Source organism: Sphingomonas longa (assembly GCF_016892685.1).
Taxonomy (GTDB): domain Bacteria; phylum Pseudomonadota; class Alphaproteobacteria; order Sphingomonadales; family Sphingomonadaceae; genus Sphingomonas; species Sphingomonas longa.
Window position 1 is genome coordinate 340,322 of the sequence record NZ_JAFEMC010000002.1, and the last position, 56,996, is coordinate 397,317.

At 68.0% G+C, this 56,996-nt stretch carries 51 protein-coding genes (2 of these 51 running past the window's edge); 30 read left to right on the top strand and 21 right to left on the bottom strand.

Going from position 1 to position 56,996, the window contains the following annotated elements:
* A protein-coding gene (locus ILT43_RS07680) for an amidohydrolase (RefSeq protein ID WP_239474368.1) crosses the window boundary here: on the top strand, positions 1 to 1,084 show its 3' portion. The gene continues 536 nt to the left of window position 1, outside the view; 1,084 of the gene's 1,620 nt are visible here — the last part of the coding sequence; its start codon lies beyond the left edge, outside the window; the stop codon is at positions 1,082 to 1,084.
* The gene (locus ILT43_RS07685) at positions 1,069 to 2,031 is read left to right on the top strand and encodes a glutaminase (protein WP_204197537.1); all 963 of its coding nucleotides are present in this window, start codon (positions 1,069 to 1,071) and stop codon (positions 2,029 to 2,031) included. Before ILT43_RS07680 ends, ILT43_RS07685 begins: the two co-directional genes overlap by 16 nt.
* A 257-nt stretch (positions 2,032 to 2,288) precedes the next feature.
* Here ILT43_RS07685 and ctrA read toward each other — a convergent pair whose 3' ends face one another.
* The 3 genes from ctrA to ILT43_RS07700 form a co-directional block, all read right to left on the bottom strand.
* Positions 2,289 to 2,993, bottom strand: a complete 705-nt coding sequence (gene ctrA / locus ILT43_RS07690; RefSeq protein ID WP_055848830.1) for a response regulator transcription factor CtrA — start codon at positions 2,991 to 2,993, stop codon at positions 2,289 to 2,291.
* Positions 2,994 to 3,092: 99 nt separating this feature from the next.
* Positions 3,093 to 4,247, bottom strand: coding sequence for an AI-2E family transporter (locus ILT43_RS07695; RefSeq protein ID WP_204197538.1), 1,155 nt, complete (start codon positions 4,245 to 4,247; stop codon positions 3,093 to 3,095).
* A 229-nt stretch (positions 4,248 to 4,476) separates the two neighbouring features.
* Positions 4,477 to 5,406, bottom strand: coding sequence for a LysR family transcriptional regulator (locus ILT43_RS07700; protein ID WP_204197539.1), 930 nt, complete (start codon positions 5,404 to 5,406; stop codon positions 4,477 to 4,479).
* Positions 5,407 to 5,601: 195 nt separating this feature from the next.
* Here ILT43_RS07700 and wrbA point away from each other — a divergent pair, with 195 nt between their 5' ends.
* Positions 5,602 to 6,204 carry an NAD(P)H:quinone oxidoreductase gene (gene wrbA, locus ILT43_RS07705; protein WP_204197540.1) on the top strand — a complete coding sequence of 201 codons (603 nt, stop codon included), beginning with the start codon at positions 5,602 to 5,604 and terminating at the stop codon, positions 6,202 to 6,204.
* Positions 6,205 to 6,428: 224 nt separating this feature from the next.
* Here wrbA and ILT43_RS07710 read toward each other — a convergent pair whose 3' ends face one another.
* Positions 6,429 to 7,145 carry a M15 family metallopeptidase gene (locus ILT43_RS07710; protein WP_204197541.1) on the bottom strand — a complete coding sequence of 239 codons (717 nt, stop codon included), beginning with the start codon at positions 7,143 to 7,145 and terminating at the stop codon, positions 6,429 to 6,431.
* Positions 7,146 to 7,194: 49 nt separating this feature from the next.
* On the opposite strand from ILT43_RS07710, the gene ILT43_RS07715 reads away from it, so the two are divergent.
* From ILT43_RS07715 to ILT43_RS07730, 4 genes are all read left to right on the top strand, one after another.
* Complete coding sequence (locus ILT43_RS07715) at positions 7,195 to 7,836, top strand: RluA family pseudouridine synthase (RefSeq protein WP_204197542.1); 642 nt, start codon at positions 7,195 to 7,197, stop codon at positions 7,834 to 7,836.
* Positions 7,833 to 8,258 carry an alternative ribosome rescue aminoacyl-tRNA hydrolase ArfB gene (gene arfB / locus ILT43_RS07720; RefSeq protein ID WP_204197543.1) on the top strand — a complete coding sequence of 142 codons (426 nt, stop codon included), beginning with the start codon at positions 7,833 to 7,835 and terminating at the stop codon, positions 8,256 to 8,258. The genes ILT43_RS07715 and arfB overlap by 4 nt, the downstream gene beginning before the upstream one ends.
* Positions 8,258 to 8,755: a GAF domain-containing protein gene (locus ILT43_RS07725; RefSeq protein ID WP_204197544.1), complete on the top strand. Its 498-nt coding sequence runs from the start codon at positions 8,258 to 8,260 to the stop codon at positions 8,753 to 8,755. The genes arfB and ILT43_RS07725 overlap by 1 nt, the downstream gene beginning before the upstream one ends.
* A 109-nt stretch (positions 8,756 to 8,864) precedes the next feature.
* On the top strand, positions 8,865 to 9,929 hold the full coding sequence (locus ILT43_RS07730; protein WP_204197545.1) for an RcnB family protein: 1,065 nt from the start codon (positions 8,865 to 8,867) through the stop codon (positions 9,927 to 9,929).
* Positions 9,930 to 10,039: 110 nt separating this feature from the next.
* Here the strand turns inward: ILT43_RS07730 and ILT43_RS07735 are convergent, their stop codons facing one another.
* A complete protein-coding gene (locus ILT43_RS07735; RefSeq protein ID WP_204197546.1) occupies positions 10,040 to 11,314 on the bottom strand; it encodes a M20/M25/M40 family metallo-hydrolase in 1,275 nt (424 codons plus the stop codon).
* A 110-nt stretch (positions 11,315 to 11,424) separates the two neighbouring features.
* Between ILT43_RS07735 and ILT43_RS07740 the strand changes: the two genes are divergently transcribed.
* The gene (locus tag ILT43_RS07740; protein ID WP_204197553.1) at positions 11,425 to 11,853 is read left to right on the top strand and encodes an exodeoxyribonuclease VII small subunit; all 429 of its coding nucleotides are present in this window, start codon (positions 11,425 to 11,427) and stop codon (positions 11,851 to 11,853) included.
* On the opposite strand, the gene ILT43_RS07745 is transcribed toward ILT43_RS07740, so the two are convergent.
* Positions 11,789 to 12,244, bottom strand: coding sequence for a universal stress protein (locus ILT43_RS07745; RefSeq protein ID WP_204197587.1), 456 nt, complete (start codon positions 12,242 to 12,244; stop codon positions 11,789 to 11,791). The two genes, ILT43_RS07740 and ILT43_RS07745, sit on opposite strands and share 65 nt — an antisense overlap.
* 135 nt (positions 12,245 to 12,379) lie before the next feature.
* On the opposite strand from ILT43_RS07745, the gene ILT43_RS07750 reads away from it, so the two are divergent.
* From ILT43_RS07750 to ILT43_RS07780, 7 genes are all read left to right on the top strand, one after another.
* Positions 12,380 to 13,759, top strand: coding sequence for a pyruvate dehydrogenase complex dihydrolipoamide acetyltransferase (locus ILT43_RS07750; protein WP_204197589.1), 1,380 nt, complete (start codon positions 12,380 to 12,382; stop codon positions 13,757 to 13,759).
* 16 nt (positions 13,760 to 13,775) lie between these two features.
* A complete protein-coding gene (locus ILT43_RS07755; protein WP_204197591.1) occupies positions 13,776 to 13,973 on the top strand; it encodes a hypothetical protein in 198 nt (65 codons plus the stop codon).
* Positions 13,974 to 14,014: 41 nt separating this feature from the next.
* On the top strand, positions 14,015 to 14,353 hold the full coding sequence (locus tag ILT43_RS07760; RefSeq protein ID WP_211534435.1) for an acyl-CoA thioesterase: 339 nt from the start codon (positions 14,015 to 14,017) through the stop codon (positions 14,351 to 14,353).
* A 48-nt stretch (positions 14,354 to 14,401) separates the two neighbouring features.
* The gene (gene lpdA, locus ILT43_RS07765; RefSeq protein WP_204197595.1) at positions 14,402 to 15,796 is read left to right on the top strand and encodes a dihydrolipoyl dehydrogenase; all 1,395 of its coding nucleotides are present in this window, start codon (positions 14,402 to 14,404) and stop codon (positions 15,794 to 15,796) included.
* A gap of 144 nt (positions 15,797 to 15,940) precedes the next feature.
* Positions 15,941 to 17,029: a catalase family protein gene (locus ILT43_RS07770; protein WP_204197598.1), complete on the top strand. Its 1,089-nt coding sequence runs from the start codon at positions 15,941 to 15,943 to the stop codon at positions 17,027 to 17,029.
* Positions 17,030 to 17,075: 46 nt separating this feature from the next.
* Complete coding sequence (locus ILT43_RS07775; protein WP_204197602.1) at positions 17,076 to 17,861, top strand: metallophosphoesterase family protein; 786 nt, start codon at positions 17,076 to 17,078, stop codon at positions 17,859 to 17,861.
* Between the two features lie 152 nt (positions 17,862 to 18,013).
* Positions 18,014 to 18,556 (top strand): CHAP domain-containing protein, encoded by a 543-nt coding sequence (locus tag ILT43_RS07780; protein ID WP_204197605.1) that lies wholly within the window; start codon positions 18,014 to 18,016, stop codon positions 18,554 to 18,556.
* Positions 18,557 to 18,795: 239 nt separating this feature from the next.
* On the opposite strand, the gene msrB is transcribed toward ILT43_RS07780, so the two are convergent.
* Genes msrB through ILT43_RS07795 form a run of 3 tightly spaced genes read right to left on the bottom strand, consistent with a single transcriptional unit; the run spans position 18,796 to position 21,421 of the window.
* On the bottom strand, positions 18,796 to 19,287 hold the full coding sequence (msrB, locus tag ILT43_RS07785; RefSeq protein ID WP_204197615.1) for a peptide-methionine (R)-S-oxide reductase MsrB: 492 nt from the start codon (positions 19,285 to 19,287) through the stop codon (positions 18,796 to 18,798).
* Positions 19,287 to 20,510, bottom strand: a complete 1,224-nt coding sequence (locus ILT43_RS07790) for an ABC transporter permease (RefSeq protein WP_204197623.1) — start codon at positions 20,508 to 20,510, stop codon at positions 19,287 to 19,289. Before ILT43_RS07790 ends, msrB begins: the two co-directional genes overlap by 1 nt.
* On the bottom strand, positions 20,507 to 21,421 hold the full coding sequence (locus ILT43_RS07795; RefSeq protein ID WP_204197641.1) for an ABC transporter ATP-binding protein: 915 nt from the start codon (positions 21,419 to 21,421) through the stop codon (positions 20,507 to 20,509). The genes ILT43_RS07790 and ILT43_RS07795 overlap by 4 nt, the downstream gene beginning before the upstream one ends.
* Before the next feature lie 53 nt (positions 21,422 to 21,474).
* Between ILT43_RS07795 and queG the strand changes: the two genes are divergently transcribed.
* Complete coding sequence (gene queG / locus ILT43_RS07800; RefSeq protein WP_239474370.1) at positions 21,475 to 22,518, top strand: tRNA epoxyqueuosine(34) reductase QueG; 1,044 nt, start codon at positions 21,475 to 21,477, stop codon at positions 22,516 to 22,518.
* 62 nt (positions 22,519 to 22,580) lie between these two features.
* On the opposite strand, the gene ILT43_RS07805 is transcribed toward queG, so the two are convergent.
* The 5 genes from ILT43_RS07805 to ILT43_RS07825 form a co-directional block, all read right to left on the bottom strand.
* On the bottom strand, positions 22,581 to 22,967 hold the full coding sequence (locus tag ILT43_RS07805; RefSeq protein WP_204197661.1) for a DUF3597 domain-containing protein: 387 nt from the start codon (positions 22,965 to 22,967) through the stop codon (positions 22,581 to 22,583).
* A 64-nt stretch (positions 22,968 to 23,031) separates the two neighbouring features.
* A complete protein-coding gene (locus ILT43_RS07810; protein ID WP_204197668.1) occupies positions 23,032 to 23,538 on the bottom strand; it encodes a GNAT family N-acetyltransferase in 507 nt (168 codons plus the stop codon).
* Positions 23,539 to 23,569: 31 nt separating this feature from the next.
* On the bottom strand, positions 23,570 to 25,159 hold the full coding sequence (locus ILT43_RS07815; protein ID WP_204197671.1) for an efflux transporter outer membrane subunit: 1,590 nt from the start codon (positions 25,157 to 25,159) through the stop codon (positions 23,570 to 23,572).
* Positions 25,156 to 28,464, bottom strand: coding sequence for a multidrug efflux RND transporter permease subunit (locus ILT43_RS07820; RefSeq protein ID WP_239474223.1), 3,309 nt, complete (start codon positions 28,462 to 28,464; stop codon positions 25,156 to 25,158). The genes ILT43_RS07815 and ILT43_RS07820 overlap by 4 nt, the downstream gene beginning before the upstream one ends.
* 7 nt (positions 28,465 to 28,471) lie before the next feature.
* On the bottom strand, positions 28,472 to 29,716 hold the full coding sequence (locus tag ILT43_RS07825; protein ID WP_204197683.1) for an efflux RND transporter periplasmic adaptor subunit: 1,245 nt from the start codon (positions 29,714 to 29,716) through the stop codon (positions 28,472 to 28,474).
* A gap of 150 nt (positions 29,717 to 29,866) precedes the next feature.
* Between ILT43_RS07825 and rpiA the strand changes: the two genes are divergently transcribed.
* From rpiA to ILT43_RS07865, 8 genes are all read left to right on the top strand, one after another.
* Positions 29,867 to 30,565 carry a ribose-5-phosphate isomerase RpiA gene (rpiA, locus tag ILT43_RS07830; RefSeq protein WP_204197688.1) on the top strand — a complete coding sequence of 233 codons (699 nt, stop codon included), beginning with the start codon at positions 29,867 to 29,869 and terminating at the stop codon, positions 30,563 to 30,565.
* A gap of 69 nt (positions 30,566 to 30,634) precedes the next feature.
* On the top strand, positions 30,635 to 32,725 hold the full coding sequence (tkt, locus tag ILT43_RS07835; protein WP_204197694.1) for a transketolase: 2,091 nt from the start codon (positions 30,635 to 30,637) through the stop codon (positions 32,723 to 32,725).
* On the top strand, positions 32,718 to 33,842 hold the full coding sequence (gene tal, locus ILT43_RS07840) for a transaldolase (RefSeq protein WP_204197697.1): 1,125 nt from the start codon (positions 32,718 to 32,720) through the stop codon (positions 33,840 to 33,842). Before tkt ends, tal begins: the two co-directional genes overlap by 8 nt.
* Before the next feature lie 201 nt (positions 33,843 to 34,043).
* Positions 34,044 to 35,027 (top strand): phosphogluconate dehydrogenase (NAD(+)-dependent, decarboxylating), encoded by a 984-nt coding sequence (gnd, locus tag ILT43_RS07845; RefSeq protein ID WP_204197702.1) that lies wholly within the window; start codon positions 34,044 to 34,046, stop codon positions 35,025 to 35,027.
* Positions 35,024 to 35,851: a Cof-type HAD-IIB family hydrolase gene (locus ILT43_RS07850; protein ID WP_204197704.1), complete on the top strand. Its 828-nt coding sequence runs from the start codon at positions 35,024 to 35,026 to the stop codon at positions 35,849 to 35,851. The genes gnd and ILT43_RS07850 overlap by 4 nt, the downstream gene beginning before the upstream one ends.
* Positions 35,848 to 36,600, top strand: a complete 753-nt coding sequence (locus ILT43_RS07855) for an HAD-IIB family hydrolase (RefSeq protein ID WP_204197709.1) — start codon at positions 35,848 to 35,850, stop codon at positions 36,598 to 36,600. Before ILT43_RS07850 ends, ILT43_RS07855 begins: the two co-directional genes overlap by 4 nt.
* Before the next feature lie 20 nt (positions 36,601 to 36,620).
* Complete coding sequence (locus ILT43_RS07860) at positions 36,621 to 39,119, top strand: ATP-binding protein (protein WP_204197730.1); 2,499 nt, start codon at positions 36,621 to 36,623, stop codon at positions 39,117 to 39,119.
* A gap of 101 nt (positions 39,120 to 39,220) precedes the next feature.
* Entirely contained in the window at positions 39,221 to 41,353 is a 2,133-nt protein-coding gene (locus ILT43_RS07865) for a histidine kinase dimerization/phosphoacceptor domain -containing protein (RefSeq protein WP_204197742.1), read from the top strand.
* 281 nt (positions 41,354 to 41,634) lie between these two features.
* On the opposite strand, the gene ILT43_RS07870 is transcribed toward ILT43_RS07865, so the two are convergent.
* Complete coding sequence (locus tag ILT43_RS07870) at positions 41,635 to 42,150, bottom strand: heme oxygenase-like domain-containing protein (RefSeq protein ID WP_204197750.1); 516 nt, start codon at positions 42,148 to 42,150, stop codon at positions 41,635 to 41,637.
* Positions 42,151 to 42,160: 10 nt separating this feature from the next.
* On the bottom strand, positions 42,161 to 43,450 hold the full coding sequence (locus tag ILT43_RS07875; protein WP_204197755.1) for a dicarboxylate/amino acid:cation symporter: 1,290 nt from the start codon (positions 43,448 to 43,450) through the stop codon (positions 42,161 to 42,163).
* A 391-nt stretch (positions 43,451 to 43,841) separates the two neighbouring features.
* On the opposite strand from ILT43_RS07875, the gene ILT43_RS07880 reads away from it, so the two are divergent.
* The 3 genes from ILT43_RS07880 to ILT43_RS07890 are packed head-to-tail and all read left to right on the top strand — an operon-like array spanning position 43,842 to position 47,512.
* On the top strand, positions 43,842 to 46,670 hold the full coding sequence (locus ILT43_RS07880) for a hybrid sensor histidine kinase/response regulator (protein ID WP_204197771.1): 2,829 nt from the start codon (positions 43,842 to 43,844) through the stop codon (positions 46,668 to 46,670).
* Between the two features lie 17 nt (positions 46,671 to 46,687).
* Positions 46,688 to 47,152 carry an MAPEG family protein gene (locus tag ILT43_RS07885; RefSeq protein ID WP_204197775.1) on the top strand — a complete coding sequence of 155 codons (465 nt, stop codon included), beginning with the start codon at positions 46,688 to 46,690 and terminating at the stop codon, positions 47,150 to 47,152.
* Between the two features lie 39 nt (positions 47,153 to 47,191).
* The gene (locus ILT43_RS07890) at positions 47,192 to 47,512 is read left to right on the top strand and encodes a DUF3140 domain-containing protein (RefSeq protein WP_204197777.1); all 321 of its coding nucleotides are present in this window, start codon (positions 47,192 to 47,194) and stop codon (positions 47,510 to 47,512) included.
* A gap of 23 nt (positions 47,513 to 47,535) precedes the next feature.
* Here ILT43_RS07890 and ILT43_RS07895 read toward each other — a convergent pair whose 3' ends face one another.
* The 4 genes from ILT43_RS07895 to ILT43_RS07910 form a co-directional block, all read right to left on the bottom strand.
* Positions 47,536 to 49,797, bottom strand: coding sequence for a putative bifunctional diguanylate cyclase/phosphodiesterase (locus tag ILT43_RS07895; protein WP_239474375.1), 2,262 nt, complete (start codon positions 49,795 to 49,797; stop codon positions 47,536 to 47,538).
* A 232-nt stretch (positions 49,798 to 50,029) separates the two neighbouring features.
* Positions 50,030 to 50,449 (bottom strand): hypothetical protein, encoded by a 420-nt coding sequence (locus ILT43_RS07900; protein WP_204197786.1) that lies wholly within the window; start codon positions 50,447 to 50,449, stop codon positions 50,030 to 50,032.
* Positions 50,450 to 50,531: 82 nt separating this feature from the next.
* Complete coding sequence (locus ILT43_RS07905; protein ID WP_204197790.1) at positions 50,532 to 50,891, bottom strand: GntR family transcriptional regulator; 360 nt, start codon at positions 50,889 to 50,891, stop codon at positions 50,532 to 50,534.
* Positions 50,892 to 50,926: 35 nt separating this feature from the next.
* Positions 50,927 to 51,490 (bottom strand): nitroreductase family protein, encoded by a 564-nt coding sequence (locus tag ILT43_RS07910; protein WP_204197792.1) that lies wholly within the window; start codon positions 51,488 to 51,490, stop codon positions 50,927 to 50,929.
* Positions 51,491 to 51,584: 94 nt separating this feature from the next.
* Here ILT43_RS07910 and ILT43_RS07915 point away from each other — a divergent pair, with 94 nt between their 5' ends.
* Positions 51,585 to 53,192 carry a peptide MFS transporter gene (locus ILT43_RS07915; RefSeq protein ID WP_204197794.1) on the top strand — a complete coding sequence of 536 codons (1,608 nt, stop codon included), beginning with the start codon at positions 51,585 to 51,587 and terminating at the stop codon, positions 53,190 to 53,192.
* Positions 53,193 to 53,409: 217 nt separating this feature from the next.
* A complete protein-coding gene (locus ILT43_RS07920) occupies positions 53,410 to 54,387 on the top strand; it encodes an SGNH/GDSL hydrolase family protein (protein ID WP_204197807.1) in 978 nt (325 codons plus the stop codon).
* 6 nt (positions 54,388 to 54,393) lie between these two features.
* Here ILT43_RS07920 and ILT43_RS07925 read toward each other — a convergent pair whose 3' ends face one another.
* Positions 54,394 to 55,620 carry a dicarboxylate/amino acid:cation symporter gene (locus ILT43_RS07925; RefSeq protein ID WP_204197810.1) on the bottom strand — a complete coding sequence of 409 codons (1,227 nt, stop codon included), beginning with the start codon at positions 55,618 to 55,620 and terminating at the stop codon, positions 54,394 to 54,396.
* Positions 55,621 to 55,697: 77 nt separating this feature from the next.
* Between ILT43_RS07925 and glmM the strand changes: the two genes are divergently transcribed.
* A protein-coding gene (gene glmM / locus ILT43_RS07930) for a phosphoglucosamine mutase (RefSeq protein ID WP_204197821.1) crosses the window boundary here: on the top strand, positions 55,698 to 56,996 show its 5' portion. Its footprint extends 39 nt past the window's final position; only the first 1,299 of its 1,338 coding nucleotides appear in the window; it begins with the start codon at positions 55,698 to 55,700; its stop codon lies beyond the right edge, outside the window.

The window sequence follows — 56,996 nt, forward strand, 5'->3', positions numbered from 1 at the left end:
ACGGATCGAGAAAACTGGCGCGCAGCCATCCGGCGTGTTCGTGGATATGGCGCAGGCCTTGATCCAGAAGGTCGTGCCGGCGCCGTTGCCGAAGGAGCGCGACTCTGCGTTCCTGAAGGCGCAGTCGGCGTTGCTGTCGCTGGGCGTGACCGCGACCGCGGACATGGGCACCAGTGTCGACGACTGGCTGACCTATCGGCGGATGGGTGATCGCGGCGGCTTGCGGGTGCGGATCGTCAGCTACGGCGCGGGGATCGACGATGCGATCCGGATTGGCGGCACCGGGCCGACACCGTGGCTGTACGGCGATCGGCTGAAGCTGGCGGGCGTGAAGCTGTACAGCGACGGCGCGCTGGGGTCGCGGGGGGCGTGGCTGAAGGCGCCCTATGCAGATGCGCCGAAGGAGCGCGGGCTGGCGTTCAACACCGACACGGCGCTGCGCAACTTGATGAGCCGGGCGGCGATGGACGGGTATCAGGTCGCGGTGCATGCGATCGGTGACGCCGCCAACGCGCAGGCGCTGGGCGCGATCGAGGAGCTGGCGGAGACGTACAAGGGCGACCGGCGCTGGCGGATCGAGCATGCGCAGGTGGTCGATCCGGCCGACCTCCCACGCTTTGGCCGGAACAGCATCGTCGCCTCGATGCAGCCGGTGCACCAGACCGGCGACCGGACGATGGCGGAGGCGCGGCTCGGCCCGGCGCGGTTGCTGGGGGCGTATGCGTGGGCGACGATGCTGCGCAACGGCGCGACGCTGGCGTTCGGGTCCGACTATCCGGTCGAGAGCCCCGATCCGTTCGCGGGCTGGGCGGCGGCGTTCACCCGAACCGGGGCTGACGGGCAGCCGTTCGGCGGGTGGCAGCCGCAGGAGGCGGTGACGCGCGAGCAGGCGTGGGCGGCATTCACGATCGGTGCGTCGAAGGCCGGGTTCGCCGAAAAGCAGTTCGGCAGCCTCCAGCCGGGCCAGCGGGCCGACTTCATCATCGTCGATCGCGATCCGATCCAGGCGGGCGCGACCGAACTGCGCCAGACCAAGGTCGAGGAGACGTGGGTCGGAGGCGAAAAGGTGTGGGAGCGGAAATAGACCTCTCCACGTCCGATCTCTCCGGGATCGTTGCCGACATCGCGGAGGAGATGAAGGCGGCACCCGACCGGGGCACGCCAGCCGCCTACATCCCGCCACTTGCAAAGGTCGATCCCGCGAAGTTCGGGATGGCGGTGATCGAGGCGGACGGCACCTGCCATCTGGCGGGCGATGCCGAGGAGACGTTCTCGATCCAGTCGATCAGCAAGGTCTTCGCGCTGACGCTGGCGCTGGGGCATGTCGGCGATCAATTGTGGAAGCGCGTCGGGCGGGAGCCGTCGGGGAGCGCGTTCAACTCAATCGTGCAGCTCGAGTTCGAGCATGGCATTCCGCGCAACCCGTTCATCAATGCCGGCGCGATCGTCGTCGCCGACATCCTGCTCGGGCGGAACGAGCCGCGCGAGGCGATCGGGGAGATGCTGCGCTTCGTCCGGACGCTGGCGGGCGAGGACGACATCGTCATCGACCGAGAGGTCGCGGATGCGGAGGCGGCGACCGGATACCGGAACGCGGCGCTGGCGAGCTACATGCGGTCGTTCGGCAACATCCACCACGACGTCGAGCGGACGCTGGGCGTCTATTTCCATGCCTGCGCGCTGGCGATGAGTTGTCGGCAACTGGCGTTGGCGGGCCGATACCTGATGGCGGGCGGGATGCTGCCGTCGACCGGGCGGCGGATCGTGTCGGCGCAGCGCGCGCGGCGGATCAACGCGCTGATGATGACGTGCGGGCATTACGACGGGTCGGGCGAGTTCGCGTTCCGGGTCGGACTGCCGGGGAAGTCCGGGGTCGGTGGCGGTATCCTCGCGATTGTGCCGGGGCGGGCGAGCGTCGCGGTGTGGTCGCCGGGGCTGAACGAGCGCGGCAATTCGCAACTCGGCACGCTGGCGCTGGAGCGGCTGGTGCAGCGGACCGGGTGGTCGGTGTTCGAGCCGGCTTTGGGATAGGGCGTAGTCGACCGCGGAAGGTTAGGCTAAGGTTAGTCCAACGCGCGATGTTGGTCCGTCATCATCGCGCGCTGGAGCCTTTTTTGGAGAGGACCTGCGCCGCGGTTGAAGACCCCAGCTTTTGCTGGGGTGACGCGTTTCGGATGGTTCAAGGAGCGCGCCTTTCGGCCCGCGAGTCTACGCGCCCTTCTCCAACAACAAAAGGCCGTGGCGCCCCCCGGTGCCACGGCCTTCGCTTTTCCCCATGTGAGGAAGGGTTACGCCACCTGGGCGGTCTCGCCGAGTTCGTCGGGTTCGCGCAGCACGTAGCCGCGGCCCCAGACCGTCTCGATATAATTCTCGCCGTCGCACGCGAGGCTGAGCTTCTTGCGCAGCTTGCAGATGAAGACGTCGATGATCTTGAGTTCGGGTTCGTCCATGCCGCCGTAGAGATGGTTCAGGAACATCTCTTTCGTCAGCGTGGTGCCCTTGCGGAGCGACAGCAGCTCCAGCATTGCATACTCCTTGCCGGTCAGGTGCACGCGGGCACCGTCGACCTCGACGGTCTTGGCGTCGAGGTTCACCGCCAGCTTGCCGGTGCGGATGACCGACTGCGAATGGCCCTTCGACCGGCGGACGACGGCGTGGATGCGCGCCACCAGTTCCTCGCGGTGGAACGGCTTGGTCACGTAATCGTCGGCACCGAAGCCGAAACTGCGGACCTTCGAGTCCATTTCATTGACGCCCGACAGGATCAGCACCGGCGTCGTCACGCGGGCCACGCGCAGCTTCTTCAGCACGTCGTAGCCGTGCATGTCCGGCAGATTAAGGTCGAGCAGGATGATATCGTAGTCGTAGAGTTTGCCGAGATCCAAGCCTTCCTCACCGAGATCGGTGGTGTAGACGTTGAAGCCTTCGGTCGTCAGCATGAGCTCGATCGCCTTGGCGGTCGTCGGCTCGTCCTCGATCAGCAGCACGCGCATCAGGCAGTTCCCCACTTGGCGTGGCCGCTTTTTTCCCGAAGCGACCGACCCGGATTTCATTAACCAAAGAACATCTGAAGGCAAAAGGTTAATTCGAGCTTAATCGAGTGATTCCCGCGAGTCGCCACCCGTTATGAGTGTAGTGTGGGCAGTGCGCGGGATCTCTTCGCCCAGCACCTCGCGCAGATAGAGGCTGCGAATCAGGGTGAAGAACACCACCAGCAGCGCGGCCGAGAAGAACAGACCGAAGATGCCGAAGATGACACCGATACCGATGATCGCGAACACGGTGATCGCGGGCGGGATCGCGATGACGCGTTGCTGAACATAGGGCGTGATGAAGTTGGTCTGGATCAGGCGCACGATCGCGTAGGTGGCGAGCGTACCGATCAGCGGACCGGTGCCGACCGTGGCCGCCAGCCCCAGCGCCGGGATCATCGCCGCGGTCGGCCCGACATAGGGAATGAACTCCGACAGGCCCGCGAGCAGCCCCAGCGCGGCGGCGGAGGGGACGCCGGAGATCGCGAGGCCGGTGCCGACGAGCACGCCCATCGACGTCATCAGGATCAGCGACGAGCGCAGCCACAGGCGGAGCGTCTCCCCCACGTCGAACAGCGCATCCTCGAACGCGGGACGGTGACGCGGCGGCACCAGCAGCAGCAGTCCGCGTTCGTAGACCTTGGGGTCGGCGGCGAGGAACAGCGAGCCGATCAGGAGCAGCAGCGCGTTGAGCAGCAGCTCCCCGGTACCCTGCGCCAGCCCGCCGATATCCTGCGCGACGCGGCTGCCGGCAAAGGCGGCGCGGACGGCGTCGACGATCTTCTCCCCCACCGGCGACCGGCTGGCCCAGGCGGCGAGCTGGTCGATCAGGCCGGGCAGCGCGGTGACGAGCGCGTTGACCTGTTGGCGGAAGGCGACGCCGAACAGCCACACGAGGAAGCCGATCGCAGCGAGCACGCTGCCCATACCGAGGCCGAGCGACAGTTTCGCCGACGCGCCGGTACGACGGCGGAACATCCGCGCGAGCGCGTGGATGACGGTCGCGCCGAGCACGGAGCCGAAGGCCAGGATGAGCAGGTCGCTGGCACGCCACAGCGCGAGCAGGACGGCGGCGATTACGACGAGGATCAGGGTGCGACGAATGAACCGCGCGTCGTCCGCATCCGGGGCGAGGCGGGCACCGGCCGGGGCGCGAAGTGGAGGAAGTGGAGGCGCTGGAGGGGTGTCCTCCACTTCGCGCTGTTCGGGGGTCATGCGGTTGCTGTCCCACATGCGTGTTCGCAGGCGGAGGAAAGGCGGCGATGCTGACCACGCACACCACCGTCATGCCGGGATCGTCCCGGCATCCACGGTCCCGCAAGCCTCTTTGCGTTTGAGTGTGCCGCGCGGTGGATGCCGGGATGAGCCCGGCATGACGAATGGTGTTGCGCCACCGTGCTCCCGCCTTCGCGGGAGCACGGGGCAGGGTCGGGGGACAGGTGCATCATCCCGCCGACTCTCGCAGATCGTCGGAGTGTAGGACAGGCGCGGTGCGCAAGCGTTCGGTCAGGAAGGCGATCAGCGCCTCGACGCGGGCGGGGCGGAGGGCGCTGGGGGGCGTCAGCAGGTGGAGCGCGGTGGCGCTGGGCGACCAGTCCTTCAGGATCGGGATGAGGGCGCCCGTCGCGAGATGCGCGCCGATGATGAACTCCGGCAGCCGCGAAATGCCGAGCCCGGCGAGCAGCGACGGCACGAGCGCATCGCCGCTGTTCGCCATCAGCGGCCCTGCTGTGCGGATGCTGAGGTCCGCGCCGTCCGGTCCGCGGAAGCGCCACGGACCGGGCAAATTGGCATAGCCGAGCACGCGGTGGCGACCGAGATCGGTCGGGGTCAGCGGTTCGCCATATTGCTCCAGATAGGCGGGTGCGGCGATAATGTGCGCCTGGATCGCGCAGAGCCGGCGGGCACGCAGCGAACTGTCCGCGAGGTCGCCGATGCGCAGCGCCACGTCGAACCCCTCCGCGACGATGTCGACGCGCGAGTCGGATAGATGCAATTCGATTTCGATTGCCGGGTGCGCGGCGAGGAATTCCGCGACGATCGGCGCGATGTTGGTCAGTCCGAAGCTCATCGGCGCGGCGAGTCGGATGCGGCCTGCCGGGGCCGCGGCGGCGCTGCGTGCGGCTTCCTCGGCGGCGGTCGCTTCCGCGACGATCCGCCGGGCGTGATCGGCGAGGGGGCGGCCCGACTCGGTCAGTGCGAGCCGCCGCGAGGTGCGATGGAACAGCGACTGGTCCAGATGCGCCTCCAGCCGGGCGACGGCTTTCGACACGGTCGCCTTGCTGAGGCCGATCGCGTCAGCGGCGCCGCTGAACGAGCGATGTTCCGCGACGGCGGCGAAGATGGCCCACGCTTCCAGATCGGGTAGTCTCATCGGTCCTGCTCCCCGCGATCGCTCGGCTCTCTCCGGAGCGCTTTAGGTTACTAACATGCGAAACGATCGTTTTCTATCGTTTCCATTTACGCGATGCTGGCGACGCCTATCTTGGCGGCATCGACCCGTTCCTTTTCCCGCGTCGGGCCGTTCGTCCCCGACGCTGCCGTTCCTATCCTTCTGGAGTTTAGCCGCATGACCAAGGTTCTGGTGCTGTATTATTCGTCCTACGGCCATATCGAGCAGATGGCGGACGCGGTCGCCGAGGGTGCGCGCGCCGGTGGGGCCGAGGTCGACATCCGCCGCGTCGCCGAGACCGCGCCGAAGGATGTCGTCGAGGCGGCGCACTTCAAGACCGACACCGCGCATCCCGAGATCGAGGGTCCCGACGCGCTGACGCAGTATGACGCGATCATCGTCGGCGCGCCGACCCGCTATGGCCGGATGCCGGCGCAGATGGCGGCATTCTGGGATACGACGGGCGGTCTGTGGTTTCAGGGCAAGCTGATCGGCAAGGTCGGCGGCGCGTTCACCTCCACCGCCAGCCAGCATGGCGGACAGGAGACGACGCTGTTCTCGATCATCACCAACCTGCTGCATCACGGCATGACCATCGTCGGCCTGGATTACGGATATCAGGGCCAGATGGGCGTCGACGAGGTCAAGGGCGGCACGCCGTACGGCGCGTCGACGCTGGCGGACGGCGACGGCTCGCGCCAGCCGAGTGCGGTGGAACTGGACGGCGCGCGGTATCAGGGCAAGCGGATCGCGGAGACGGCGGCGAAGCTGTTCGGATGATGTGATCTTCTCCCTCCCCGGCGAGGGGAGGGCGGGGGTGGGGTGGAGCCTTGGCCGTGTGGCCTGCGGCGCCGCCCTCCCCCAACCCCTCCCCGAGGGGAGGGGAGTTAGAAGGACTTGCCGGGGCGCGCCGCAGGCGTGACGGAGGGGTAGCTGCTGGCAGGGTCGCTCGTGGCTGCCGCTCCACCGCTTCGCGGTCCCCCTCCCCGCGAACGGGGAGGATTTTAGCGTTTGCGCTTTTTCTTTTTGTCCGCCTTCACCACTGGCCGGACCGGTGCATTCGGTTGGCCGGTCAGCACGATCTTCAGCGGCTCGGCGATGCCGGGATCGGCGGGGAACGCCGCGCGGGCCTTGGCGAAGAGGAAGCGGGCCTGCGCCGCGCCGGGGGTCGCGCGGGTCGTGCCGACCCAGCGCCAGTGCCACGGCTCCCATTTCACGCGCTGCGCATTGCCGGCGGGGAAGCTCATCTCGAACCCGAAGCGCGGGGCGTTGGCGATCAGCCATTTCGCCGCGGGCAGATTGGCCATGCACGCCTCGATATCGGGGCAATTGGGCGACGGGCGGATCGCGAAGTCGATCGCGTAACCGGTGGTGTGCTCGCTATGGCCGGGCGGCGCGACGGAGATCGACCGGCTTTCGGCATCGCCCTCGCCGCCGGTCCGGAACACGCCGCTCTGACGCTGGATCGAGCGGTGGCAGGACAGGCCGCGCAGGGTGCCGCCGACGCCCGGGTCGCCGGCCGCGGCCATCAGCAGGCGTTGCAGGTCGGGCAGCACGTCGCGGCGGATGCGGCAGGCGTGAATGCCGAAACCGGTCGGAGCATCGACAAGTTCGCCGGGCGCGACATCGCCGTAGGGGAAATGGCCGAGGACGCGGCCGTCCGGGGTGGGCACCAGAGCCGGGTTTGGCGCGGTGGCCTGGAGCAGGAGCATCAGCAGCATCGCGCGCGCCCTCTGGCATGGCGGGCGCGGCGGTGGCAAGGAGCGCGGCATGCATGGTGACCACGTCCTGTTCATCGACGGCGAAGCCCTCGTCATCGACAAGCCCGCCGGACTGCCGGTCGATAAGCCGCGCGACGGCTCGCTGAGTCTCGAAAACCACCTCGAGTCGCTGAAGTTCGGCTTCCGGCGGTGGCCGACCGCGGTGCATAGGCTGGACCGTGATACCAGCGGGTGCCTGTTGCTGGCGCGCAATCCCAAGGCTGGCGCGCGGTTCCAGCAGGCGTTCGAGGCGGGCACCGTCGAAAAACGCTACCTCGCTGTGCTGGAAGGCGTGATCGAGGGCGAGGGGCTGATCGACCTGCCGCTGGCGAAGGTGTCGAGCGCGGAGGCGGGCTGGCGGATGGTCGGCGATCCGAATGGCAAGGCATCGCGGACGAAGTGGCGCGGGCTGGCGACGCGCGACGGGCGCAGTCTGGTCGAGTTCCGGCCGGAAACGGGGCGGACGCACCAGATCCGCGTGCATGCCGCGACCGGGCTGGGCGCGGCGGTGGTCGGCGACCCGGTCTATGGGCGCGCGGATCGGCTGGGGATGATGCTGCATGCCGCCGAACTGACGGTCGCGAGGCCGGGCAAGGATCCGATCCACGCCATCGCGCCGTTGCCGGAGCGCTTTGCGGGTTGGGAGCCGTGACCGCCATTCCCGTCACCCGCAGCATCGCCATCGACGACGGCGAGTTGCAGGAGACGGCGACGCGGGCGGGCGGGCCCGGTGGGCAGCACGTCAACACTACCGACAGTGCGGTGATCCTGAAGTTCGACGTGGCGAACTCGCCGAACCTGCCGGACGCGGTGAAGATGCGGCTGGTGGAGCTGGCAGGATCGCGGATGACGCGCGAGGGCGTGCTGGTGTTGCGCGGCGAGGGATCGCGGTCGCAACTGCTTAACCGGCAGGAGGTGCGCGAACGCTTGATCGCGCTGATCCGCGACGCCACCTTCGTGCCCAAGAAGCGGCGGCCGACCAAGCCGTCCAAGGCCGCGAAGGCGCGGCGCGTCGAGGGCAAGGTGAAGCGCGCGGGCGTCAAGGCGGGCCGCGGGCGGGTGAAGGTGGATTGATGTATTCGTTCGATGTTTCCAACGGTTCGAAGGCGGAGCTGTACCGCGACCTGACGGCGGCGGTCGATGCCCTGACGGCGGAGGAGCCGGATGCGATCGCCAACATGGCGAACGCGGCGGCGGTGATCTGGCAATATCTGCCGGACCTGAACTGGGCGGGATTCTACCGCATGGTGGACGGCGAACTGGTGCTGGGGCCGTTCCAGGGCAAGGCGGCGTGCATCCGCATCGCGGTGGGCAAGGGCGTGTGCGGCACCGCCGCGGCCACGGGCGAGACGCAACTGGTCGAGGATGTGCATGCGTTCCCCGGGCACATCGCCTGCGACGCGGCGAGCCGGTCCGAACTGGTGGTGCCGCTGGTCAGGGACGGCATGGTGCTGGGCGTGCTCGACCTCGACAGCCCGGAGCCGGCGCGGTTCGATGCCGAGGACGCGAAGGGATGCGAGGCGCTGGCGGCGCTGCTGGTCGAGCGGCTGTCGCCGACGCCTGTGGACTGATCCAGATCGGGACTGGACGCGCGCTGGCAGGTGCGATGGGCCGATGGTAGATCGTGGACGAACGGAGTCCGCGTGGGCGGCTTCCACGGTTTGATCGGGGAGACGGCCCATGCGCGCGATTGCGGGTGCTGGAATGATCGCGGCGATGCTCGTCGCCGCGGGTGCGGCCGGCGCGCAGCGGGCGGGGTCCGCGGGTGCATCCTACCCGGTGCCGGGGCGGGCGGCGATGCCGGCCGCTCCCGTGCGGGCCATGCCTTCTGCTCCCGCACGTCCGATCGTCGCGGCGCAGCGGGGGACGACGATGCGGGCAGGCCCGCGCTGGCAGATGCGGCAGGGGCGTTGGGCGGCGGGCTGGAACGCGCCGGGCGGATGGAACGGCTATCGCCGACCCTATGCCGGCTGGGCGCTGCCGCCCTATTGGGTGCAGCCGGGTTTCGCGCTGGGCAATTGGTCGGCGTACGGGTTGGCGCAGCCGCGGGCGGGCTATCGCTGGTCGCGCTATTATGACGATGCGGTGCTGATCGATGCGCGGGGATCGGTCTACGACACGGTCGGTGGAATCGACTGGGACCATTATGACGGCGGTAGTTACGAGATGGCGGGCGACCATGGTCCGCCGCCGCCGTATCCGCCCGCGCGCCGCGATCCAAGGATGGGCGACAACGGTCTGGGTGGGGCGGCGATCGGTGCGGTGGCCGGTGGCGTCGCGGGCAATGTCATCGCGGGTCGTGGCAACCGGCTGGGCGGAACGCTGATCGGTGCGGGCGTCGGTGCGGCGGCGGGCTATGCGATCGATAAGGGCGAGGATCGCGGACGCGACCGGCGCGGGCGCGGGCCGGACGATTATGCGTATCGCGACGACCGTAGTCATGACGACAGAGGTTACGAACGGCGCGGCTACGACGATCGCGGCTATGGCGCAGCCTATCCGCCGCCGCCCGTTGCGCACGGCTATGGCGGTGGCGAGCATTGGGTGTCGCAGGATGGGCACACGGTTGTGACGACGGGTGGCGGGGCCGGCTACTATGGCGGCGGCACCACGACGACGGTGACGGTGCAAAGCGCGCCGGTGGTCACGACCACGACGACGACCGAATATTACGAGGATGCGCCGCGGCGGGCGTGGCATGCCAAGCGTCGGGTCAAGAGCAAGGCACTCTGCTGCCGGCGTTGACCCGTCGCCCGGCATCGCCCGCCGGCGCACGGTAATCTGCCGGGTGATCCGGACATACGGGGGGCGTCGCGGGTGTCAGCTCCGCGCCGCAGTGCTGCGGTGTGGCGACATCACCGCGCCGTTTCCCTCCCCGCGAACGTGACGAGGCTTTCCGATCCGTCCGCCGCGACTGCGGAGACGCCGACGAAATGGTCGTCGACCGGCACCTGCGCCAAGTTCGTTTCCGTGCCCGTGACATCGCGGGTCTGCGTCCAGTCGGCCGTGTCGTTGCGCCGCCAGCGCACGCGGTAGCGCACCGCGCCCGGCGATGCGGCCCAGCGGACGATCGTGTCGCGCGACAGATCGCCCTTCAAACTCGCGCTGGCGGGTGCGGGCGGGGCGGCGGCGAGGCGGGCGAGGGTGGCGATGTTGAGCGCGGTGACCTTCGCCAGATAGGCGAAATCCATGCGGTCGACGGTGTCGCCGTAGACCGTGCCGCCCTCCGTGCGCAGGTCCTGATGCTGCGCGTCCCAGTTCTCGTTGGCGACGGAGAAGCGAACGGCGGGGTAGCCGAGCTTGAGGAACGGCTCGTGATCGCCGCCGCGGCCGAAGCGGTCTGGGCGGCGGTCGAGCATCACGCCGATCCCGCCACGATCCGCCGCCGCGATGTCGCCGATCGCTTTCGCCAGGGCGCGGCTGGGGCCGTCGTCCTCGCCGCCGATCGCGCGGCGGGCCTGTTGCTGGGCAAGGTCCTCGGACGAGCGGATGCCTTCGGAGAAGACCCGGACGTAGCGATCCTCGCGCTTACCGCCCTGACCCACGGTGTTGCCGACGATGTCGTTGTTGAGCATCGCGGTGACATCCCAGCCGCGCGCCTTCGCGGTGTCGGCGAGCAGCGATGCGCCCCACAGGCCCTGTTCCTCGCCGGAGAAGACGGCGTAGACGATCGTGGCATCGAACTTGCGCTTCGATAGTTGGCGGGCAGCCTCCAGCACCAGCGCCACGCCGGAGGCATCGTCGTTCGCGCCGGGGGCGTCGCTCGTCGTGTCCATCACATCGGTGACGCGGCTGTCGATGTGTGCGCCGACGATCACGACGCGGTTCGGATCGCGGCCGGGCTGGATGCCGAGCACGTCCTCCACCACGACGCCGCTCGGCGCGCGCGGACCGGAGACGCGGCGGGAGATGCGATCGACGGTGACGCAGCCGCCGCACGCGCGCGCGATCGCGCCGAATTGCTGCGCGGTCCAGTCGCGCGCCGCGCCGATGCCGCGCCGCTTGTCGGCGGTGGTGCTGGAGGTGTGGCGCGTGCCGAACCCGACCAGTGCCTCGACATCGGCGCGGAGGCGGGCGGGTGCGGCAGGAGCAGGCGCGGCGGCGGCAGTGGCCAGGAGCATCAGGATCATGGCCGCGATCCTAAGCCGGTGCAGCGACCGGGTTCAAGCGATGTCACCCAAAGCGGTTCGGTTACCGGCGGTTAACCGCTGGTGGGCAGGCCGAGAGGCGGAGACACGCCATGCATACGATTACCGTCAACCCCGATCACGGCATGGTCGAGGTCACCGTCGAAGGGTTCTGGACGAGCGACCATCTCCGCGTGTTCGCAGGGGAGTTGCTGGCGGCGTTGCAGGCGGCAACGGCTGGCGGGCGATCCTCGATCGTGCTGTGCGATTACACGCGCGCGGCGATCCAGTCGCAGGAGGTGGTCGCCGCGTTGCAGGCGTTCATGGCGAACCCGCCGATCCGCTCGCGCAAGGTCGCGTTGTTCACCAAGGGCATGCTGGCGCGGCAACAGGCGCGGCGACTGGCGGCGACGCGGGACGAGATCCGCGTCTTCGACGATCGTGCTGCGGCATTGGCGTGGCTGGAGGCCGGAGCACCTAGCTCAACCGATCGATCTGTTCGCTGGTCAGCGAACCCGGCACGATCATCACCGGCACGCTGAGCGCACCCGCATCGGCACCGGTAAAGTGCGTGACGAGCGCGCCGGGAGCGCCGGTCGCCGCGGCGCCCAGCACCAGGGCGGCGATATCGGGATTGGCCGCGATCATTTCGCGAATGACCTTCGGACCCTCGCCACCGCGAACGGTGATCGCTGGCTTCAGGCCGGATTCCTCGACCAGCGCGCCCGCGGCCTGTTCGACGAGACCCTCTGCGTGGTGCAGAGCCTCTTCCTCGATCGTCGCCTGCACGCCGCCGAACGCGATGAATTCCTGCGGTGGCAGCAATGTCAGGATTTCGACCCCGCCGCCGGTCTTCACGGCGCGGCGTGCGGCGAAGCGCAGGGCGATCGCCGCTTCGGGCGTATCGTCGATCACGACCAGATAGATACGCATCGTGAACTCCCGTCCGTCGCCCCTCTTATGCGGTACGGTGTGGCGCGCCGGGGGGCGGAGCGCAAGCCGCCGGCCTTGACCCGGCGGCGTTGGGGCGCGAGAGACGATGACGTTACGGAGAGCCCGAGGACCTGCATGTCGATCGAGATCAAAATGCCCGCCCTGTCGCCGACGATGGAGGAGGGCACGCTGGCCAAGTGGCTCGTCAAGGAAGGCGATACCGTCAAGTCCGGCGACATCATGGCCGAAATCGAAACCGACAAGGCGACGATGGAGTTCGAGGCGGTGGACGAGGGCGTGATCGCCAAGATCGTCATCGCCGAAGGCACCGACAATGTGAAGGTCGGTGCGGTGATCGCCGTGCTGGCGGAGGAAGGCGAGGACGCTTCCTCCGTGTCCGCACCGACGAAGAGCGAGACGCCGCAGCCCACGGACACGCAGTTCAAGGGCGCGCCGAACCCCGAAGACCCGAACAAGACCGGTAGCGAGGCCAAGCCTGCCGATCGCACGATCACGCAGGCCGAGGATCACGGCCGTCCTGCCGATGCGGGCACGGCGAAGACCGGCGCCGCGTCGTCGGGAGCGCCTGTGTCGTCGGCAGAGGGTGGCCGGACCAAGGCGAGCCCGCTCGCGCGCCGGATCGCGGCCGAGAAGGGTATCGACCTCGCCGGTCTCAGCGGGTCCGGACCGAACGGTCGCGTGGTGAAGGCCGACGTCGAGGGGGCGAAGCCCGGTGCGACAGCACCTGCGCCCGCTGCTGCGGCTGCGCCGGTGGCCGAGGCCGCCGCACCTGCGCCCGCGCCGAAGCCCGCCGCCGTGCCGGACATCCCGCACGAGGCGACCAAGCTGTCGAACATGCGCAAGACGATCGCGCGCCGCCTGACCGAATCGAAGCAGACGGTGCCGCATATCTACCTGACGGTGGATATCCGCCTCGACGCGCTGTTGAAGCTGCGCGGCGAGCTGAACGCGTCGCTGGCGTCGCGGGGCGTCAAGCTGTCGGTCAACGACATGCTGGTAAAGGCGCTGGGCGTCGCGCTGATCGCGGTGCCGAAGTGCAACGTGATGTTCACGCCGGACCAGCTCATCAGCTTCTCGCGCGCCGATATCTCGGTAGCGGTGTCGACGCCGTCGGGCCTCATCACGCCGATCGTGAAGGATGCCGCGGGCAAGACGCTGTCGGCGATCTCCAACGAGGTGAAGGACCTGGCCGGTCGCGCCAAGGAGAACAAGCTGAAGCCGGAGGAATTCCAGGGCGGCACCGCGTCGATCAGCAACATGGGCATGTTCGGGATCAAGCAGTTCGAGGCGGTCATCAACCCGCCGCAGGGCATGATCATGGCGATCGGCGCGGGCGAGCAGCGTCCGTACGTGATCGACGGCGAACTCGGCATCGCGACGGTGATGTCGGCGACCGGCAGCTTCGACCACCGCGCAATCGATGGCGCGGATGGTGCGGCGCTGATGAAGGCATTCAAGGAATTGATCGAAACGCCGCTGGGCATGCTGGCCTGACCCGATGCGCGTGGCGGTGGAGCTGTTGCACCTTGCGATCGGCCTCGTCACCGTCGTGGCGCTGACCGGGCTGGCCGCCTGGGCCTATCCGTTGGGCCGGGAGGAGATCTGGTGGTGCGGCGGCGGCGCGACGCTGGCGCTGCTGATCGACAGCATCCGCCCGCTGCGCCGCGCCCGCCGCGCCGACGTGGGCCGACAGGGAGCGGCGCGGTGACGATATTGCCGGACCAGACGCCGACCATCCGCGTCGCCGCGATGCCGGGCGATGCGAATCCGTACGGTGACATCTTCGGCGGCTGGCTGATGGGCCAGATGGACTTGGCCGCAGGGTCGGTGGCGTCGCGCCATTCCGGCGGACGCGCGGTGACGATCGCGGTCGACGCGATGAAGTTCCACGCGCCGGTGTTGGTCGGCGACGAGGTGTCGGTCTACGCCACGCTGGTCGCGGTCGGGAACACGTCGATGACGATCGAGGTCGAAGCCTGGCGCCGCGCCCGTCACGTCGAGGAGGCGTGCAAGGTCACGCAGGCGCGTTTCGTGTTCGTCGCAACCGACGAGGAACGTCGACCGCGCAAGGTGCCGGGCTTGGCCTAGAGCCGCCGGCACCGCACATTATGTTTTGCTATTCCCCAGGAGCTATCCGTGGCTGAAACCTACGACCTCATCATTCTCGGCTCGGGGCCGGGCGGCTATGTCGCGGCGATCCGGGCGTCGCAGCTCGGGCTGAAGACCGCGATCGTGGAGCGCGAGCGGCTGGGCGGTATCTGCCTGAACTGGGGCTGCATCCCGACCAAGGCGCTGCTGCGAACGTCGGAAATCTACCACTACATGCAGCACGCCGATTCCTACGGTCTCAGCGCGAGCAACGTCGGGTTCGATCTGGGCAAGATCGTCGATCGTTCGCGCAAGGTCGCAGGCCAGCTGAATGCGGGCGTCAAGGGCCTGATGAAGAAGAACAAGGTCGCGGTGCACGAGGGCTTCGGCACGCTGACCGCGCCGGGCAAGCTGTCGGTGAAGCAGGGCGACAAGACCGTCGAGCTGGAGGCGAAGAACATCATCGTCGCCACCGGTGCGCGCGCCCGCGACCTGCCGTTTGCCAAGGCGGACGGCAAGCGCGTCTGGACGTACCGCCACGCGATGGTGCCGACCGAGATGCCAACCAAGCTGCTGGTCATCGGATCGGGCGCGATCGGCGTGGAGTTCGCCAGCTTCTACAACGACATGGGCGCGGACGTGACGATCGTGGAGATGCTGCCCCGCATCCTGCCGGTCGAGGACGAGGAGGTGTCCGCCTTCATGGACAAGGCGCTGACCAAGCAGGGGATCAAGATCCTGACGGGTGCCGGCGTCGAGAAGATCGAGCCGGGTGCGGCGAACGTGAAGGCGTCGATCAAGGGGAAGGACGGCAAGGTCGAGACGACCGAGTTCAGCCATGTCATCGTCGCGATCGGCATCGTGCCGAACACGGAGAATATCGGGCTGGAGGCGCTGGGCGTCGAAACCGACCGGGGGCACATCAAGACCGACGGTTATGGCCAGACCAACGTGCCGGGCATCTGGGCGATCGGCGACGTGACCGGCGCACCGTGGCTGGCCCACAAGGCGAGCCACGAGGGCGTGATCGCGGCGGAGAAGATCGCCGGCGGATCGCCGCACCAGATGGACAAGGGCAACATCCCCGGCTGCACCTATTCGCGTCCGCAGGTCGCCAGCGTCGGCATGACCGAGGCGAAGGCGAAGGAGGCCGGGTACGAGCTGAAGGTCGGCAAATTCCCCTTCATCGGCAACGGCAAGGCGATCGCGCTGGGCGAGGCGGAAGGCTTCGTAAAGACGGTGTTCGACGCCAAGACGGGTGAGCTGCTCGGCGCGCACATGGTCGGCGCGGAAGTGACCGAGCTGATCCAGGGCTATGTCGTCGCCCGTCAGCTGGAGACGACCGAGGCCGAACTGATGGAGACGGTGTTCGCGCATCCGACGCTGAGCGAGATGATGCACGAGAGCGTGCTGGGCGCGTACGGCCGGGCGATCCATATCTGAGTCGGCTGCTCCACTCCCCTTGGGGAGGGAGACGTTTTCGAGCGACCCTTTCCCACCCATTCCTCCCCTTGCAGGCGCGGAATGGGTGGGAACGCGGCGTTATACCGGCGAGTTAACAGGCGGAGATCACAGGAGATCACCGTCATGCCCGCACCGATCCGCTACGACCCGTCCGTCGAAACCTTGAAGCCGGACGAGGCGGAGACGATCGGGCAGCTCAACGAATCGTTCCGCCACATTCTGGACACCACGTCGAAAGACTATGGCCACGCCGTCCGCGCGGTGCACGCCAAGGCGCATGGGATCGCGAAGGGCGTGTTCCGCGTCCACTCCGGCTTGCCGCCCGAACTGGCGCAGGGACTGTTCGCGACGCCGGGCGAGCATGAGGCGATCCTGCGTATCTCCACCAATCCGGGCGACCTGCTGGACGATTCGATCGGCCTGCCGCGTGGGCTGGCGCTGAAGGTCCTGAACGTCGAGGGGGAACGGTTGCCGGGGTCGGAGGGTGACACGACGCAGGACTTCATCATGGTCAATGGACCGGTGTTCAGCGCGCCCGACGCGGCCGCCTTCGCGAAGAACCTGAAGCTGCTGGCCACGACGACCGACAAGGCGGAGGGCGGCAAAAAACTGTTGTCCGGTATCCTGCGGGCGATCGAAGCGCCGCTGGAGGCGATCGGATTACCATCGGCGACGTTGCAGCAACTGGGCGGTGCGCCGAACGTGCATCCGCTGGGCGAGACATATTGGTCGCAGACGCCGTTCCGTTACGGCGACCATATCGCCAAGTTCCAGATCGTGCCGGTCAGTCCCGCGCTGACGCAGCTGACGGGTGACACGGTGTCGACGCACGACCGGCCCGACGCGCTGCGCGAGGTGGTGAACGAGGTGCTGGTGTCGCAGGGCGGCACGTGGGAGTTCCGCGTGCAGCTCAACACCGATCTCGCGGCGATGCCGGTCGAGGACCCGACGCAGGAGTGGGACGCGAAGGCGAGCCCGTTCGTCACCGTCGCCACGCTGGAGGTGCCGCCGCAGCATAGCTGGGAGCATGGCGGATCGGACGCGGTCGACGATGCGCTGTCGTACAGCATCTGGCACGGGATCGCGGCGCACCGGCCGCTCGGCAACGTCAATCGCGCGCGCAGGGACACCTACGCCTTCTCCGCCGATTATCGCGGACGCTTCAACGGATGTCCGATCCACCAGCCGCGCGAACTGGCCGACCTGCCTTGACGCGGGCGGCCTTGACGCAGGCCTTGGCGCCGGGGAAATGCCGGGGATGATCAGGCTCTTTCACGTCAGCGATGTCCATTTCGGCAAGGAGGACAAGGCGGCCGTCGCCTGGTTCACCGAACTGGTCGCAACCGAGAAGCCGGACGCGGTCATCATGACCGGCGACCTGACGATGCGGGCGCGCACGAAGGAGTTCGTGGAGGGTGGCGCGTGGCTGAAAGGGCTGGCCGCGCCGGTGACGCTGGAAGTCGGCAACCACGACATCCCCTATTACTGGGACCCGGTCCGGCGCTTCATCGCGCCCTATACGCGCTACGCCGCGGTCGAGCGGATGATCGAGAAGCCGCTGGAATTGCACGGCGTGACGATCGTGCCGCTGAAGACGACGGCGCGCGCGCAGTGGCGGTGGAACTGGTCGAAGGGCCGCGTCAGCCAAAGCTCGCTGCGCCGCGCGCTCGCGCTGATCGAGGACGCGCCGAAGGAGAATCTGATCTTCATCGCCGCGCATCATCCGCTGATCGAGGGCCCGACGAAGGGCACGGCGAAGACGGCGCGCGGCGAGGAGGCGTTGAGCGAACTGGCGGCGGCGGGCGCGCATGCGGTGCTGACGGGCCACGTCCACGATCCGTTCGACATCCCCGTCGAACGCGCGGGGCGCGTCATTCGCATGATCGGCGCGGGCACGCTGTCGGTGCGGACGCGCAACAGCCCGCCGGGCTTTAACGAGATTCGGATCGACGGCACGCAGTTCGAAACGCTGGCACGGACGCATGGGCCGGAGCCGGTTCACCGTGTCGGCAATCCGGGCCGAGCACCCGAAACCGGCCGATGATTTGTGATTCCACGACAGCATGACTCCCCCAATCGGGGGCTGACCTTCGTGATGAAACGCTTCGTCGGATAAGGTTCCCGGCGATATTCCAAAAATAAACCTTTGCCCGTAGCCGAGACTCACACCGATTGAGACCGGGGGGTCTGACGACCATGATCAAGAGTTTTGCAGCGCGTTTTGCGCTGGTGTTTTCGTGCGGCCTGATGATGGCCGCTCCGGCTGCTGCACAATTCTGGCAATGCGCGCCCTATGCTCGCGAAATCTCGGGCATCGATATTCACGGTAACGCCAACACCTGGTGGAACCAGGCGGACGGCAAGTACGAGCGTGGCCATGTGCCGCAGCCGGGCGCTGTGCTCGCCTTCGACTCCACGCGTCGTATGCGCGTCGGCCATGTCGCGATGGTGTCGCGCGTGGTCAGCGAGCGCGAGGTGCTGCTGACCCACGCCAACTGGTCGCGGCGCGGTGCCGTCGAGACGAACGTGCGCGCGGTCGACGTGTCAGCGGCAGGCGACTGGAGCCAGGTACGCGTGTGGTACGGTCCGCAGGGCGGGCTGGGCACGTCGAGCTATCCGGTGAAGGGCTTCATCTATTCGGGTCACGCGCCGAAGATGGATGCCGAGCCGGCGGTCGAATACGCCCACGGTGCCGATCGTGAGACACGGGTGCTGGCGTTCGTCGGAAAAATGGACTGAGGTCTCGAAGTAAGCGCATCCCATCAAGGGAATCGTTGCGAAATCATTTTCTGCCTATCAGCGAGCCACCACCCGGCGAAGGCCGGGGACCAGTTAGGCTCCGTTCTCAGTAGCTACAGCGGACATCCCAACTGGACCCCGGCCTTCGCCGGGGTGGCAGAAGAGAGAGCTTCGTAACGATCCCCTGAAGGAACGGGGAGGAAGTCAGCTAAACCTGGCTCTCTCGAGTCAAATGCGGCTTAGGCTGCCCGGAACGTCATCGCGACGCCGTTCATGCAGTAGCGCTTGCCGGTCGGTTTCGGTCCGTCGTCGAAGACATGGCCCAGATGCCCGCCGCAGCGCGAACAATGCACCTCCGTCCGCTGCATCATCATCGATCCATCCACGCGCGTGCCCACCGCTTTCGGCACCGGTGCCCAAAAGCTGGGCCAGCCGGTGCCGCTGTCGAACTTCGTCTTCGACGCGAACAGCGGTTGCGCGCAGCCTTTGCAGCCGAAGGTGCCGGCGCGGTGCTCGTCGTTCAGCGGGCTGGTAAACGGTACTTCGGTCCCCTCCTTGCGGAGCACGCGGTACGCGGCGGGGCCGAGCTTCGCCTGCCACTGCGCATCGGTCATCGTCACCGGATAGCGCTCGGCCGCCTGCGCCTGCTGCTTGCAGCCGAACAGCGCGAAAGCAGCGGTGCAGAGGCCGGCAAGGCCGAGGAAGGTGCGACGATCGGAGGGGGTTTGCATCACCCCGATATAGGGGCGGCCCGTGAACGCCGCCAGAACGGGGTGCTGCCCGACTGCAGCACGCCGCGCCGGAACAGCCGTGCCCCCGTCCAGATGAACAGCGCGACCCACAGCAACTGCCAGACCAGTGCCAGCGCATGCGGCCACAGCGTCGCCGAATTGGCCGCACGGCCCGCCATCGCGAAGGGCGATGATAGCGGGAAGACTTCCGCGAACCGCGCCACCCAGCTTTCCGGATGCCGCGCCGCCGCCGAGGCGAGCGCGAACATCCCGACCTGGACGATCGTGATCGGCAGCGACAGCATCTGGATCTCGCGCTGCGAAGACGCCTGCGCGCCAATGCCGAGGAACACCGAGCCGAGCAGCAGATAGGCAAGCGAAAAATAGGCCGCGAACAGCAGCGCGAAGGTTGGCGCGCCGATCGCCGGGGCGAGATCGCCGATCGCCTGCGCGGCGGTCGGCGGCAGCCACTGGCCGAGCGACAGCAGCACGGCGCCCCAGAAGCCGACGAAGAGCACCGCGACGCCGAACATGCCGACCAGCTTGCCCGCGAACACCGCCTCCAGCGGAACGGCGGCGGCCAGCACCTCGATCACCTTGGTGTTGCGCTCCTCCGCCATTGTGCCGACGACCTGCCCCGCCAGGAACAGCGTCAGGAAGAAGATGCCGAACACGGCGATGAAACCCGACTGGTGCTGGCCGCCGATCGAGGCGCGGGCGCGGATAGCCTCGTGGCGGGTGGCGACGATGCGGGGGGCGTCGGCGGACAAGGTCGCCTGCGCCAGCGCCTCCAGATACGGGGCGGTGTAGCGGTCGATGGCGGGGACGAGCAGTTGCGGTCGCGTCAGGTCGCCATAGAGGACGCCACCGACGTCGAAGCGCATGTCGTCGATCGCCGCACGTGCCTGCTTCGCCGGATCGGCGGAGGGTGCGACGATGCTGAGTGTGGACGGCCGGAAGTCGCGGGGGAACATCGCGCGCAGGCGCTTGTCCTGCGCGATCATCGCCGGGGCGACCTGCGCCGGGACGATCGCGACGATTCGCGCCTTGTCGGCGACGCCGTCGCCCATGCTTGCCGCGCCGATGCCGCCGATGGCGCTGATCGAGCCGATCAGGACGGGGGCGAACAGGAACAGCAGGAAGACGGGCGTGTAGACGGTAGCGACGAAATCGCGGCGGGCGATCGTCATCGCCTGACGAATGGCATGGCGGAAATTGTTCATGCCGCCTTCTCCGCGTGCTGGCCGACGATCCTGACGAAGGCGTCGTGCAGGCCGGGCCGCTCGATCGTCAGCCCGGCGATGCCGTAGCCCGCATCGATGAGCGGCACGAGCAGCGGTTCGATGCCGCCATCGGGGAGCTGGAACCGCCATGCGCCACCGTCTGCCACCGCGTCGGCGGGCAGCAATTGCGCGATCGCCGGGGCGGGGTGATGGGGTACGTAGCGGACGCGGCTGGGCAGGGTGGCGCGGGCGTCGTCGACGGTGCCCTCGAACCGGCGTCGTCCACCCGCGATGATCGCCAGCCGGTCGCACAGGCGTTCGGCATGCGCCATGATGTGGGTGGAGAACAGGATCGTCGCGCCGCGGTCGCGCTCCGCGAGGATCAGCGCCTCCAGCTTCTCCTGATTGACCGGGTCGAGGCCGGAGAACGGCTCGTCGAGGACGATCAGGTCGGGCCGGTGGACGACGGAGCCGAGCAATTGCACGAGCTGCGCCATGCCCTTGGACAGCTTGCGAATCTTCTCGTCCGCGGCATGGCCCAGGCCCGCCTCCTCCAGCATCGTCACGGCGCGGCGGCGCCCCTCCGCCCAGTCGAGGCCACGGAGCGCGCCCATGAACGCGATCGCTTCCTTGGCCTTCATTGCGGGATACAGTCCGCGTTCTTCGGGCAGATAGCCGACGCGGTCGCTCGCCTCGCGCGGGTTGATATGGCCGAGTAGCGTGCGATGGCCCTCGTCCGGCTCGATGATGCCCAGCAGCATGCGCAGCGTCGTGGTCTTGCCCGCACCGTTCGGGCCGAGTACGCCGTAGATCGAGCCCGCCGGCACCGACAGGTCGACGCCGTCGACCACGCGACGTTGCTCGTACCGCTTCACCAGATGCTCGGCGGTGACCGCCCGTTCGTCCGCCATGCTTCCTCCCGCCGGGGCGGTCGTGGTAGCGGGGAGGGGTGACGCAAGACAAGCTGGAAGACCGGATCAAGGCGAAAGCGGCCGAACTCGGCTTCGCGGCGTGCGGTATCGCGCGCGCCGATGCCGCGCCGCGCGCCGGCGAACGGCTGCGCGAGTGGCTGGAACAGGGCCGGCACGGGGACATGATCTGGATGGAGGAGCGCGCGCACCACCGCGTCTCGCCCGCCGGTCTGTGGCCCGAGGTGCGCAGCGTCGTGTCGCTGGGCATGAGCTATGCGCCGGGCCGCGATCCGCTGGCGCTGGCCGACGCGGGGGAGCGGGGGCGCGTGTCGGTCTATGCGCAGGGCGGCGATTACCACGACGTCGTCAAGAAGGCGCTGAAGGCGCTTGGACGGTGGCTGGCGCAAGAGGCGGCCAGTTTGGGAGAAGGATGCGATCTCAAGGTGTTCGTCGACACCGCGCCGGTCATGGAGAAACCGCTGGCGGAGGCGGCGGGGATCGGGTGGCAGGGCAAGCACACGAATCTGGTCAGCCGCGAGCATGGTAGCTGGCTGTTTCTCGGTGCGATCTATACGACGCTGGACCTGACGCCCGACGTGGCGGGGCGCGACCGCTGCGGATCGTGCGACGCGTGCCAGCGGGCGTGCCCCACCGACGCGTTTCCTGGGCCGTATCAACTGGATGCACGGCGCTGCATCTCGTATTTGACGATCGAGCATTCGGGACCGATCCCGGAGGAGTTCCGGGCGGGGATCGGCAACCGCATCTATGGCTGCGACGATTGTCTGGCGGTGTGCCCATGGAACAAGTTCGCCGATGCGGCGGCGGCGAACATGGCCTTTATCGGGCGCGCGGAACTCGCCGCGCCGGAACTGGCCGACCTGCTGGCACTGGACGATGCCGGGTTCAGGCAGGTGTTTTCGGGATCGCCGATCAAGCGCATCGGCCGCGATCGGATGGTCCGCAATGCGGCGATCGCGGCGGGAAATAGTGGGGCGGCGGGCCTACGACCTGCGTTGGTGCCGCTGTTGGAGGATGCCTCACCCGTGGTGCGCGAGGCGGCGGGGTGGGCGTTGGGACGGCTGGCGGATAGCTGAGCCCCGTCGCTGGAATACCGTATCGCGAGCGTAGCTTCGCCACGCTCGCAATGACGGGGGCCTTACTGCCCGGTGCGGATACGCTCCATCACGCGCTTGTGGAGCCAGATGTTCATCTCCGCCGAACCGTCCTTTTCACCTTCGTAGCCCAGCTCGGTCGCGAGCGTCTTCCGGTTGTCGAGGCTGGGGTCCATGCCGATCAGCTTCATCAGGTCGACAATCGACGATTTGTAGTTGAGGTCGGGATCGCCCTTCGCGTGGTAGATCTTCTCGAGCGCCGCGTCGGCGTCGATCGTCTTCGGTGCGGCTGGAGCGGGAGCCGGAGCCGGCGCGGGTGCGGCAGCCGCGGGCGCTGGTGCCGCGGCAGGGGTCGGCGTCGGCGCGGGCTTCGCCTCGGCGGCGGCGGGGTGGCCGAAGATCGCGTCCTTGATCGAACCGAAGATACTCATGGCGACGTGATCCTTTTCGTTGAACTCCAGCGCCTAACGTCGGGGTGCGCGGATCGGGTCCGGGTCAGCCGCCGATCGTGCACGCGAGGATCGCCAGATCGTGTGCGGTGCCGGACTGGTCGCGGACGTGCGCCGCCAGCAGCGCCTCCTGATGGAACCCGACGCTCTCCAGCAGGGTGCGCGATCCGGCCTGATCGACCGTCATCGATGCGGTCAGCTTGGACAGGCCGTGGGCGGCGGCGGCGGCGGCGAAGACCGCCTCCACCAGATCGCGGCCGAGCCCGTGGCCGCGGCGGTCGGCCATGACGAGCAGGCGGACCTCGCCGACATGCGCGCTCCACCCGTGCGGATCGCGGAGCAGCGCGGCGCTGCCGACGATGATGCCGTCCTCCGCTTCGGCGAGGAAGCTGTCGATCCAGCCAGCCTCGATCGCCTCCAGCCACGCCTCGATCACGCGTGGCTGACGCAGGTCGCGGCCGAGGAACAGCAGGTCGTGCTCGGGCAGGCTGTTCGCGAACGCGAGCATCGCGTCGCGATCGGCGGGGCGGAAGCGGCGAATGACATGGTTCATGCCCCGACCCTCCCCCCGCCGGCGAGTGACGTCAAGGCGTTGCGGGGGTGGTGGTCCCTGACGGCGGCGCGAGCAGGCGCGGACCGTCGGCGGTCGCCTCCAGCGTCGAGTCGCCGCCGAGCACGCGGTAGAGCGTGACGCGGTTCGATGCGGCGGTCAGCTGCGTCGCGACGAACTGGCGTTGCGCGGTGTAGAAGGACCGCTGCGCATCCAACGTGTTGAGGAACGGCGAAATGCCGCCCCGATACGAAGCCTCGGTCAGGCGCAGCGTGTCGGCGGCGGCGGCGGCGAAGCGGCGATTGGCGCTCAACTGCTGGTCGATCGTACCCTGCCGCGCGAGCGCGTCAGCGGTTTCGCGGAACGCGCTCTGGATCGCGCGTTCGTAGGTGGCGAGCGCCGCATCGCGCTGTGCCTGGCTGAAGACGACGCCGGCTCGGCCGGCTCCCGCGCGGAAGATCGGGTAGCCGACGTTCGGCGCGACCGAATAGGTGAAGCTGTCGCCCTTGAAGAGCGACGACAGCGCGTTGGATGCGAAGCCGACCAGTCCGGTGAGCGAGATGTTCGGGAACAGCGCCGCGCGCGCTGCGCCGATTTCCGCATTGGTCGCGCGCAATTCGTATTCCGCCTGCACCACGTCGGGGCGGCGAAGCAGGATCTGGGAGTCCAGCCCGGCCGGCAGCGCGGCCACGGTGGCGGATGCCTCGTCCAGCGTCGTCGGTAGCAGTGCCGGATCGACCGGGGCGCCGACCAGCAATTGCAGCGCATTGGCGTCCTGCGCCACCGCCGTCCGCTGAAGCGCGAGATCACTTTCGGCGGTGGCGAGGATCTGTTCCGCCTGCGCCACGTCGGTACGCGGGGCGATGCCGCCGCGCAGACGTGCGCGGGTAAGCACCACGGAGCGCTGCGCCGATGTCGCGGTGTCCTGCGCGATCCGGAGCAGGCTCTGGTCCGCGGCATAGGTCAGCCACGCATCGGCGATGTCGCCGACCAGCGTCAGGCGGGTGGCGCGGGCGGCGGCTTCGGTCGCGAAATAACGGTCGAGCGCGGCGCGGGTCAGGCTGCGTACCCGGCCGAACAGATCAACCTCAAATGCCGTGATGCCCAGCCCGACCGAAAACGCACTGCCGCCACCCGAGCTGGTGATGATCGTGCCGGTGCCACCGGTCCCCGTGCCCCCCGTACCGGTGCCGCCGGTGCCGCCGGTTCCGGTCCCGCCCGTACCACCGTTCCCGCCGGTGCCGCCGGTGCTGCCCCCGGCCGTCGTGGTCGCGCCGCGACCGCCGCCGGAATAGGTGTAGCGACCGGTCGCGTCGATCTGCGGGAACAGGTCGGCGCGCTGCACGCGGTATTGCGACCGTGCCGCCTGGATGTTGGCGGCGGCAATGCGCAGGTCGCGGTTGTTGAGCAGCGCCTGCTCGATCAGCGTCTGGAGCCGGCGATCGGTGAATACTGCGGGAAAGCTGACCGACGGCAGCGCCGCCTCGGTCTGGCGCAGATACGCGTCTCCGACCGGCCAGGATTGCGGCGTTGGCAGTTCGGGGCGGATATATTTCGGCGCGAGGCTGCAACCGGACAGAACCGTCGCAGCGAGCGCCATGGAGAGGATCGGCTTACGCATCATGCGGGCTCCGGCCGGTGCGGCCCCTGGACTTCGGGCGGGCCATAGGGTTCGCCGTCATCGTCGTCGCCATCCCTGCCGTGACCATCCCTACCGTGCCCGTCATCACCCTGAAAGCCGGTCGGGCGACCGCGCAATTTGGCGATGCCGTCACGCACGCCGCGGCGCACGAGGACGAAGAACAGCGGAATGTAGAAGATCGCGAGGAAGGTCGCCGACAGCATGCCGCCGATCACCGCCGTACCGATCGCGATGCGGCTGTTCGCGCCCGCGCCGGTGGAGATGGCGAGCGGCAGCACGCCGAAGATGAACGCGAACGACGTCATCAGGATCGGGCGGAGTCGGATCTTCGCCGCCTGCAACGCGGCGTCGATGACGCGTGCGCCCTTGCGCTCCGCCTGTTCCGCGAACTCGATCATCAGGATCGCATTCTTCGCGGCGAGGCCCATCGTCGTCAGCAGGCCGATCTGCAAGTACACGTCGTTGGTCAGCCCACGCAGCGTGACGAACGCGATCGCGCCGATCAGGCCGAGTGGAATGATCAGCAGCACCGCGAACGGGATCGACCAGCTTTCGTACAGCGCCGCGAGGCACAGGAACACGACGAGGATCGACAGGCCGTACAGGATCGGCGCCTGACCGGAGGACACGTCCTCCTGAAACGACAGGCCCGCCAGCGCGACGGAGGTGCCGGGAATCTGCCCGGCGAGGCGGCGCATCGTCTCCAGCGCCTGACCCGAACTTTGCCCCGGTGCCGCCGAACCCTGGAATTCGAAACTCTGGATGCCGTTGAAGCGCGACAGCGACACCGGCGCCTTTTCCCATGTCGTCGTCGCGAAGGACGAGAAGGGGGCCATCTGGCCGTTCGCACCGCGCACGAACCACTGGTTGATGTCTTCGGGCTTGGACCGGAACGGCGCGTCGCCCTGCACGAAGACGCGCTTCACGCGGCCACGGTCGAGGAAGTCGTTGACGTACTGACCGCCCCACGCGGTCGACAGCGTAGAGTTCACCGTCGTCTGCGTCAGGCCCAGCGTCGACAGCTTCTGCGGATCGACGTTGACCTTCACGTTCGGCACGTCGGGCAGTTCCGTCAGGCGCACGCCGGCCAGCGTCGGCTCGCCGGAAGCGGCGGCGAGCAGCTTGTCGCGCGCTTCCTCGAACTTGGCGAGGCTCATCCCGCTGGTGTTCTGAAGCTCGATCGTGAAGCCGTTCGACTGGCCGAGGCCGCGGACGGCGGGCGGGACCAGCGCATAGACCTGCGCATCGCGGAGGCCGGCGAACGCGGCGGACGCGCGCTGCGTGATCGCGTCGGCGGAATTGTCCTTGCCCTCCCGCAGCGACCAGTCCTTCAGCGCCACGAAGCCGAGACCGGTATTCTGGCCGCCGGGCGCGCCGCCGCCGCCGATGCCGCTGACCGAGAAGGCGGTCGCGACGTTCGACCCCTCGTTCTTGACGAAGTAGTTCTCGACTTCCTTCTGGACCTCGAACGTGCGGTTCTGGGTCGATCCGGGGGGCAGCTGGAACTGGACGATCGCGATGCCCTGATCCTCGGTCGGCAGGAAGCCGGTGGGCATGCGCATGAACAGCACCGCGAGCAGCACGACGACACCGGCATACATACCGAGCCACAGCCACTTCGCCGCGATGATCTTCTTGATCGCATCGACGTAGCGGTCCGACGTGCGGTCGAACCAGTTGTTGAAATTGTCGCGGGCGCGGGCGAAGAAATGCGCGACCTTCGGGTATTTACGGCCCAGCCAGCCACCCTCGATCGGGTCGCCATTCTCGTCCTTGGCATGCTTCTGCTTCAGCAGCGTCGTGGTCAGCGCGGGCGACAGCACCAGCGCGACGACGACCGACAGGACCATCGCCGACACGATCGTCAGAGAGAACTGGCGATAGATGACGCCGGTCGATCCGCCGAAGAACGCCATCGGCAGGAACACCGCCGACAGGACGAGCGCGATCGCGACCAGCGCGACGGTGATCTCGTCCATCGACTGGATCGTCGCCTCGCGCGGCGACATCTCCGGGTTTTCCTCGAGCAGGCGCTCGACATTCTCGACGACGACGATCGCGTCGTCGACCAGCAGGCCGATCGCGAGCACCAGACCGAACAGCGTCAGCGTGTTGATCGAGAACCCGGCAAGGTAGAACACGCCGAACGTGCCGAGCAGCACGACGGGCACCGCGATCGTCGGGATCAGCGTCGCACGCCAGCTTTGCAGGAATACGAACATCACGATGACGACAAGGATCACCGCCTCGATCAGGGTCTTCACGACCTCCTCGATCGACAGCTTGATGAACTCGGTGGAGTCGTTGACGAAGGTATATTCGTAACCCGGCGGGAAGTTCTTCGCCGCGGCCTCGACCTGCGCCTTGACCAGCTCGGCGGTCTTCAGCGCGTCGGCACCAGGGGCGAGCAGCACGGCGATACCCGCGCCAGGATGCTGGTTGATGCGGCTGCGGGCGGCGTAATTCTCAGCACCCAGCTCGACCCAGCCGACGTCCGACACGCGCACGGCCGCGCCGTTGGTCGTCGTCTTCAGGATGATGTTGCGGAACTGCTCGGGCGTCTGGAGGCGGCTCTGCGCGGTGACGACGGCGTTCAGATACTGCTTGTCCGACGACGGCTGCCCGCCGATCTCGCCCGCCGCGACTTCGGTGTTCTGCGCCTGCACGGCGGCGACCACGTCGGCGGGGATGAGCTGGAAGCTGTTGAGCTTGTTCGGGTCGAGCCAGATCCGCATCGCATATTGCGAACCGAACACGTTGGTGTCGCCGACGCCGGCGGTGCGGCCCAACGGGTCCTGCAAGGTCGAGGTCAGGTAATCCGACACGTCCCGGTTGGTCGACCGGTCCGTGGAATCGTACACGGCGGCGATCAGCAGGAAGTCCGGGTTCGACTTGCGGACGATCAGGCCCTGCTGCTGCACCTGTTGCGGCAGGCGGGCGAGCGCCTGCTGAACCTGGTTCTGGACCTGAACCTGCGCGATGTCGGGATCGACGCTCTTGTCGAACGTACAGGTGATCGTCACCTGACCGCGGCTGGACGAGGACGACTGGAAGTACAGCAGCCCGTCGATGCCCGTCAGCGTCTGCTCGACCACCTGCGTGACGGCGTTCTGCAACGTCTGCGCATTCGCGCCCGGATAGGTGGCGCGGATCGACACCTGCGGCGGCGCGACGTCGGGATATTGCGCGATCGGCAGCCCGAGGATCGCGCCGGCCCCGCCGAGCATGATGATGATCGCGATCACCCACGCGAAGATCGGGCGATCGATGAAGATGCGACTGATCATGAGGGGCTCAGCCGCCCTTCTTCTGCGCCGCGTCGCCACCGCCGGAACCGCCGCCGCCCTCGCCGTCCTTCGGTGGAGCCTGCACGCGCTGCGGCGTGTTGGCCGGCACCGGCTGGACCTGCTGGCCGGGGCGCAGCTTCGACAGGCCCTGAACGATGATCTTGTCGCCCGGGTTCAGCCCCTCGGTCACGACCCAGAACTCGCCCTGCGTCCGCTCCGCCGTGACCTTCTTCTCGGTGGCCTTGTTGCCGGGGCCGACGATGATGACGGTGGCGTTGCCCTGCGGATTGCGGCTGACGCCCTGTTGCGGGACGAGGAACGCGCGGCGGTTGATCGCCTGCGAGAAGCTGGCGCGGACGAACATGCCCGGCAACAGAATGCCCTGCGGGTTCGGGAAGCGCGCGCGCAGCGTCGTGGTGCCCGTGGTGGGATCGACCAGCGCTTCGGAAAACTCGATCGTGCCCGTCTGGCCGTAATCGCCGCCGTCGGGCAGCTTCAGCCGCACCTGCGCGGTCGTCGGCGTCACCCCACCCGAGGCAAGGCTGCGGCGCAACGACAGCAGCGCGTCGGCGGACTGCTGGATGTCCACGAACATCGGGTCGAGACGCTGGATCTGCGCCAGCGGATCGGTCTGGGTCGCCGAGACCAGCGCACCGACGGTGAACAGCGACCGGCCGATGCGCCCGGTGATCGGCGCGGGGACGGTGGTGAAGCGCAAGTTGATCTGCGCCGTCTCCAGCGCAGCGCGGGTCTGGCCGACCGCGGCGGTCGCTTGCCGCGACTGAGCGACGGCGTTGGTGTAATCCTGCTTCGAGATCGCCTCGATCTCCGCCAGCGGACGGTAGCGCTCGGCGAGGATGCGGGTCGCTTCCTGGTTGGCGCGGGCGCTGGCGAGATTGGCGCGCGCTTCGTTGGCGGCGGCGCGGTACAGGCGCGGGTCGATCTCGTAGAGGGGCTGGCCGCGGGTGACGAGCGCGCCCTCCGTGAAGAAGCGGCGGCGGATGATGCCGGTCACCTGCGGCCGGACGTCGGAGCTTTCGAACGCGGTCGTACGGCCGGCGAGTTCCGTGACCAGAGCGACGTCGGTTGGCTGGACGACCACGAACCCGACTTGCGGCGTCCCCTTGCCCGGTTGCTGACCACCCTTGCCGGCACCCTTTTCGGCCGAGTCACCCCCACCGCAGGCGCCAAGCGCCAAAGCGAGGCCGATCGCGATGCCCGCGGCCGCTGGCCGCTTTGTCTGTAATTTCAAGTTGAGCGTGTCCGTCTGGTACACCGGAGCCCCGGAACCGTCCCACAATGTCCCAGATTGGAAATGGTTGCAGCCCAGAAAATGGGCGTGCGATCGATTTTATTGTGCGACTGCTAAGGTCCGAAACGGACTTTCACGGGTTAAGCGTTCATGCACCACGACTCCGCCGACATCGATACGGACAAGCGACTGGCCGCGGAGGCGGCGGTGCAGGAAGTCGCGTCCGGAATGCTCGTTGGGCTGGGGACGGGGTCCACCGCCGCGCATGCGATCCGGGCGATCGGCCGGCTGGGGCTGGACATCGACGCCGTCGCGACGTCGAACGCCAGTGCCGATCTGGCGCGATCGGTCGGCATCCGGGTGCGGGATTTCGCAGACGTGGCCCGCGTCGACCTGACGATCGACGGGGCGGACGAGATCGATGCCGACTTTCGCGCCATCAAGGGTGCCGGTGGTGCCATGCTGCGTGAAAAGGTCGTGGCCTGCGCCAGTCGGCGGATGATCGTGATCGCCGACGCCAGCAAGCGGGTCGCGACGATCGGCGCGGCGAAGCTGCCGGTCGAGGTGCTGCCGTTCGCCGCCGCATACGTCGCCGACCGGATCACCGGGCTGGTGCGATCCGCGACGTGGCGCGGTGAGTATCTGACCGACAACGGCAACCGCGTGCTCGACTGCGTCGCCGGTGCATATCACGACTGGGAGGCGCTGGCCGATGCGATTGCCTGTATTCCCGGGGTCGTCGGCCATGGCCTGTTCCTGAAACAGGTCGATGCCGCATACATCGCCGATCGGGGTGTCGTTACGAGAACGGAACGGGCGGGGCTGGAACGGGCTGCCGCTTCTCGCTAGGGGAGCGGCCAGTCGCAACCCGACCGGCGGCTGCGCGTTCCGCCCTTCGACCAGAGCGAGGTTCCATTCATGTCCGATACCCAGACCGCCACTCCCGCGGCCGTTTCCCTGCACGAGGACGGCAGCCCGGAGCGGCTGGCGATCGATACCATCCGCACCCTGTCGATGGATGCGGTGCAGAAGGCCAATTCGGGCCATCCCGGCACGCCGATGGCGCTGGCCCCGGTGGGCTGGACGATCTGGAACCGTTTCCTGCGTTATGACCCCGCGCATCCGGACTGGCCGAACCGCGACCGCTTCGTGCTGTCGGTCGGCCACGCGTCGATGCTGCTGTATTCGATCCTGCATCTGGCCGGTGTCGAGGAGATCGATGCCGAGGGTAACAAAACTGGCCAGGAGGCGGTCAGCCTCGACGATATTCGCCAGTTCCGGCAGCTGTCGTCGAAGACGCCGGGCCATCCGGAATACCGACACACCACCGGCGTCGAGACGACGACCGGCCCGCTGGGGCAGGGCTGCGGCAACTCGGTGGGCATGGCGATCGCCGAGCGCTGGCTGGCGGCACGCTACAATCGCAACGGGTTCAAGCTGTTCGACCACGATGTCTACACCGTCTGCGGCGACGGCGACATGATGGAGGGCGTGTCCGCCGAGGCGGCGAGCCTTGCGGGTCACCTCAAGCTGTCGAACCTATGCTGGGTCTATGACAGCAACCACATCTCGATCGAGGGTGCCACCGACCTAGCGTTCGACGAGGATGTCGGCCTGCGCATGCAGGCTTACGGATGGAACGTCATCCATGTCGACGACGCCAACGACATCGAAGCGTTGACCAAGGCGTTCGAGACGTTCCGCGCCACCGACGACAAGCCGACCTTCATTGTCGTTCACTCGGTGATCGGCTGGGGCAGCCCCAAGGCCGGCAGCGAGAAGGCGCATGGCGAGCCGCTGGGCGAGGACAATATCCGCGCGACCAAAAAGGCGTATGGCTGGCCCGAGGACGAGCAGTTCCGCGTGCCGGACGGCGTTATCGACAGCTTCCGCGGCGCGGTGTCGGGCCGCGGCCAGCCACTGCGCGATGCGTGGGTGAAGCTGACCGACGAATATCGTTCGTCCTACCCGGAGCAGGCGGCGGAACTCGACCTGCTGCTGAAGGACAAGTTGCCCGACGACTGGGATGCCGACATCCCCGTCTTCCCGGCGGATGCGAAGGGCGTAGCCAGCCGCGACTCGGGTGGCAAGGTGCTGAACGCCATCGTCGGCAAGACGCCGTGGCTGCTCGGCGGATCGGCGGACCTCGCGCCATCGACCAAGACCGACATCAAGGGCGCCCCGTCGTTCGAGGCGAACAACTACGGCGGCACCAACTTCCACTTCGGCGTGCGCGAGCATGGCATGGGCTCGGTCGTGAACGGGATGGCGCTGTCGCACCTGCGCTCCTACGGCTCCACCTTCCTCGTCTTCGCGGATTACATGCGCGCGCCGATCCGCCTGTCGGCGATCATGGAGCTCGGCGCGATCTGGGTCTTCACGCACGACTCGATCGGCGTCGGCGAGGACGGCCCGACGCACCAGCCGATCGAGCATCTGGCGACGCTGCGCGCGATCCCGGGCCTCGACACGATCCGGCCGGGTGATGCGAACGAAACGGCGTGGGCATGGCGCGCGGCGCTGGAGAAGGCGGATCGTCCGACCGCGCTGATCCTGTCGCGTCAGGCGCTGCCGACGCTCGACCGTGACAAGTATGCCAGTGCCGAGGGCGTGATGAAGGGCGGCTACGTGCTGGCCGACAGCGAGAATCCGCAGGTGATCCTGATCGCCACCGGCAGCGAGCTGTCGCTGGTCGTCGAGGCGCACGAGCGGCTGAAGGCGGAGGGCGTCGCCAGCCGCGTCGTGTCGATGCCGAGCTGGTACCGGTACGAGTTGCAGGATCAGGCTTATCGCGACTCCGTGCTGCCGCGCGACGTGCCGGCGCGGGTCGCGGTGGAGATGGCGGGATCGATGGGTTGGGATCGCTATGTCGGGTTCGACGGCGCGACGATCACCATGTCGACGTTCGGCGCATCCGCCCCGATCGCCAAGTTGCAGGACAAATACGGCTTCACGGTCGACAATATCGTCAAGGTCGCGCGTGACGTGATGGAGAAGCGCAATGGGTAAGCTGAGTGACCTGTCCGCCGCCGGCACCGCCGTCTGGCTGGATTTCGTCGACCGCAAGTTCCTGGAGGAAGGCGGGCTGGAGAAGCTGGTCGAGGCCGACGGCCTGACCGGTGTCACCTCCAACCCGTCGATCTTCGAAAAGGCGATGGGCCACGGCGACGCCTATGACGGCACGCTTGCGGCGTTCGACAAGGGGAATGCCGGCGCGGCGACGATCGATCGCTACGAGCATCTCGCGATCCAGGACATCAAGGCGGCGGCGGAAACGCTGAAGCCTGTCTACGATCGGCTCGATTCCAAGGACGGCTATGTCAGCCTGGAAGTGTCGCCGTACATCGCCGACGACACCGACGCGACGATCGCCGAGGCGCGCAAGCTGTGGGACGCGGTCGATCGCCAGAATCTGATGATCAAGATCCCGGGTACGCCCGCCGGTGCGCCCGCCATCGCCGCGACGATCGCGGCGGGGATCAACGTCAACGTGACGCTGCTGTTCTCGCAAGGTGATTACCAGCGCGTCGCGGAAGCCTATGCGATGGGGCTGGAGGAGCGCGTGCGCCAGAACCAGCCGATCGATCGCATCGCCTCGGTCGCCAGCTTCTTCGTCAGCCGCATCGACAGCAAGATCGACGCGAAGATCGACGAGCGCGTGAAGGACGGCGATGCGGATAGCGAGGCGCTGAAGGCGTTGCGTGGCAAGGTCGCCATCGCCAACGCCAAGCTGGCCTATGCCTGGTATCAGGACTTCATCGCGTCCGACCGTTGGCAGGCGCTCGCCGCCAAGGGTGCGCAGCCGCAGCGGCTGTTGTGGGCATCGACCGGCGTCAAGGACCCGGCCTATCCGGATACGCTGTACGTCGACGAGCTGATCGGGCCGGAGACGGTCAACACGATGCCGCCGAAGACGATGGACGCATTCCGCGAGCGCGGCACCGTCGCGCAGACGCTGACGACCGACGTCGACGCTGCCCGCCACGTGCTGGCGGAGGCCGATCGGCTCGGGCTGGACCTGAACGGCGTCACCGGCGGATTGGTCGAGGAGGGTGTCGCCTCCTTCGCCAAGGCGTTCGACGACCTGCTCGGCGCGATCGCGCAGAAGCAGCCCGCCGAGGCGTGATAACGCTTTTCTTCTTCTAAACTCCCCTCCCCTGGGGGGGGAGGGTTTGGGCGGGGTGGAGCCTTGGCGAGTTGCCCGCGGCGAAACCCTCCCCCAGCTCCTCCTCCAGGGGAGGGGGGGAAGAACGATCGCGGCAGGCTTCGGAACTCCCGCGCCTCACCGGACTTGTGCAGTGCGACGACCTCCAACTGGGATGACGGAATGAAGATCGCGATGATCGGCCTTGGCCGGATGGGCGGGAACATGGCGCGCCGGCTGATGGAGGGGGGGCACGAGATCGTCGCATTCGACCGCGATGCCGATGCCGTCGCCAAGATCGTCGCCGACGGCGCAGAGGGTGCGGCGTCCCTCGACGAGGCGCGCGGCAAGCTGGGCAGCCCGGCGATCTGGTGGGTGATGCTGCCCGCCGGCGCGATCACGGAGCAGACGATCGGGACGATCGCCGACGCTGCGCAGCCCGGCGACATCGTCATCGACGGCGGCAACAGCTTCTACAAGGACGACATCCGCCGCGCGAAGGCGTTGGCCGAGAAGCAGCTCCACTATGTCGATGTCGGCACGTCCGGCGGCGTCTGGGGTCGCGAGCGCGGCTATTGCATGATGATCGGTGGCGATAACGAGACGATCGCGCACCTCGATCCCATCTTCGAGACGCTGGCGCCGGGCACGGGCGACATCGTCCGCACGCCGGGCCGCATCGCCGACAAGGTCGATCAGCGCGCGGAGAAGGGCTACATCCATGCCGGTCCCGCGGGGTCCGGCCATTTCGTCAAGATGATCCACAACGGCATCGAATACGGCCTGATGCAGGCCTATGCCGAGGGCTTCGACATCCTGAAGACCAAGTCTTCGGAAATCCTGCCCGAGGACGAGCGTTTCGACCTGAACCTGACCGACATCGCCGAAGTCTGGCGGCGCGGCAGCGTCATCTCGTCATGGCTGCTCGACCTCACCGCGATCGCGCTCGCCAAGGACGAGAAGCTCGACCAGTTCAGCGGCCATGTCGCCGACAGTGGCGAGGGTCAGTGGACGATCGACGCCGCGATGGAAGAGAAGGTGCCGGCGAACGTCCTGACCGCCAGCCTGTTCGCGCGCTATCGCAGCCGTGTCGAGCATACGTACGGCGACAAGGTGCTGTCGGCGATGCGCTTCGGCTTCGGCGGCCATGTCGAGATGCCGCAGTGAGCGAACCCCTGGGGACGCCGCGTCTGGTGGTGTCCGATGTCGACGGAACGCTGGTCGACAAGCAGAAGGTGCTGACGCCCGGCACGATTGCTGCGGTCGGTCGGCTGCGCGACGCAGGCGTGGGCTTCACGATCATCTCGGCGCGTCCGATGTCGGGCGTGATGCCGATCGCTGACGCGCTGGAGCTGGACGAGCCGATCGGCGCGTTCAACGGCGGCATCGTGTTCAAACGCTCCGGCGAGATCATCGAGCATCATCGCATTCCTGCCGACATCGCGCGCGGCATCTGGGACACGGTCGGCGATGCGAAGGTCGATCGCTGGGTCTTCGCCGACGACCGGTGGTATGCGTCGAGCGGCGAGGGCACGCATGTCGAGCATGAGCGGGTCGCATCGAATCAGGCCCCGATCATCACCACCGACTTCGACGATGTGTTGAGCCGCGCCGACAAGATCACCTTTGTCAGCGACGACGAGCCGTACCTGCGGTCGATCCATTCGGAGGTCGCACCGGCGTTCGGAGAGCGGGCGACGGTAGTGCAGAGCCAGACCTATTATCTCGACGTGACCGCGCTGGAGGCCAACAAGGGCACCGGCGTCGCCGAACTGGCGGAGGCGTTCGGTGTCCCGCTCGCGGAGACGGCGGCGATCGGCGATCAGGCCAACGACATTCCGATGCTGGCGCGCGTCGGCCTGCCGATCGTGATGGGTAACGCGCCGGATGCGATGCGCGAAAAGGCCGCGCACGTCACGCGCGGCAACGACGAAGACGGGGTCGCGCACGCGATCGATACGATTATCCTCAAAGGACACGAAAACTCATGAAGCAACTCGTCGCATTCGACCTCGATGGCACGCTGGCGGAGAGCAAGCAGCCGTTGAAGGAGCCGATGGGCGAGGCGCTGGCCGACCTGCTCGGCGTCGCGAACGTCGCGGTGATCTCCGGCGGCGACTGGCCGCAGTTCGACAAGCAGGTCGCCAGCCGCCTGCCCGAGCGGGCCGACCGCACGAAATTGTGGCTGATGCCGACGACGGGGACCAAGCTCTACACCTACAAGGACGGCGCGTGGTCGGCGGTCTATGCCGAACTGTTCAGCGAAGAGCAGCGCAAGGAGATCGTTGCGGCGTTCAACGCCTCGCTGGAAGCGACCGGGTTCGTACCCGAGCAGGTCTGGGGCGAGCGGATCGAGGATCGCGGCAGCCAGATCACCTTCAGCGCACTCGGCCAGCAGGCCCCGATCGACGCCAAGGAGCATTGGGACCCCGACTTCGCCAAGCGCAAGATCATCCAGGCCGATTTGAAGCAGCGCCTGCCGGGCCTGTCCATCAACATGGGCGGGGCTACCTCGATCGACATCACGCAGAAGGGCGTCGACAAGGCCTACGGCCTGAAGAAGCTGCGTGACGCGAGCGGCATCCCGCTCGACTCGATGATGTTCATCGGCGACGCGATCTTCCCCGGCGGCAACGACTATCCGGCCAAGGAACTCGGCCTCGACACCGTGCGCGTCCGCGACCCGGAAGAGACGCTGAGCGTGATCGCCGCGATCGTGGCGTGCCAGAAGGCGGGCTAAAGGACGATGGTGTGTTTGCCATGACCGGCTTGTCGGCCACCGATCTTTCGCCGGAGGTCTATGGCGAATTGTTCGAGGCGGTGGACGCGGGTTTCTGCGTCATCGAAATGATCTTCGACGGCGATCGGGCGGTCGACTATCGGTTCCTCAAGACCAACCGGGCATTTCAGCATCAGACCGGACTGGTCGATGCGGTCGGCAAGACCGCGCGCGAACTGGTCCCGCAACTGGAGCAGCACTGGTTCGACCTGTACGGTCGCGTCGCCACGACGGGTGAGGCGACGCGTTTCGACAATGGATCGGACGCGATGGGGCGCTGGTTCGAAGTGCACGCGCTGCGTGTTGGTAAAGCTGCCGATCGCATGGTCGGCATCATCTTTTCCGACATGACCGCACGGCGGCGCAGCGAACAGTCGATGCGCGAGAGCGACGAGCGGTTGCAGGAGGCACTGACCGCGGGCAGCGGCATCGGCACCTGGGATTGGGACGTGCCCAACGACCGCGTCTACGCCGACGAGCGGTTCGCGGAACTCTACGGCGTCGATCCGCGACGTGCGGTCGAGGGCGCGCCGATTGCGGAGTTCTTCCACGGCATCCACCCGGCCGACCTGCCGGAAACGCAGCGGCTGATCGACGCGGCGATGAAGACCGGCGAGCAGTTCCTCGCCTCCTATCGCCTGATGCAGCCCGACGGATCGGTCCGCTGGGCGGCGGCGCAGGGCCGCTGCCGGCTGGGCATCGACGGTCGCCCGCTACGTTTTCCGGGTGTCAGCTTCGACATCACGTCGCATCGGCTCGCGCAGATCCGTCAGGAAGCGCTGCTGGAACTCGGCGACCGTATCCGCGACGTCACCGATCCCGGCACGATCGCGTGCATCGGTGCGGAAATCCTCGCCCGCACGTTCGATGTCAGCCGCGCCGGCTACGGCGTGATCGACCCGGTGGCAGAGACGATCTTCATCGATCGCGACTGGAACGCGGAGGGCGTGAAGAGCATCGCCGGCCTGCTGCATTTCCGCGATTACGGATCGTATATCGAGGACCTGAAGCGCGGCGAAACGGCGATCGTGTCCGACGCGCGGACCGACCCCCGGACCAGCGCCACCGCGGATGCGCTGGCGGCCATCGACGCGCTGTCCTTCGTCAACATGCCGTTGCTGGAGCAGGGACGCTTCGTGGCGCTGTTCTTCGCGAATCACGCCGTGCCGCGGCTATGGCGCGAGGAAGAGCTGTCGTTGATGCGCGAGATCGCCGACCGCGTCCGCGCCGCCAGCGAACGCGCCAAGTCGGAGGCGGAGCGGCAGCGCCTGACCGAGACGCTGGAGGATCAGGTCGCCGAGCGCACGCGCGAACTGATGCTGGCCGAAGAGGCGTTGCGCCAGAGCCAGAAGATGGAGGCGGTGGGACAATTGTCCGGCGGCCTCGCGCATGATTTCAACAATCTGCTGACTGGCATCATCGGCAGCCTCGAACTGCTTGGCATCCGCATTGCGCAGGGCCGCTACGCCGACGTCGAACGCTATTCGCTGGCGGCGCAGGGCGCGGCCAAGCGGGCCGCGGCGCTGACCCACCGGCTGCTCGCCTTCTCGCGCCGCCAGACGCTCGATCCGCGGCCGACCGATGTCAACCGGCTGGTCGGCGGGCTGGAGGAACTGGTCCAGCGCACGGTCGGTCCTTCGATCACAGTGGAGGTCGTGGCGTCCGCGGGCCTGTGGACGACACTGGTCGATCCCAACCAGCTCGAAAACGCGGTCCTGAACCTGTGCATCAACGCGCGCGACGCCATGCCGGAGGGCGGGCGGCTGACGATCGAGACGGCGAACCGCTGGCTCGATGATCGCGCCGCGCGGGCGCGCGACCTGCCGGCCGGCCAATATGTGTCGGTCTGCGTGTCCGATACCGGCACCGGCATGACCCCGGACGTGATCGCCAAGGCGTTCGATCCGTTCTTCACGACCAAGCCGATCGGCGTGGGCACGGGGCTGGGCCTGTCGATGATCTACGGCTTCGCACGCCAGTCCGGCGGACAGGTCCGCATCTATTCCGAAGTCGGGCAGGGAACGAACCTGTGCCTGTACCTGCCCCGCCATCTCGGCCCCGCCGAAACGGCGGAACTGGTACCCGACCTGACCGACGCGCCGCGCGCCGCAGAGGGGCAGACGGTGCTGGTCGTGGACGACGAGCCGACCGTGCGGATGCTGGTGATGGAGGTGCTGGAGGAGCTCGGTTACGCCGCGCTTGAGGCGGCGGACGGGGCCAGCGGCTTGAAGATCCTGCAATCCGACGCCCGCATCGACCTGTTGGTGACGGATGTCGGCCTGCCAGGCGGCATGAACGGCCGGCAGATGGCCGATGCCGCGCGGGTCGGACGGCCGGACCTGAGCATCCTGTTCATCACCGGCTATGCGGAAAATGCGGTCGTCGGCAACGGCCAGCTCGATCCGGGCATGCACGTGATGACCAAGCCGTTCGCGATGGAGGCCTTGGCCGGTCGCATCAAGGAGCTGATCAGCCAGTAACCACTTCTCCCGATCGCAGGATCGCTCGGCCGACTGATTCAGATTAATTGCAATCGGGCCGTATCGGCGTCATGCGGGGTCCAAAGGAACGCACGAACTTTATGGCTTCGCAGGGACTGTCGGATGTGGTCGTCGATACGACCGCCTGTGATCGCGAGCCGATTCATGTGCCCGGCGCGATTCAGCCGCACGGCCTGCTGCTGATCGCCGATCCCCATACGCGGGCGGTGGTCGCCGGCGCCGGTGCGCTGGAGGAGCGGCTGTCGGCGGACTGGCTCGGCGCCGACCTGTCGGAACTTCTGGGTCAGGACATCGGCGCGCTCATCGCCGCCGCGACCGGCCCGGTCAGCGGCATGGTCGGCCAACCGATCGTGACCCCAGCCGGGGAGCGGCTGGACGTGGCGGTCCATCGCAGCGGCGATCACCTGCTCGTCGAACTCGAACCGTCGGCGGAACAGCCGCTCGGGGCGGCGGCGGTGGTGTCGCGGCTGGACGGCTTCGCGATCATGTTCGAACGCGCCGGCGATCTGGAGGTGTTGTGCGCCCGCGCGGCGTCGGCGTTCCGGCAGCTGACGGGGTTCGATCGGGTGATGATCTATCGCTTCCTGGACGAAGACGCCGGGCGCGTCGTGGCGGAGGATCGCGATCCGCGGCTCGGCACGTTCCTGAACCATCATTTCCCGGCATCCGACATCCCGCGTCAGGCGCGAGCGCTGTACGTCCGCAACCGCGCGCGCGCGATCCCGACCGTCGACTATACCCCCGCGCCGATCCGCCCGGCCGCCTTCGCCGGCATCGACCTGTCCGACATCGGCATCCGCAGCGTGTCGCCGATCCACCTGCGCTACATGGCGAATATGGGCGTGGCGGCGTCGGCGTCGATCTCCATCGTCAAGGACGGCGTGCTGTGGGGGCTGGTCGCTTGCCACCACGACACGCCCAGGTTGTTGCCGCCTGATGTGCGCGCGGCGGCGGCGACGCTGGCATCGGGCCTCGCACGGCAGGTCCGCGCCAAGGAGGAAGCGGAGACCTATCGCGAGCGGCTTCGGCTGCGCGCGGCGGAGGATGCGGTGCTGCCGAAGCTGGCGGGCGACGGCGGCATGGCGGACGCGATGAAGCGGTCGCGCGACGATCTGATGCGGATGCTGGACGCGGACGGTTTCGCCTGGGTCCATCGCGGCGGCGTCGATTGCATCGGACGCTGCGCGCCGGCGGCGGTGCTGAAGGCCCTGTCGGACTGGGTGCAGGGCGGCGTCGAACCGGTCGTGACGCGCGAACTCGGCGCGCTCCGCCTGGAGATGGCGGAACATGCCGGCGCCATCAGCGGCATGATCGCGATGCCGCTGGCGGATGACGGTGCGACGCTGATGTGGTTCCGCGTCGAACAGGTCGAGGAAGTCGAGTGGGCGGGCAATCCGCATAAGGCGGCGAGCGTCGCGCCGGGCGAACAACTCACGCCGCGTGCCTCGTTCGAGACGTGGACCGAACAGGTGCGCGGTCGCTCGCGCCGCTGGACGATGGAGGAGGTCGAGGCGGCGCATCGCCTGCGTCGCGCCTTCCACGACGCGCACCGGGCGCGCCAGTTGCGCGACCTCAACGCGCAACTGATGCGGACGCTGGCCGACAAGGACGCGGCGCTGGCGCAGAAGGATCTGCTGATGAAGGAGGTGGACCACCGCGTCCAGAACAGCCTCCAGCTCGTCTCCGCGTTCCTCGCGATGCAGTCGCGTGCGGCGGGGCCGGGCGAGGTCGCCGATCAGCTGACGGAGGCGCAGGCGCGGCTGTCCGCGGTCGCTCTCGTCCACCGCCGGCTCTATCGCGACGACCAGATCGGCTCGGTCGACCTGTCGCGCTATCTCGAGGAACTGGCCGACGACATGAAGGCGTCGATCGGCGGCGAATGGGGGTCGCGGATGCATACCGACCTCGCTCCCGTCCTGATCCCGACCGATCGCGCCGTGGCGGTCGGTCTGGTGATGACAGAGCTGGTCATCAACGCCACCAAATATGCCTATGACGGCGGCGTCGGCCCGATCGCGATCACGCTGGAACAGCACCGTAACCGCCTGCGCCTGATCGTCGCCGACGAAGGGCGCGGCAAGACCGGCGAGAAGGCCGGCTTCGGCAGCCGCATGATGGGCGCGATGGTCGGCAAGCTCGAAGGCGAGATCGCCTTCACCGACAACGCCCCCGGGCTCCGCGCCATCCTCACCGCCCCGATCGGGGTGTGGTAGGAGGAGGCTGCACCCGTCTTCCTTCTGCTCCCCTCCCTTTGGGAGGGGCCGGGGTAGGGCGGCGCTGCAAGCTCATCCCCCTCGATCGTAACCAGCAGCCGTCTCGCGACAAAACAACCCGTTCGCCCGCGGAGAAGCCAGCCCCGAGATCCTTCTCAAAGGGATCGGCGCCAAAGCTTCTCTGCCACCCCGGCGAAGGCCGGGGTGGTGGGGTGACAGGCAGCGGAACTACTTAGCAACGATCTACGACAGACAGGGAGCGAAGAAGGGGCGACCGTCGCTCACGCCACCGCGCGCCCATACAGATCGAAACACGCCTCCGCGCCGGCGATGGCACCCTCGACCCAAGCATCACCCCTATCCATACCAGCCGCGTCGATCGCCGTCAGCAACGTGCGCCATTCCCCCGGCAAATGCTTCGCGCCGAGATACCGCTTGGGCAGCGTCTCCGGCACCCCGCGCGCCAGCATGATGCCGCCCAGCCGAGACCCCTCCGTCACGTACAGCGCACCCCAATCCGCGCCCGCGCGGTCCGGCAGCGCGAAGGGCAGGGGCTCCGGCATCGTCAGTCCCAGATCGACGAGGTCCGCTGCGAGCAAACCGGTCCGCCGCCGCCAGTCCGGCAGACCATCCGCCTCGTTCAGCACAGCTTCCACCGCCGGCAACGCCCGCGCATGCGCGATCAGGAAGCGCGCATAGGCGTCGCGGTCGCCGAGATCATGCCCGCCGAACGCCGCATCCACCGCATCGTGCGCCGGGGCGGTCTGCGCACGCAGACGCTGGACGGCACTGGTCACGGAAACATCATCATGCGGAGGCGGGGACCGGTACGGCCTGCGGGTCGGCGTCGGCGATATCGGCGATCAGCCCCTGACGCTTGGCGACGATCGTCGGCACCAGCGCCTGCCCGGCGACGTTCACTGCCGTGCGTCCCATATCGAGGATCGGGTCCACCGCCAGCAACAGGCCCGCCCCTTCCAGCGGCAGCCCCAGCGTCGACAGCGTCAGCGTCAGCATGACGAGCGCGCCGGTCAGCCCTGCCGTCGCAGCGGAGCCGATCACCGACACCAGCACGACCAGCAGGTAATCCGACGCGTGCAGCGGCACGTTGTAATATTGCGCGACGAATAGCGCCGCGACAGCCGGGTAGATCGCGGCGCACCCATCCATCTTGGTCGTCGCCGCGAACGGCACCGCGAAGGCGGCGTAGCTGCGCGGCACGCCGATCCGCTCCACCGCCGCTTCGGTAACGGGCAGCGTCGCGATCGAGCTGCGCGAGACGAAGCCGAGCTGGATCGCCGGCCACGCCGCCGCGAAGAACCGCCGCACCGACAGACCGTTGGCGCGCAGCAGCACCGGGTAGACGACCAGCAGCACCAGCCCCAGCCCGATATACACCGCCCCCGCGAACGCGCCGAGCGCCGACAGCGACTGCCAGCCATATTCGACCACCGCATGCCCCAGCAGCCCCGCCGTGCCGATCGGCGTCAGCCGTACGACCCAGCGCAGCACACGGCGGAAGATCGCGAGCGCCGACGCGTTGAACGACAGGAACGCGCTGCCCTGATCACCGGTGCGGACGGCGGCAATCCCGATCGCCACCGCGACGACGATGATCTGGAGGACGTTGAACGACAGCGATGTCGTCGCCGCGCCGTCGACGAGCTTGGTCGTCGCACCGAGCCCCAGAATGTTGGCCGGCACCAGCCCACGCAGGAAATCGAGCCACGAGCCATGCGTCGTCGGCGCGACTGCCGCCGCCACGTCGACGCCGGCGCGCACGCCCGGTTGCATCACCGTCCCGAGAGTCAGCCCGATCGCAACCGCGATCAGCGCGGTGATCGCGAACCAGATCAGCGTCCCCGCGACCAGCCGCGCGGCATTGCCGAGATCGCGGAGCGCCGCGATCGACGCGACGATCGCCGTGAACACCAGCGGCACGACCAGCGCACGCAGCAGCTGCACGAAGATCTCGCCGACGATGCGCAGCGCCTCGGCCAGGGCGCTCGCCTCGCCGAGGGTCCGTGCCCAGAAGCCCAGGAGCAAGCCCGTCGCCATGCCGACGAACACCTGCGCGGTGAAGGAAAAACGTGTCATCGCCGCGGACCGTGGCGAGGTCGGTGGCGAATGCCCAGCAAGAATGTTGCTAGGGGGCGTAAAGCTGGAGGAGGGGCCGCGCAATTCGCCGTCGGTTCGCCCGGAGCCGCGCCGTGATCCCGGCACCGACTCCGATGCGGGCGGAGCCGCCATCGCAATCGTGCGCCGCTTCACGTCGTCGGGCCGGGACCGGCGAGGCCCGAAAAATCGAAAGCGGAAAGGTGCTGTGTGCCTACCTCAAGCAATATTGTTAAAGCGCGGATAAACAATCGTTTCGGTTCCGTACCGTTGACAGCGCGATAGGGCGTGGCATGTCTCTGTCATGCCCTTCTCCGCTCTTTCCGTTTCGGACATGCCTGGCTGGCCGATCGGGGGCGGTGAGTGCGGGCGCTTGATCCGGCGCTGCGACTGGAGCGAAACGCCGCTGGGGTCGATGGATGACTGGTCGCCGGTCTTGCGCGTCACGGTGCAGACGCTGCTCAACTCTCCGGTGCCGCAAGTGCTGCTGTGGGGGCGCACCGGCATCATGCTGTACAATGACGGCTATGCCGCCATCGCCGATGACCGCCACCCAGGCGCGCTGGGTGGCGACGTGCAGACGATCTGGCCGGAAGCATGGGACTGGAACAGCGCCGTCCTGACACGCGGCTTCGCGGGCGAGGTCGTCGGCCACCGCGACCAGATGTTCGTCGTCCGTCGCGGCGACGCCGACGAGACGCTGACGCTCGACCTGTTCTACACCCCCATTCGCGACGAGCGCGGCGCGGTGGTGGGGGTGCTCTGCACCGTGATCGACAATACCGCGCGGCACGGAGCGGAGAAGCGCCTCGCGCGCAGCCTGACGGAGGTGAGATCGATCGGTGATTCGCTGCCGGTACTGATCGCCTATGTCGACCGGAACCTGACCTACCGATTCGCCAACGCCTATTACAAACAGTGGATGGGCCACGATCCCGAGTGGATGCTGGGCCGCAGCGTCGGCGAGGTGCTGGGCGAGGAGGTGTTCGCCGAACGCCGTCCACTGATGCTGCGCGCGCTGGCCGGCGAACGCGTGACGAGCGACACGCGCCTGCCGACCGCCAATGGCCGCGACCGGCGGATGGAAACGCATTACCTGCCGCGCCACGATGCGGAGGGGCGGGTGTCCGGCCTGTATCTGCTGGCCTTCGACGTCGAGGATCGCGCGCGGCGCGAGGAGGAGCTGGATCGCAGCAACGGCCGGTTCCGCGCCGCGATGATGGCGATGCACGGCGTGTTGTGGACGAACGACGCGCAGGGGCGGATGCTGGGCGAACAGTCGGGCTGGGGAGCCCTGACCGGCCAGACGCAGGCGCAGTATCAGGGCTATGGCTGGACGCAGGCGCTGCACCCGGACGATGTCGCGCCGACCGTCGCGGCGTGGGAGCGGTCGGTCGCGACGCTGACCGCGTTCGAGTTCGAACACCGCGTCCGCCGTCACGATCATGCCTGGCGAACATTCGCGGTTCGCGCACTGCCGATCCTGGGCATGGACGGCGAGGTGGTCGAATGGGTCGGCGTGCACACCGACATCACCGATCAGCGCGAGGCGGAGTGGGCGCTGACCGAACAGGCGTCGCTGTTGCGGCGTCAGGTCGAGCATCGCCGCCGTGCCGAGGACCAGTTGCGCCAATTGAACGAGACGCTGGAGACGCGGATCGCAACCGAGATCGCGGAGCGGCGGCAGGCGGAGGCGGCGCTGGCGCAGGCGCAGAAGATGGAGACGATCGGTCAGTTGACCGGCGGCGTCGCGCACGACTTCAACAACCTGTTGCAGGTCGTGTCGGGCAACCTCCAGTTGCTCGGCCGCGAGGTCGCGGGCAATCCGGTCGCCGAGCGCCGCGTGTCGAGCGCGATGGCGGGCGTGGAGCGCGGCGCGAAGCTGGCCGCGCAACTGCTCGCCTTCGGGCGGCGGCAGGCGCTGGAGCCGCGCATCGTCAACGTCACGCGTTTCGTGCACGGCATGGGCGATATCCTGCGCCGCGCGATCGGGGAGGGGGTCGCGATCGACACGGTCGTCACCGACGGCCTGTGGAACACCTTCATCGATCCCGCCCAGATCGAGAACGCGATCCTGAACCTCGCGATCAACGCGCGCGACGCGATGGGCGGGCATGGGCGCCTGACCATCACCGTCGCCAATACGCGCATCGACCCGTCCGAAGACGATACGGCGGTCGATGGCGTGGGGGCGGGCGACTATGTCGAACTCAGCGTCGGCGACACCGGATCGGGCATGACGCCCGACATCATGGCCCGCGTCTTCGAGCCGTTCTTCTCGACGAAGGAGGAGGGAAAGGGATCGGGGCTGGGCCTGTCGATGGTCTATGGCTTCGTGAAGCAGTCCGGCGGGCATGTCCGCATAGACTCCACGCCGGGCCGTGGGACGACGGTGCACCTGCTGCTGCCCCGCGCGTTCGGGGCGGAGGATGCCGACCGGCCGACGGACGATCGCCCGATCGCCGGCGGAACGGAAACGGTGCTGGTGGTGGAGGACGACGACGATGTCCGCGCGACCGTCGTCGGCATGCTGGAGGAACTCGGCTACCGCGTCCTGACCGCGTGCGATCCCGATGCCGGACTGGCGATGGTGGTGGCGGGGGCGAAGCCGGACCTGTTATTCACCGACGTGGTCATGCCGGGCACGATCGACAGCGCCGACATGGCCCGCCAGATGCGCGCGTACGTTCCCAGCCTGTCCGTGCTGTTCACCTCCGGCTATGCCGAAAGCGCGATCGTGCACGGTGGCCGGCTCGATCCGGGCGTGGAATTGCTGGCCAAGCCCTATTCGCGAGAGGCGCTGGCGCGGCGGGTCCGCCAGGTGCTGGGACCGCCCGCGCGCGCCGCCATCGTCGCGCTGCTGGTCGAGGACGATCCGACGATCCGCGGGCAGATCCAGGAAGTGCTGGCGGAGGCGGGGTTCGAGGTGATGGTCGCGGGCAGTGCGGAGGAGGCGATCGACCTCACCGATCGATCCCGCGCGACGGTGCTGGTCACCGACGTGAACCTGCCGGGGGCGTCGGGCGTCGAACTGGCGGCGACGATCCGGGCGGAGCGGCCCGACATCGGCATCGTCTTCGCGACCGGCGACGGCGCGGTGGCCCTGCCCGAGGACGGTGCGACCGCGATCCTGCGCAAGCCGTACGGCGTCGCCGCGCTGGTCCGCGCGGTGCGGACCGTCGTCGATCAGCACCCCGCCTGATCGCGGAACCGTAGCCCATGATCCTGTTCCACATCCTCTGGCCTGTGTTCGCGATGGTCGCGCTGATCTTCACCGTCTGGGTGACCTTGATCGTGAAGCGCCTGCGCCATCTGAAGGCGGTGCGCCCGACCGCCGCCGACTTCGTCGATCGTGCGGCGATGCACCGGTATTTCGGACCCGCCGCACCCGCGGCCGACAACCTCGCCAACCTGTTCGAAATGCCGGTGCTGTTCTTCGCGATCGTGCCGCTGCTGATGGCGACGCAGCAGGCGGGGATCGCGCAGGTCCTGCTCGCCTGGATCTACGTGGCCTTGCGCGCGGTCCATAGCTGGCACCACCTGCGCGGCCATGTCCGTCCGCGCTTCCGCATGTACATCGCGTCGGTCGCGGTGCTGGCGGCGATGTGGATCGGCTTCCTGATCGATTTCGTGGCCGCCGCCTTCGCCTACAGCGCCGCGCTGTCCCGTCTCTTGCAACCCTGATCCACGCGCGTTCGTTTCCCACGCCCGAGGAGACGGACGATGTCAGAGGAACAGGATCACGAAGCGATCCACCGCGAATTCGAGGACGCGGTAAACATGACCCCCGCGGCGCTGGAGAAGTGGCTGGCGACCGAGGAGAGTCGATCGGTCGGTACCGGCGTCGGCCATGACGAGGGCCAGCGCATCGTCGCGATCAAGCACAAGAAGAAGGCGGACCTGACCGACGCCGATTACGACCATATGCGCAAGGTGGTCGGCTATGTTCACCGTCATCTGGCGCAGAAGGGCCCGGCGGACGACAAGGAACACTCCGCATGGCGCTTTTCGCTGATGAACTGGGGCCATGATCCGCTGAAGTGAGGCGGAGCGTGGCGGGATAGCCGCTACGCCGCCGCCTGCATCCGCCGGTTCGCCAGTTCGCGCGCTTCCTCGACGGGCAGCGGGCGCCCGAAATAATAGCCCTGCACCTTGGTGCAGCCGAAGTCCTGGATCATCCGGTGCTCGGCCTCGGTTTCGACGCCCTCGGCCGTCGTCGCCATCCCCAGGCTCTTGGCCAGCGCCACGACCGCGCTGATAATCGCCACCGCCTCGCGCACGCCCTTGGCCGCCGCCTGCACGAAGCTGCGGTCGATCTTGATCGACGAAAATCGCGTGCGGCTGAGATAGCCGAGCGAGGAATAGCCGGTCCCGAAATCGTCGAGGCTCAGCCGGATTCCCAAGTCGAGCACCCGCTCCAGCGTCTTTATCGCGCCGAGCCCCTCGTGCATGAACACGCTTTCGGTGACCTCCAGCTCCAGCCGGCCAGCCGATAGCCCCGATCCCGCCAGCGCACTGGTCACGGTGGTGACGAAGCCGGGGTTCTGGAGCTGGTCGGGCGAGACGTTGACCGCGACCCGGATGTCGTCCGGCCAGCGCGCCGCCTCCAGGCAGGCGGTACGCATCACCCATTCGCCGATCGGCCCGATCAGCCGCGCCTCCTCGGCGAGCGGGATGAACTTGGCCGGGGAGACGTTCCCGAACTCCGGGCTTTCCCACCGCAACAGCGCCTCGAACCCGGTCAGCCGTCCGCTGTCCGCATCCACCACGGGTTGATAGGCGAGGTGCATCTCGTTCTTTTCGAGCGCCTTGCGCAACGCCATTTCCAGCACGCGGCGTTCTTCGGCGCGGACGTGCAGTTGCGGCTCGTACGCGTGGAAGACACCGCCACCCTTGTCCTTGGAGCGATAGAGCGCGAGGTCGGCGGACCGGATCAGCATTTCCGCCGTCCGCCCGTCCCGCGGTGCCACCGCCAATCCGACCGACGCGCCGATATACAGGGTGTGCTGGTCGACCTCGTATGGTTGCGACAGCGTTTCGATGATCCGCCGGGCCAGCGCCTCGACGATGTTGGGGTCGTTCGCGTCGGTGACGACCACGGCGAACTCGTCGCCGCCCAGCCGCCCGCACATCTCGCCCTTGCCCATCAACTGGCCCAGCCGCTCGGATACGCGGCTCAGCAGCCGGTCGCCGATCGGGTGGCCCAGCGTGTCGTTGACCGCCTTGAACCGGTCGAGATCGATCATCATGAACGCGCAGCGCCCGCCCCAGCGATCCGCCTCCGCCATCGCGCGCGCCAGCGTCTCGTTGACGTGCAGGCGGTTGGGCAGGCCGGTCAGCGTGTCGTACCGCGCCATGCGGTTGATCTTGTCGGCGGAGGCGCGCTGTTCGGTCACGTCCGATCCCACCCCGCGAAAGCCGCAGAACTGGCCGCGATCGTCGAACCGCGGGCTGGCGGACAATTCCCACCAGCGCTCGACTCCGGCCACCGTCACCGGCAGGCGCACGTCGCGAAAGCTCTCGCGCGCCTTCAGCTTCTCCGCCAGCAGACGCAGCCCGGCGGCGAAATTACCGCTCTCCCAGGCGGGACCGGCCAGCACCTGAAGAAACGGCATGCCGTCGATCGTCACCGGATCGAGACCGCAGGCGAGCGCGAAGCGCGGCGACGCCTTGATGACGCGGCGCGCGGTGTCGGTCTCCCACAGCCAGTCGGCGTCGGTCTCCTCGAACTCGCGCAGCAGCAGGCTGACGGTTTCGTCGCGCTCCTCCAGCGCGATCTCGGCGGCGCGCAATGCGACCAGCGACTTGGCGCGGCTGGCGCAGATCGCGCCCAGCAGCAGCGCGAAGCAGGCCGCGCCACCCGCGGCCGCATAGGCGCCCACCAGCGTCAGGGCACTCGCCGCCGCCACCGTGATGCCGCCGAGAAAGGCCATCGTCGCCAGCATCAGCGGTGCCATCGCATAGGCTGCGCCGGTCATCAGGATCGCCAGCACCAGCCCGAATCCGGCGATCGTACCGGCCGGCACGGCACCGATCAGCAGCCACGGCACGCTCCACAGCGCCGCCAGCGCGGCCCCCTCCCACACCGTGCTGCGGATGTCGGCAAGTCGCGCATAGCCGTCCTCGCGGTGGTGCGAGCGCAGGCGACGCAGCGCCACGCCGGCCGCCACCAGCGCGGTCGCGATCCCCCATCCGACAACCTGGATCAGCGGCGCGAACGGTGCGAACAGCATGACCGCCATCGCCGCGCCCAGAGCGTTGGCCGCGAACATGAACACCGCCAGCCCGCGGCCCGCCTGAAGCTGCGTCGCCCGGATGCGCGCCCACATCGTCGCGTCCTTGCCGTCGGTGAAGCCGATCAGCGCAGGCAGGGCGGTGTCGAGCGTGCCAACAGGCGACTCGCCTCGACTGCGTCCGCGAGCGGGGGCCGGCGAGACGGGGACGGGCGGGGCGGCTGGGGCGGTTCGATCGGTCACGCCAACGGTGTAGCGTGCGGAGAGTTAGCGGATCGTTGAGCGTCCGGCAGGATTCGGAAAATGGCGTTTCAGCCGTGGAAGCGCGTCAGCCGATTGGTCGCAGCGTTGCAGAAGTCAGATGCCAGCTCAACTGCTCGCGCGTCGCACCGTCCACGTCGTTGACGCGGCGCAGGATATATTGCCCCGCAAACCGCTGATGCCGGCCGTTCTTCAACGTGGCGTAGACGCGCACCGGCACAGTGATGAACACCGAACCCGCCGCTCCTTCGCCGTCGATCGGCGCCCCTGCCACGACCCGCGTATGCGCCGTCCGCGCGAAGCCTCGCGTAAATGCGGCATAGCTCTGGCTGCTGGCCTGTCCCTTGCCCGACCACAGTCGGTACGCACCGTGATAATCCCCGCGCTCGATCGCCGCATAATAACGCTGCACGACGCCGCGCGCCTGTTCCGGGGTACGATCGATCGGCTGGACGGCGGCGATGGCGAGCAGGGCAAAGCTGAGCATGGATGGGGTAACGCGCCAACCGGCGTCATGCTCCCCGCTTCCAAGCTCCCCTCACAGGTGACGCCGAACCGACTGCGGACGTCTAAACCCGCTCCCGCTCCAGCAGCGCGTTCCAGTCCAGCCCCAGCAGATCCACCGCCTCGACGATGCGCGGCCAGTGCACCGTCATGAACGTCTCGCGCTCCGCGCCGCGCAGTTTTTCCGCCGCACCCGGCAGCACGAACATACCGACGCCGCGCCGGACCTCGACATAGCCCTCGTCCTGGAATCCCTGATACGCCTTGGCGACGGTCAGCGGGTTCGCGCCGTGTTCGGCAGCGAAGGCGCGGACCGAGGGAAGCTGGTCGCCCGCGCGATATTGCCCGCGGAGGATCGACGACGTGATCGCGCTCCGAAGGCGGAGATAGACCGGGCTGTCCTCGTTGCCGCTGAGTGCTGTCATGGTGACTTAATACAGCATGTACGCAGCTTGTCGACTCACCAGTGGAAGACGATATCGGCCGAGTCGGGACGCGGACGCTCGTCCAGCGGGCGTGACGGCGTGCCGATGAACACGAACCCGGCGATGCGCTCGCCCGCCGAGCCCAGCGCGTCGCGCACCGCGTCGGAATAGGCCGGCCACGCCGTCAGCCACCCGCCCGCGAAGCCGTGGGCGTTGGCCGCGTGGAGCAGGTTCATGCACACCGCGCCCGCCGACAATTCCTGTTCCCACAACGGGATCACGCCCGTTTTCGGCGACGACAGCACCGCCACTAGCACCGGCGCCTGATGTGCGAAGCCCGCCATGTTCGCGACCTCGGCCTCGCTCGCATCCGGTTTTTCGGCGCGATAGGCGTCCCCGATCACCTGCGCCAGGCGCGCGCGATCGTCGATCACGACGAACCGCCACGGCGCCAGCTTGCCGTGGTCGGGCGTGCGCGCCGCGATCGCCAGCAAGCGATTGAGAGTCGTGGCATCCGGACCCGGCGCGATCAGGTCGCGCGGCTTGCCGGAGCGGCGGGTGGACAGGAAGGCGAGGGGGGTGGAGCGGTCGTTGAACATGCGGATCCGCAAATAGGGCGGGCAGGCGCGTATTTACAGCGCCGGTCGTCACGCTACGGTACACGCATCCGCCTGCGGGCGACCGGAGTAGTCGATGACCGATGTAATGCGTGACGGCCCACGGGCAGGCGGCGTGCCGCCCCATGCGAAGACGTTTCTGGGCCACCCGACCGGCCTGTTCATGCTGTTCTTCGCGGAGTTGTGGGAGCGGTTCTCGTTCTACGGGATGCGCGCCATCCTGGTCTTCTATCTGACCAAGCACTTCCTGTTCACCGAACAGCCCGCCTACGCCGTCTACGGCGCGTACACGTCGCTGGTGTACATCACCCCGATCATCGGCGGGTACCTGTCCGACCGGTTCATGGGCCCGCGCAAGGCGGTGCTGACCGGCGGCGTCCTCATCAGCATCGGCCATCTGCTGATCGCACTGGTGGAGGCGCCGCAGGGCGTTCAGGGCTCCGCACTACAGGGCTTCTATCTCGGCCTCGCCTTCATCATCGTCGGCACCGGCTTTCTGAAGGCGAACATCTCCGTCCTCGTCGGCAAGCTGTATCCGCGCGACGACCTGCGTCGCGACGGGGCCTTCTCGATCTTCTACATGGGTATCAACACCGGTGCGTTCGTCGGCCCGCTGATCGTCGGCGCGCTGGGGGAAACGGTGGGCTGGTCCTACGGCTTCGGGGCGGCGGGGATCGGCATGGTGCTGGGCCTCGTCGTGTTCGTGCTGTGCCGCGGCGCGCTGCACGGCGTCGGCGAGCCGCCGGAGCCGGCGTTGCTGACGACGCGCACCCGCATCGGTCTGTCGCCGGAATGGCTGATCTATCTCGGCGCCGTCGGTGCGGTGCTCGTCGCGTGGTGGCTGGTCGGCAATCAGGGCGTGGTCGGCACGCTGCTGATCGTGTCGTCGATCCTGACCGTCGGCTACATCCTGACGCGCTCGATCCGCACGCTGCCGCGTCAGGAGTTCCACCGGATCCTCGCCGCCCTGTTCCTGATCGCACTGTCGCCGCTGTTCTGGGCGCTGTTCGAACAGACCGGCTCGTCGCTCAACGTCTATACGGACCAGCAGGTCGACCGGTCGCTGCTCGGCTGGGAAATCCCGGCCTCGTGGTTCCAGTCGGTCAATCCGTTCTTCATCATCACGCTCGCGCCGATCTTCGGGGCCTTGTGGGTGAAGCTGGCCAGAGCGGGCAGGGAACCGAGCGCGGCGTTCAAGTTCGGCATCGGCCTCGTGCTGGTCGGCGCAGGCTTCTTCGTCCTGACCTACGGCGCGCCCGCGCAGGGGCTGACCCCGGCGATCGTCATCATCTTGCTCTACGCCTTCCACTCCGCGGGCGAGCTGCTGTTCTCGCCCGTCGGACTGTCGTCGATGACGCGGCTGTCGGTCGGCAGCATGACCGGGCTGATGATGGGTACGTGGTTCCTCGCTACTGCGGCCGGCAATTTCCTGGCGGGCGTGATCGCGCAGGCGACCGGCGGCGAGGGTGCGGGCGTCGAGCGCGTGCTGGAGGTCTATGGCCGCATCGGCTGGTTCGCGATCGGGCTCGGCGTTGTCGTGCTGGTCCTGGCACCGTTCGTCACGAAGCTGATGCATCTGGATACGCTGGGCGAGCCCGACCACGCGCTGGCCGGCGACCGCACGATCGGCGAACCCGCCGCGGCCGGTACCGACACGCGCACCGAGCAGAAGCCGCGCCCCTAAAATCCTCCCCTCGTCGAGGGGAGGTGGCGCGCATGCGCCGGAGGGGCAGCCACAGGCGACACGGCCCGTGGCTGCTCCTCCGTCCGCCTTTCGGACCGCCGCCTTCCCGTGCCGGAGAGGAACTGCGGCAGTCCTACTGACACCCCTGTCGATTACCCCTTGAGCAACCGCATCCGCAGGCGCAGGATACGGTTAATAAAAACAAGGGAGAGGCAGTATGTTACACAAGACCACGCTCGCATTGTGTCTGGCGACGGCGACGATGATCGCCGCGAGCCCCGCCTCGGCGGACCGCGACACCGCCCGTTTCACATCGCTGACGGTCTTCGGCGACTCGCTTGTCGATGCGGGCAACATCAGCATCTTGACCGGCGGCGCGACGCCGAACGCCGCGCTCGGCTACTTCATGGGTCGTTTCACCAACGGCTACGACTATACCGACCTGCTGAGCCGCGACCTGTTCGGCACGGCAACGCGCCCCTCGCTCGCAGGCGGCAGCAACTTCGCCTTCGGCGGCGCGCGGATCGTCAACAACAGCGACGGCATCCCCGACATCACCGCGCAATATGCGGCCTACCGGGTCAGCGGTCAGGCGGTCGACACCAACGGCCTGTACGTGCTGAACATGGGCGGCAACGACATCTTCGCGATCACCAACGGTACCGTCCCGTCGCGCTTCCCGACCACCGACAGCTACGTCCAGGCCGCCGCGACGGAATATGCCGCCACGGTGCAGGCGCTGAACGACGCCGGCGTCCGCAACATCCTCATCACCGATTTCCCGCTGCCCGCCAGCCCCGGCAATGCGGAGGCCAACACCTATCTCACCGCCGCCCTCGACGGGCTGATGCTGGACAGCGACACCAGCCTGTTCCGCTACAGCTATGCGGACTTCTTCGCCCGCGTGACGACCAACCCGGGTGCGTTCGGCCTGCCGACGCTGGACCAGACCACGACCTGTATTCAGGCGAACGCTCAAGCCAGCGGCTGCGTCGGCTATTTCTCGTTCGACGGCACGCATCCCACCGCCGCCGTACAGGCCGCCGCCTATCGCGACATGAACGCGCAGTTCGGCCTGAACGCGTTCCAGGCGGTGCCGGAGCCCGCGACCTGGGCGATGATGATCCTGGGGATCGCGGCGGTCGGCGGCGCGGCCCGCTATCGCCGTCGCACGTCCCGGCTCGCCTATGCCTGATCCCGCCTAATCCGGCGTTCGCCGCGCGACGATGGACGTGACCGCCACGTCCATCGTCACATTGCCGACCGTGCGGAACAGGTCCGGCACCGTCTCCACCGCGACCAGCAGCGCCAGCGCCTCCAGCGGCACGCCCATCGCCAGCGCGACGGGCGCGACGCTGGCGAAGAAGCTGATCGTTCCCGGCAGCGAGACCGATCCCATCGTCGTGATCGCCGCCGTCGCGATGCCCGCGGCCAGTTGCGCCGGCCCGATCTGAACGCCCAGCAGATGCGCGACGTACAGCGCCACCGACAGGTTCATCGCGGGGCTGGTCGCGCGGAACACCGCCACCGCCAGCGGCAGGACGATGCCCGCGGTCGAGGCGGGTACGCCCAGGTCGCCGCTGCCCTTCAGCATCGCCGGCACGCTGGCCAGCGACGACTGCGTGCTGATCGCCACCGCCTGTGCCGGCGCGACCGCCTTCGCGAATACGCCCGGTCTGACGCCGCCCGCCAGCCACGCCAGCGGATAGGCGGCGATCAGCACGATTACGCCGACGCTCGACACCAGTACGATGTAGTGCGCCAGCGCGCCGAACGCCGCCGTCCCCGTCCGCGCGCCGACGCCGTACGCCAGCGTGAAAATGCCGATCGGCGCCAGTTTCAATACCCAGCCGACGATCACCAGCATCGCATCGACGATCGCCTGGAATAGCCCGGTCAGCCGCTCGCGGCTTTCCTCCGGCAGTGTCGCGGTGGCGAACGCGAAGACGAGGGTGAACACCGTCAGCGGCAGGAACGCGTCCGCCGCCGCCGCCGCGACCACGTTGGTCGGCACCACGCTGTCGAAGAACGCCGCCAGCCCCGGCACCTGTCCCGCCGGGGCCGCCGACGCCAGCCCTGAACGCAGGGCTGCGCTCCACGCCGTCGGCAACGGCCACGCCTTCAGCAACAGCGGCATGACCACCGCCGCCATGACCGTCGTCGCCCACAGCACCGCGACGAACAGCACCATCGCCCGCACCGCGATCCGTCCCGCTCGCGCCGCATCCGCCGCTGCGCCCACGCCCGTGACCAGCAGACCCATGACGAGGGGCACGATCACCATCTGCAATCCGTGCAGCCACGCCGCGCCGATCGGCTGCGTCACCGTCGTCGCCGCGATCGCCGCACCGGGGACGAGCGCCGCCGCCAGCATCCCCAGCAGCAGCCCCGCCGCCAGTCCCGTCAATATTCGTGTCGCCTGCGACATGCTCGCGCTCCCCATACTCGCGCTAGAAGCGTCCTTGCGCTATCGGCCCTTCAACTAGCGAGACGGAACGACGCGCGATGGCAAGGAAATATTTCGGCACCGACGGTATTCGCGGCGCGACCAACACCGGCACGATGACGGCGGCAATGGCGATGAAGGTCGGCATGGCCGCCGGTGCCTACTTCCTGCGCGGCGATCACAAACACCGCGTCGTCATCGGCAAGGACACCCGCCTGTCGGGCTATATGCTCGAATCCGCGCTGGTTGCAGGCTTCACCAGCGTCGGCATGGACGTGGTGATGACCGGACCGCTGCCGACGCCCGCCATCGCCATGCTGACCCAGTCGATGCGTGCCGATATCGGCGTGATGATCTCCGCCAGCCACAATCCCTTCGCCGACAACGGGTTGAAGCTGTTCGGCCCCGATGGCTTCAAGCTGTCGGACGAGGCCGAACTGGCGATCGAGGCGCTGATCGACGGCGACATCCCGCTCGCGCCCTCGAAGCAGATCGGCCGTGCCAAGCGCATCGACGATGCCGCCGGCCGCTACATCCACTTCGCCAAATCCACCTTCCCGGAGGATGCCCGCCTCGACGGGATGCGCGTCGTGATCGACTGCGCCAACGGGGCCGCATACTCCGTCGCTCCGACCGCCCTGTGGGAACTCGGCGCCGACGTGATCGCCATCGGCGTCACGCCCAACGGCACCAACATCAACGACGGCGTCGGCTCGACCGCGCCGCAGACCCTGTCCGAGACGGTGGTCGCGTCGGGTGCCGACATCGGCATCGCGCTGGACGGCGATGCCGACCGGCTGATCGTCGTGGACGAGCAGGGCAGGGTGGTCGACGGCGACCAGTTGATGGCGACGATCGCCGCCGGCTGGGCGCGTCAGGGCAAGCTGCGCGGTGGTGGACTGGTCGCGACCGTCATGTCCAACCTCGGCCTCGAACGGCATCTGTCGGCGCAGGGCCTCGGCCTCGTCCGCACCGCGGTCGGGGACCGGCACGTCCTCGAAAAGATGCGGTCGAGCGGCTATAATGTCGGCGGCGAACAGTCGGGCCACATCATCCTGTCCGACTATGCGACGACCGGCGATGGCCTCGTCGCCGCGCTTCAGGTGCTGGCCGAGGTCCGCCGCGCCAACGCGCCCGCGAGCGAGGTCCTGCACCGCTTCGATCCTCTGCCGCAGCTGTTGAAGAACGTCCGCTTCGCCGGCGGCAAGCCGCTGGAGACCGACGCGGTCAGGACCGTGATCGCCGATGCGGAGGCCGAACTGAAGGGTCGCGGTCGCCTCGTGATCCGCCCCTCCGGCACCGAACCCGTCATCCGCGTCATGGCGGAGGGCGACGACGCCGCGCAGGTCGAACGCCTC

Bases quoted from the DNA above. Each gene is read 5' to 3' on its own strand.
- ILT43_RS07855 (WP_204197709.1), top strand. From the start codon at position 35,848: ATGAAGCAACTCGTCGCATTCGACCTCGATGGCACGCTGGCGGAGAGC.
- ctrA (WP_055848830.1), bottom strand. From the start codon at position 2,993: ATGCGCGTGCTGCTGATCGAGGACGAGCCGACGACCGCCAAGGCGATC.
- ILT43_RS07710 (WP_204197541.1), bottom strand. From the start codon at position 7,145: ATGCTGCTGATGCTCCTGCTCCAGGCCACCGCGCCAAACCCGGCTCTG.
- rpiA (WP_204197688.1), top strand. From the start codon at position 29,867: ATGCACCACGACTCCGCCGACATCGATACGGACAAGCGACTGGCCGCG.
- ILT43_RS07885 (WP_204197775.1), top strand. From the start codon at position 46,688: ATGATCCTGTTCCACATCCTCTGGCCTGTGTTCGCGATGGTCGCGCTG.
- ILT43_RS07810 (WP_204197668.1), bottom strand. From the start codon at position 23,538: ATGAACCATGTCATTCGCCGCTTCCGCCCCGCCGATCGCGACGCGATG.
- ILT43_RS07780 (WP_204197605.1), top strand. From the start codon at position 18,014: ATGATCAAGAGTTTTGCAGCGCGTTTTGCGCTGGTGTTTTCGTGCGGC.
- ILT43_RS07745 (WP_204197587.1), bottom strand. From the start codon at position 12,244: ATGCGTATCTATCTGGTCGTGATCGACGATACGCCCGAAGCGGCGATC.
- ILT43_RS07820 (WP_239474223.1), bottom strand. From the start codon at position 28,464: ATGATCAGTCGCATCTTCATCGATCGCCCGATCTTCGCGTGGGTGATC.
- ILT43_RS07905 (WP_204197790.1), bottom strand. From the start codon at position 50,891: ATGACAGCACTCAGCGGCAACGAGGACAGCCCGGTCTATCTCCGCCTT.
- tal (WP_204197697.1), top strand. From the start codon at position 32,718: ATGGGTAAGCTGAGTGACCTGTCCGCCGCCGGCACCGCCGTCTGGCTG.
- ILT43_RS07770 (WP_204197598.1), top strand. From the start codon at position 15,941: ATGCCCGCACCGATCCGCTACGACCCGTCCGTCGAAACCTTGAAGCCG.
- ILT43_RS07760 (WP_211534435.1), top strand. From the start codon at position 14,015: ATGCCGGGCGATGCGAATCCGTACGGTGACATCTTCGGCGGCTGGCTG.
- ILT43_RS07750 (WP_204197589.1), top strand. From the start codon at position 12,380: ATGTCGATCGAGATCAAAATGCCCGCCCTGTCGCCGACGATGGAGGAG.
- ILT43_RS07775 (WP_204197602.1), top strand. From the start codon at position 17,076: ATGATCAGGCTCTTTCACGTCAGCGATGTCCATTTCGGCAAGGAGGAC.
- ILT43_RS07895 (WP_239474375.1), bottom strand. From the start codon at position 49,797: ATGTGGGCGCGCATCCGGGCGACGCAGCTTCAGGCGGGCCGCGGGCTG.
- tkt (WP_204197694.1), top strand. From the start codon at position 30,635: ATGTCCGATACCCAGACCGCCACTCCCGCGGCCGTTTCCCTGCACGAG.
- ILT43_RS07700 (WP_204197539.1), bottom strand. From the start codon at position 5,406: ATGAGACTACCCGATCTGGAAGCGTGGGCCATCTTCGCCGCCGTCGCG.
- ILT43_RS07740 (WP_204197553.1), top strand. From the start codon at position 11,425: ATGCATACGATTACCGTCAACCCCGATCACGGCATGGTCGAGGTCACC.
- ILT43_RS07890 (WP_204197777.1), top strand. From the start codon at position 47,192: ATGTCAGAGGAACAGGATCACGAAGCGATCCACCGCGAATTCGAGGAC.
- gnd (WP_204197702.1), top strand. From the start codon at position 34,044: ATGAAGATCGCGATGATCGGCCTTGGCCGGATGGGCGGGAACATGGCG.
- ILT43_RS07925 (WP_204197810.1), bottom strand. From the start codon at position 55,620: ATGTCGCAGGCGACACGAATATTGACGGGACTGGCGGCGGGGCTGCTG.
- wrbA (WP_204197540.1), top strand. From the start codon at position 5,602: ATGACCAAGGTTCTGGTGCTGTATTATTCGTCCTACGGCCATATCGAG.
- ILT43_RS07860 (WP_204197730.1), top strand. From the start codon at position 36,621: ATGACCGGCTTGTCGGCCACCGATCTTTCGCCGGAGGTCTATGGCGAA.
- msrB (WP_204197615.1), bottom strand. From the start codon at position 19,287: ATGCAAACCCCCTCCGATCGTCGCACCTTCCTCGGCCTTGCCGGCCTC.
- ILT43_RS07865 (WP_204197742.1), top strand. From the start codon at position 39,221: ATGGCTTCGCAGGGACTGTCGGATGTGGTCGTCGATACGACCGCCTGT.
- ILT43_RS07920 (WP_204197807.1), top strand. From the start codon at position 53,410: ATGTTACACAAGACCACGCTCGCATTGTGTCTGGCGACGGCGACGATG.
- ILT43_RS07795 (WP_204197641.1), bottom strand. From the start codon at position 21,421: ATGGCGGACGAACGGGCGGTCACCGCCGAGCATCTGGTGAAGCGGTAC.
- ILT43_RS07815 (WP_204197671.1), bottom strand. From the start codon at position 25,159: ATGATGCGTAAGCCGATCCTCTCCATGGCGCTCGCTGCGACGGTTCTG.
- ILT43_RS07730 (WP_204197545.1), top strand. From the start codon at position 8,865: ATGCGCGCGATTGCGGGTGCTGGAATGATCGCGGCGATGCTCGTCGCC.
- ILT43_RS07805 (WP_204197661.1), bottom strand. From the start codon at position 22,967: ATGAGTATCTTCGGTTCGATCAAGGACGCGATCTTCGGCCACCCCGCC.
- ILT43_RS07875 (WP_204197755.1), bottom strand. From the start codon at position 43,450: ATGACACGTTTTTCCTTCACCGCGCAGGTGTTCGTCGGCATGGCGACG.
- ILT43_RS07725 (WP_204197544.1), top strand. From the start codon at position 8,258: ATGTATTCGTTCGATGTTTCCAACGGTTCGAAGGCGGAGCTGTACCGC.
- ILT43_RS07735 (WP_204197546.1), bottom strand. From the start codon at position 11,314: ATGATCCTGATGCTCCTGGCCACTGCCGCCGCCGCGCCTGCTCCTGCC.
- ILT43_RS07910 (WP_204197792.1), bottom strand. From the start codon at position 51,490: ATGTTCAACGACCGCTCCACCCCCCTCGCCTTCCTGTCCACCCGCCGC.
- ILT43_RS07900 (WP_204197786.1), bottom strand. From the start codon at position 50,449: ATGCTCAGCTTTGCCCTGCTCGCCATCGCCGCCGTCCAGCCGATCGAT.
- ILT43_RS07695 (WP_204197538.1), bottom strand. From the start codon at position 4,247: ATGACCCCCGAACAGCGCGAAGTGGAGGACACCCCTCCAGCGCCTCCA.
- ILT43_RS07790 (WP_204197623.1), bottom strand. From the start codon at position 20,510: ATGAACAATTTCCGCCATGCCATTCGTCAGGCGATGACGATCGCCCGC.
- ILT43_RS07915 (WP_204197794.1), top strand. From the start codon at position 51,585: ATGACCGATGTAATGCGTGACGGCCCACGGGCAGGCGGCGTGCCGCCC.
- ILT43_RS07715 (WP_204197542.1), top strand. From the start codon at position 7,195: ATGCATGGTGACCACGTCCTGTTCATCGACGGCGAAGCCCTCGTCATC.